Source organism: Streptomyces sp. NBC_00490 (assembly GCF_036013645.1).
GTDB lineage: Bacteria > Actinomycetota > Actinomycetes > Streptomycetales > Streptomycetaceae > Streptomyces > Streptomyces canus_F.
On sequence record NZ_CP107869.1, the window covers coordinates 1,253,056 to 1,308,107 of the forward strand.

At 70.7% G+C, this 55,052-nt stretch carries 59 protein-coding genes and 1 riboswitch (2 of these 60 only partly in view); of the genes, 35 read left to right on the forward strand and 24 right to left on the reverse strand.

Going from position 1 to position 55,052, the window contains the following annotated elements:
- Positions 1-96, forward strand: the 3' end of a protein-coding gene (locus OG381_RS05560; RefSeq protein WP_327714977.1) for an LUD domain-containing protein. The gene continues 1,005 nt to the left of window position 1, outside the view; 96 of the gene's 1,101 nt are visible here — the last part of the coding sequence; the start codon falls outside the window, past its left edge; its stop codon occupies positions 94-96.
- A gap of 156 nt (positions 97-252) precedes the next feature.
- Positions 253-1,170 (forward strand): NADP-dependent oxidoreductase, encoded by a 918-nt coding sequence (locus OG381_RS05565; RefSeq protein ID WP_327714978.1) that lies wholly within the window; start codon positions 253-255, stop codon positions 1,168-1,170.
- 90 nt (positions 1,171-1,260) lie between these two features.
- On the opposite strand, the gene OG381_RS05570 is transcribed toward OG381_RS05565, so the two are convergent.
- Positions 1,261-1,464 carry a cold-shock protein gene (locus OG381_RS05570; RefSeq protein WP_037751662.1) on the reverse strand — a complete coding sequence of 68 codons (204 nt, stop codon included), beginning with the start codon at positions 1,462-1,464 and terminating at the stop codon, positions 1,261-1,263.
- Positions 1,465-1,899: 435 nt separating this feature from the next.
- Between OG381_RS05570 and OG381_RS05575 the strand changes: the two genes are divergently transcribed.
- The 10 genes from OG381_RS05575 to OG381_RS05620 all read left to right on the forward strand — a co-directional run bounded on the left by OG381_RS05575 (position 1,900) and on the right by OG381_RS05620 (position 11,620).
- A complete protein-coding gene (locus tag OG381_RS05575) occupies positions 1,900-3,594 on the forward strand; it encodes an ABC-F family ATP-binding cassette domain-containing protein (protein ID WP_327714979.1) in 1,695 nt (564 codons plus the stop codon).
- A gap of 125 nt (positions 3,595-3,719) precedes the next feature.
- Entirely contained in the window at positions 3,720-4,304 is a 585-nt protein-coding gene (locus tag OG381_RS05580; protein ID WP_327714980.1) for a dihydrofolate reductase family protein, read from the forward strand.
- A 388-nt stretch (positions 4,305-4,692) separates the two neighbouring features.
- Complete coding sequence (locus tag OG381_RS05585) at positions 4,693-5,787, forward strand: ATP-binding protein (RefSeq protein WP_443061875.1); 1,095 nt, start codon at positions 4,693-4,695, stop codon at positions 5,785-5,787.
- A gap of 20 nt (positions 5,788-5,807) precedes the next feature.
- A complete protein-coding gene (locus OG381_RS05590; RefSeq protein WP_327722388.1) occupies positions 5,808-6,635 on the forward strand; it encodes a roadblock/LC7 domain-containing protein in 828 nt (275 codons plus the stop codon).
- Positions 6,628-7,014: a DUF742 domain-containing protein gene (locus OG381_RS05595; RefSeq protein ID WP_327714982.1), complete on the forward strand. Its 387-nt coding sequence runs from the start codon at positions 6,628-6,630 to the stop codon at positions 7,012-7,014. Before OG381_RS05590 ends, OG381_RS05595 begins: the two co-directional genes overlap by 8 nt.
- A 5-nt stretch (positions 7,015-7,019) precedes the next feature.
- Complete coding sequence (locus OG381_RS05600; RefSeq protein WP_171145029.1) at positions 7,020-7,580, forward strand: GTP-binding protein; 561 nt, start codon at positions 7,020-7,022, stop codon at positions 7,578-7,580.
- Positions 7,581-7,589: 9 nt separating this feature from the next.
- Complete coding sequence (locus tag OG381_RS05605; protein WP_327714983.1) at positions 7,590-8,966, forward strand: cytochrome P450; 1,377 nt, start codon at positions 7,590-7,592, stop codon at positions 8,964-8,966.
- An 89-nt stretch (positions 8,967-9,055) separates the two neighbouring features.
- Positions 9,056-10,303: a cytochrome P450 gene (locus OG381_RS05610; protein ID WP_327714985.1), complete on the forward strand. Its 1,248-nt coding sequence runs from the start codon at positions 9,056-9,058 to the stop codon at positions 10,301-10,303.
- 86 nt (positions 10,304-10,389) lie between these two features.
- Positions 10,390-11,118 (forward strand): enoyl-CoA hydratase/isomerase family protein, encoded by a 729-nt coding sequence (locus tag OG381_RS05615; RefSeq protein ID WP_327714986.1) that lies wholly within the window; start codon positions 10,390-10,392, stop codon positions 11,116-11,118.
- A 205-nt stretch (positions 11,119-11,323) separates the two neighbouring features.
- Positions 11,324-11,620: a hypothetical protein gene (locus OG381_RS05620; protein ID WP_327714987.1), complete on the forward strand. Its 297-nt coding sequence runs from the start codon at positions 11,324-11,326 to the stop codon at positions 11,618-11,620.
- Between the two features lie 61 nt (positions 11,621-11,681).
- Here the strand turns inward: OG381_RS05620 and OG381_RS05625 are convergent, their stop codons facing one another.
- The 3 genes from OG381_RS05625 to OG381_RS05635 all read right to left on the reverse strand — a co-directional run bounded on the left by OG381_RS05625 (position 11,682) and on the right by OG381_RS05635 (position 13,444).
- Complete coding sequence (locus OG381_RS05625; protein WP_327714988.1) at positions 11,682-12,203, reverse strand: hypothetical protein; 522 nt, start codon at positions 12,201-12,203, stop codon at positions 11,682-11,684.
- A 153-nt stretch (positions 12,204-12,356) separates the two neighbouring features.
- On the reverse strand, positions 12,357-12,791 hold the full coding sequence (locus OG381_RS05630) for a VOC family protein (RefSeq protein ID WP_327714989.1): 435 nt from the start codon (positions 12,789-12,791) through the stop codon (positions 12,357-12,359).
- A gap of 56 nt (positions 12,792-12,847) precedes the next feature.
- Positions 12,848-13,444: an NADPH-dependent FMN reductase gene (locus OG381_RS05635; protein ID WP_327714990.1), complete on the reverse strand. Its 597-nt coding sequence runs from the start codon at positions 13,442-13,444 to the stop codon at positions 12,848-12,850.
- 112 nt (positions 13,445-13,556) lie between these two features.
- Between OG381_RS05635 and OG381_RS05640 the strand changes: the two genes are divergently transcribed.
- The 8 genes from OG381_RS05640 (at position 13,557) to OG381_RS05675 (ending at position 22,048) form a co-directional block, all read left to right on the forward strand.
- Positions 13,557-14,399, forward strand: a complete 843-nt coding sequence (locus OG381_RS05640) for a helix-turn-helix domain-containing protein (RefSeq protein ID WP_327714991.1) — start codon at positions 13,557-13,559, stop codon at positions 14,397-14,399.
- A gap of 57 nt (positions 14,400-14,456) precedes the next feature.
- Entirely contained in the window at positions 14,457-14,813 is a 357-nt protein-coding gene (locus OG381_RS05645; RefSeq protein ID WP_327714992.1) for a hypothetical protein, read from the forward strand.
- A 36-nt stretch (positions 14,814-14,849) separates the two neighbouring features.
- Positions 14,850-15,575 (forward strand): hypothetical protein, encoded by a 726-nt coding sequence (locus OG381_RS05650; RefSeq protein WP_327714993.1) that lies wholly within the window; start codon positions 14,850-14,852, stop codon positions 15,573-15,575.
- Between the two features lie 97 nt (positions 15,576-15,672).
- Positions 15,673-15,786, forward strand: a riboswitch (SAM riboswitch).
- A gap of 363 nt (positions 15,787-16,149) precedes the next feature.
- Positions 16,150-17,769, forward strand: coding sequence for an ABC transporter substrate-binding protein (locus OG381_RS05655; protein ID WP_327714994.1), 1,620 nt, complete (start codon positions 16,150-16,152; stop codon positions 17,767-17,769).
- Between the two features lie 3 nt (positions 17,770-17,772).
- A complete protein-coding gene (locus tag OG381_RS05660) occupies positions 17,773-18,732 on the forward strand; it encodes an ABC transporter permease (RefSeq protein WP_327714995.1) in 960 nt (319 codons plus the stop codon).
- Positions 18,729-19,652, forward strand: a complete 924-nt coding sequence (locus tag OG381_RS05665; protein WP_327714996.1) for an ABC transporter permease — start codon at positions 18,729-18,731, stop codon at positions 19,650-19,652. Before OG381_RS05660 ends, OG381_RS05665 begins: the two co-directional genes overlap by 4 nt.
- Positions 19,649-21,325: an ABC transporter ATP-binding protein gene (locus tag OG381_RS05670; protein WP_327714997.1), complete on the forward strand. Its 1,677-nt coding sequence runs from the start codon at positions 19,649-19,651 to the stop codon at positions 21,323-21,325. The genes OG381_RS05665 and OG381_RS05670 overlap by 4 nt, the downstream gene beginning before the upstream one ends.
- A 255-nt stretch (positions 21,326-21,580) precedes the next feature.
- Positions 21,581-22,048, forward strand: coding sequence for a hypothetical protein (locus tag OG381_RS05675; RefSeq protein ID WP_327714998.1), 468 nt, complete (start codon positions 21,581-21,583; stop codon positions 22,046-22,048).
- Between the two features lie 14 nt (positions 22,049-22,062).
- Here the strand turns inward: OG381_RS05675 and OG381_RS05680 are convergent, their stop codons facing one another.
- Positions 22,063-23,268: an MFS transporter gene (locus OG381_RS05680; protein WP_327714999.1), complete on the reverse strand. Its 1,206-nt coding sequence runs from the start codon at positions 23,266-23,268 to the stop codon at positions 22,063-22,065.
- Between the two features lie 391 nt (positions 23,269-23,659).
- Here OG381_RS05680 and OG381_RS05685 point away from each other — a divergent pair, with 391 nt between their 5' ends.
- Positions 23,660-24,334 (forward strand): hypothetical protein, encoded by a 675-nt coding sequence (locus OG381_RS05685; protein WP_327715000.1) that lies wholly within the window; start codon positions 23,660-23,662, stop codon positions 24,332-24,334.
- Between the two features lie 109 nt (positions 24,335-24,443).
- Here the strand turns inward: OG381_RS05685 and gap are convergent, their stop codons facing one another.
- From gap to OG381_RS05700, 3 genes are all read right to left on the reverse strand, one after another.
- Complete coding sequence (gene gap, locus OG381_RS05690) at positions 24,444-25,442, reverse strand: type I glyceraldehyde-3-phosphate dehydrogenase (RefSeq protein ID WP_327715001.1); 999 nt, start codon at positions 25,440-25,442, stop codon at positions 24,444-24,446.
- A 110-nt stretch (positions 25,443-25,552) separates the two neighbouring features.
- On the reverse strand, positions 25,553-26,509 hold the full coding sequence (locus OG381_RS05695) for a GlxA family transcriptional regulator (RefSeq protein ID WP_327715002.1): 957 nt from the start codon (positions 26,507-26,509) through the stop codon (positions 25,553-25,555).
- Between the two features lie 95 nt (positions 26,510-26,604).
- Positions 26,605-27,858 carry a sulfite oxidase gene (locus OG381_RS05700; protein ID WP_327715003.1) on the reverse strand — a complete coding sequence of 418 codons (1,254 nt, stop codon included), beginning with the start codon at positions 27,856-27,858 and terminating at the stop codon, positions 26,605-26,607.
- Between the two features lie 309 nt (positions 27,859-28,167).
- Here OG381_RS05700 and OG381_RS05705 point away from each other — a divergent pair, with 309 nt between their 5' ends.
- Complete coding sequence (locus OG381_RS05705) at positions 28,168-28,563, forward strand: GNAT family N-acetyltransferase (RefSeq protein ID WP_327715004.1); 396 nt, start codon at positions 28,168-28,170, stop codon at positions 28,561-28,563.
- Positions 28,564-28,584: 21 nt separating this feature from the next.
- On the opposite strand, the gene OG381_RS05710 is transcribed toward OG381_RS05705, so the two are convergent.
- The gene (locus OG381_RS05710; protein ID WP_327715005.1) at positions 28,585-29,121 is read right to left on the reverse strand and encodes a hypothetical protein; all 537 of its coding nucleotides are present in this window, start codon (positions 29,119-29,121) and stop codon (positions 28,585-28,587) included.
- A gap of 184 nt (positions 29,122-29,305) precedes the next feature.
- Here OG381_RS05710 and OG381_RS05715 point away from each other — a divergent pair, with 184 nt between their 5' ends.
- Positions 29,306-29,884, forward strand: coding sequence for a hypothetical protein (locus OG381_RS05715; RefSeq protein ID WP_327715006.1), 579 nt, complete (start codon positions 29,306-29,308; stop codon positions 29,882-29,884).
- Between the two features lie 19 nt (positions 29,885-29,903).
- Here the strand turns inward: OG381_RS05715 and OG381_RS05720 are convergent, their stop codons facing one another.
- Positions 29,904-30,962 (reverse strand): P1 family peptidase, encoded by a 1,059-nt coding sequence (locus OG381_RS05720; RefSeq protein ID WP_327722389.1) that lies wholly within the window; start codon positions 30,960-30,962, stop codon positions 29,904-29,906.
- A 93-nt stretch (positions 30,963-31,055) separates the two neighbouring features.
- On the opposite strand from OG381_RS05720, the gene OG381_RS05725 reads away from it, so the two are divergent.
- The 3 genes from OG381_RS05725 (at position 31,056) to OG381_RS05735 (ending at position 34,356) form a co-directional block, all read left to right on the forward strand.
- Entirely contained in the window at positions 31,056-32,303 is a 1,248-nt protein-coding gene (locus OG381_RS05725; protein ID WP_327715007.1) for a MalY/PatB family protein, read from the forward strand.
- 214 nt (positions 32,304-32,517) lie between these two features.
- Positions 32,518-33,066, forward strand: coding sequence for a DUF1062 domain-containing protein (locus OG381_RS05730; RefSeq protein ID WP_327715008.1), 549 nt, complete (start codon positions 32,518-32,520; stop codon positions 33,064-33,066).
- Positions 33,067-33,351: 285 nt separating this feature from the next.
- Complete coding sequence (locus OG381_RS05735; RefSeq protein WP_327715009.1) at positions 33,352-34,356, forward strand: sugar ABC transporter substrate-binding protein; 1,005 nt, start codon at positions 33,352-33,354, stop codon at positions 34,354-34,356.
- A gap of 141 nt (positions 34,357-34,497) precedes the next feature.
- On the opposite strand, the gene OG381_RS05740 is transcribed toward OG381_RS05735, so the two are convergent.
- From OG381_RS05740 to OG381_RS05760, 5 genes are all read right to left on the reverse strand, one after another.
- Positions 34,498-35,658 (reverse strand): MFS transporter, encoded by a 1,161-nt coding sequence (locus OG381_RS05740; protein WP_327722390.1) that lies wholly within the window; start codon positions 35,656-35,658, stop codon positions 34,498-34,500.
- A 173-nt stretch (positions 35,659-35,831) separates the two neighbouring features.
- A complete protein-coding gene (locus OG381_RS05745; protein ID WP_327715010.1) occupies positions 35,832-36,716 on the reverse strand; it encodes a PfkB family carbohydrate kinase in 885 nt (294 codons plus the stop codon).
- Between the two features lie 87 nt (positions 36,717-36,803).
- On the reverse strand, positions 36,804-37,058 hold the full coding sequence (locus OG381_RS05750; RefSeq protein WP_327715011.1) for a DUF3040 domain-containing protein: 255 nt from the start codon (positions 37,056-37,058) through the stop codon (positions 36,804-36,806).
- A 105-nt stretch (positions 37,059-37,163) separates the two neighbouring features.
- Entirely contained in the window at positions 37,164-38,399 is a 1,236-nt protein-coding gene (locus tag OG381_RS05755) for a cation:proton antiporter (protein ID WP_327715012.1), read from the reverse strand.
- 238 nt (positions 38,400-38,637) lie between these two features.
- Complete coding sequence (locus OG381_RS05760) at positions 38,638-39,699, reverse strand: oxygenase MpaB family protein (RefSeq protein ID WP_327715013.1); 1,062 nt, start codon at positions 39,697-39,699, stop codon at positions 38,638-38,640.
- 152 nt (positions 39,700-39,851) lie between these two features.
- Between OG381_RS05760 and OG381_RS05765 the strand changes: the two genes are divergently transcribed.
- A complete protein-coding gene (locus OG381_RS05765) occupies positions 39,852-40,439 on the forward strand; it encodes a TetR/AcrR family transcriptional regulator (RefSeq protein ID WP_327715014.1) in 588 nt (195 codons plus the stop codon).
- A gap of 16 nt (positions 40,440-40,455) precedes the next feature.
- On the opposite strand, the gene OG381_RS05770 is transcribed toward OG381_RS05765, so the two are convergent.
- A complete protein-coding gene (locus OG381_RS05770; protein ID WP_327715015.1) occupies positions 40,456-41,406 on the reverse strand; it encodes an expansin EXLX1 family cellulose-binding protein in 951 nt (316 codons plus the stop codon).
- Positions 41,407-41,532: 126 nt separating this feature from the next.
- On the reverse strand, positions 41,533-42,105 hold the full coding sequence (locus tag OG381_RS05775; RefSeq protein ID WP_327715016.1) for a GNAT family N-acetyltransferase: 573 nt from the start codon (positions 42,103-42,105) through the stop codon (positions 41,533-41,535).
- 24 nt (positions 42,106-42,129) lie between these two features.
- On the opposite strand from OG381_RS05775, the gene OG381_RS05780 reads away from it, so the two are divergent.
- The 5 genes from OG381_RS05780 (at position 42,130) to OG381_RS05800 (ending at position 46,519) form a co-directional block, all read left to right on the forward strand.
- Positions 42,130-42,588 carry a GNAT family N-acetyltransferase gene (locus OG381_RS05780; protein ID WP_327722391.1) on the forward strand — a complete coding sequence of 153 codons (459 nt, stop codon included), beginning with the start codon at positions 42,130-42,132 and terminating at the stop codon, positions 42,586-42,588.
- A gap of 16 nt (positions 42,589-42,604) precedes the next feature.
- Complete coding sequence (locus tag OG381_RS05785) at positions 42,605-43,519, forward strand: fructosamine kinase family protein (protein ID WP_327715017.1); 915 nt, start codon at positions 42,605-42,607, stop codon at positions 43,517-43,519.
- A 29-nt stretch (positions 43,520-43,548) separates the two neighbouring features.
- Positions 43,549-44,400 carry an SDR family oxidoreductase gene (locus OG381_RS05790; protein WP_327715018.1) on the forward strand — a complete coding sequence of 284 codons (852 nt, stop codon included), beginning with the start codon at positions 43,549-43,551 and terminating at the stop codon, positions 44,398-44,400.
- Between the two features lie 10 nt (positions 44,401-44,410).
- Positions 44,411-44,947 carry an AAA family ATPase gene (locus OG381_RS05795; protein WP_327715019.1) on the forward strand — a complete coding sequence of 179 codons (537 nt, stop codon included), beginning with the start codon at positions 44,411-44,413 and terminating at the stop codon, positions 44,945-44,947.
- A gap of 246 nt (positions 44,948-45,193) precedes the next feature.
- Positions 45,194-46,519, forward strand: a complete 1,326-nt coding sequence (locus OG381_RS05800) for an alpha/beta fold hydrolase (RefSeq protein WP_327715020.1) — start codon at positions 45,194-45,196, stop codon at positions 46,517-46,519.
- A 14-nt stretch (positions 46,520-46,533) separates the two neighbouring features.
- Here OG381_RS05800 and OG381_RS05805 read toward each other — a convergent pair whose 3' ends face one another.
- Together OG381_RS05805 and OG381_RS05810 are read right to left on the reverse strand one after the other, a co-directional pair.
- The gene (locus OG381_RS05805; protein ID WP_327715021.1) at positions 46,534-47,547 is read right to left on the reverse strand and encodes a hemolysin family protein; all 1,014 of its coding nucleotides are present in this window, start codon (positions 47,545-47,547) and stop codon (positions 46,534-46,536) included.
- Positions 47,544-48,872, reverse strand: coding sequence for a hemolysin family protein (locus tag OG381_RS05810; RefSeq protein ID WP_327715022.1), 1,329 nt, complete (start codon positions 48,870-48,872; stop codon positions 47,544-47,546). Before OG381_RS05810 ends, OG381_RS05805 begins: the two co-directional genes overlap by 4 nt.
- 282 nt (positions 48,873-49,154) lie before the next feature.
- Between OG381_RS05810 and OG381_RS05815 the strand changes: the two genes are divergently transcribed.
- A complete protein-coding gene (locus OG381_RS05815) occupies positions 49,155-49,610 on the forward strand; it encodes a tellurite resistance TerB family protein (protein ID WP_327715023.1) in 456 nt (151 codons plus the stop codon).
- A 24-nt stretch (positions 49,611-49,634) separates the two neighbouring features.
- On the opposite strand, the gene OG381_RS05820 is transcribed toward OG381_RS05815, so the two are convergent.
- Positions 49,635-50,567 (reverse strand): M56 family metallopeptidase, encoded by a 933-nt coding sequence (locus OG381_RS05820; RefSeq protein WP_327715024.1) that lies wholly within the window; start codon positions 50,565-50,567, stop codon positions 49,635-49,637.
- Positions 50,568-50,573: 6 nt separating this feature from the next.
- Positions 50,574-50,990 carry a BlaI/MecI/CopY family transcriptional regulator gene (locus tag OG381_RS05825; RefSeq protein ID WP_327715025.1) on the reverse strand — a complete coding sequence of 139 codons (417 nt, stop codon included), beginning with the start codon at positions 50,988-50,990 and terminating at the stop codon, positions 50,574-50,576.
- A gap of 148 nt (positions 50,991-51,138) precedes the next feature.
- Here OG381_RS05825 and OG381_RS05830 point away from each other — a divergent pair, with 148 nt between their 5' ends.
- Positions 51,139-51,366, forward strand: coding sequence for a twin-arginine translocase TatA/TatE family subunit (locus OG381_RS05830; protein WP_327715026.1), 228 nt, complete (start codon positions 51,139-51,141; stop codon positions 51,364-51,366).
- Here OG381_RS05830 and OG381_RS05835 read toward each other — a convergent pair.
- A complete protein-coding gene (locus tag OG381_RS05835; protein ID WP_327715027.1) occupies positions 51,361-52,338 on the reverse strand; it encodes an ABC transporter substrate-binding protein in 978 nt (325 codons plus the stop codon). The genes OG381_RS05830 and OG381_RS05835 overlap by 6 nt on opposite strands.
- 184 nt (positions 52,339-52,522) lie before the next feature.
- Between OG381_RS05835 and ppk2 the strand changes: the two genes are divergently transcribed.
- Complete coding sequence (ppk2, locus tag OG381_RS05840; protein ID WP_327715028.1) at positions 52,523-53,326, forward strand: polyphosphate kinase 2; 804 nt, start codon at positions 52,523-52,525, stop codon at positions 53,324-53,326.
- 15 nt (positions 53,327-53,341) lie between these two features.
- Here ppk2 and OG381_RS05845 read toward each other — a convergent pair whose 3' ends face one another.
- Together OG381_RS05845 and OG381_RS05850 are read right to left on the reverse strand one after the other, a co-directional pair.
- Positions 53,342-54,862 carry a carboxylesterase/lipase family protein gene (locus tag OG381_RS05845; RefSeq protein WP_327715029.1) on the reverse strand — a complete coding sequence of 507 codons (1,521 nt, stop codon included), beginning with the start codon at positions 54,860-54,862 and terminating at the stop codon, positions 53,342-53,344.
- 99 nt (positions 54,863-54,961) lie between these two features.
- A protein-coding gene (locus OG381_RS05850; RefSeq protein WP_327715030.1) for a carboxymuconolactone decarboxylase family protein crosses the window boundary here: on the reverse strand, positions 54,962-55,052 show its end. It continues 491 nt past the right edge of the window; only the last 91 of its 582 coding nucleotides appear in the window; the start codon falls outside the window, past its right edge — the gene reads right to left on this strand; it ends in the stop codon at positions 54,962-54,964.

Consider the following 55,052-nt stretch of genomic DNA (forward strand, 5'->3'; position numbering starts at 1 on the left):
GTGCCCAGCGCCGTCAACCGCCTGCTCGTCCTCAACGCGGAACCTCACCCGGGGCGTGGCACGGTGCTGCTTCTGCGCGAGGCCATCGGGTACTGACCCGGCCCAGGGTCCGTTCGGCCCGGGCCGAGAGCGACCCTGCCGGGAAGACAACGCCGTCGCTGAACCGTTGAGTGCGACGGCGCGGTCGCTGCGTGGCATTCGGCGGGTGGCCGTCCCGGGCTTGTCCGAGCGAGTGAGAGCGGTGATCACGCGATGAGAGCGGTGCGGTTCCACGAGTACGGCGGGATCGATGTGCTGCGGGTGGAGGAGGTGGAGCGGCCGGTGCCGGGCCCCGGACAGGTACTGGTCGAGGTCCGCGCGGCCGGGATCCAGCCGGGCGAGGTGATGATCCGCGAGGGCGCGCGGCACGGACGCTGGCCGGCCGTATTCCCCTCCGGGCAGGGCAGCGATCTGGCCGGTGTCGTGGCGGAGGTCGGGGCGCAGGTACGCGGCTTCGCGGTGGGCGACGAGGTGCTGGGCTTCACCCATGGCAGGGCCAGCCATGCGGAGTTCGTCGTGGTCGACGACGTGGACGTGGTCTCGCGGCCACAGGGACTGTCCTGGGACGTGGCCGGGTCGTTGTACGTGGCCGGCACGACCGCGTACGCCTGCGTGTTCGCGGTGGATCCCGGGCCGACGGACACGGTCGTGGTGTCGGGTGCGGCGGGCGGCGTCGGGTCTCTTGCCGTGCAGCTCGCGCGGCACCGCGGCGCCACCGTGATCGGGCTGGCGAGCGAGCGGAACCATGCCTGGCTGAAGGAGCGCGGTGTCGTCCCGGTCGCGTACGGGGAGGGCGTGGCCGAACGGATCCGGGAGGCCTGCGGCGCAGACGTCGACGCGTTCATCGACACGTTCGGCGACGGGTATGTGGAGCTGGCGGTGGAGCTGGGGGTGCGGCCCGAGCGGATCAACACCATCCGCGACTGGCAGGCCGCGGCCAGGATCGGGGCGCGGACCTACGGCGAAGGAGCGGCGGCGTGCGCCGTCGTGGTGGGCGAGCTGGCCAGGCTTGCCGCGCGGGGGGAACTGGAGGTGCCGATCGCCCGCGGCTACCCGCTGGAAGAGGTGCGGGACGCGTTCCGTGAGCTGGAACAAGGGCACACCCACGGCAAGATCGTGCTCCGCCCGTAGCGGGAGGGGCGCCTGTGTCGCCGCGGCGTACATGACACCGCGGCGACACGGAAGCAGGCCGGTCCTCAGACCGAGGACCGGCCTTCAGAACTAGGCGGGGGTGATGTTCTCCGCCTGCGGGCCCTTCTGGCCCTGGGTGATGTCGAACGTCACCGCCTGGCCTTCCTGGAGCTCACGGAAGCCGGAGGCGTTGATGTTGGAGTAGTGAGCGAAGACGTCCGGTCCGCCGCCGTCCTGGGCGATGAAGCCGAAGCCCTTCTCCGCGTTGAACCACTTGACGGTTCCGCTGGCCATGCTGGTACCTCTCAGTAGACGTCAGAACCGCACTTCGCGGTCCTGGAGGTGATCGCCCTGGTCCGGCACTGCACAGCAAAGCGCCCGCGCCTCGGCGCGGGCAGGTACTGCGAACCACGACAGCTTGCAGTGACGCTACACCGCGGAAAGGACGATCACCAGAGAGCAACAACGGTGAACCGCACGACACCGTCGAGAAGGCCTACCCAAATCCCGACCGACCCGCCCCAACCGCCTGAACAGCCCGAAGAGCGTCGATCGTCATCGACGGCCGGGCGCCGGAACGCCGAACATCGGACACGCACGGGTTGAGGCGAGACGGTTCGTCTTGTTATGGTGGGGCCATGGCTTTCCTTTTCTTCGTCTGAGTCCGGGCACGGCCGATGCCGCCGTTTCTGCTGCCCGTAGACCCTTCGTCCCACCAGGGAAAGCCACATGCGCAAGCGCGCCCCCCGCACCGCCGTACCCACCCCCACCGTCGTGGCACAACTGTCCGTCAAGGACGTCCGCAAGTCCTACGGCACCCGCACCGTTCTCGACCAGGTCTCCTTCACCGTCCGACCGGGCGAGAAGGCCGCCGTCATCGGCGAGAACGGATCCGGGAAGTCCACCCTGCTGCGGCTGCTGGCCGCGGCCGAGGTGCCGGACTCCGGCGAGATCACCGTCGGCTTCCCCGGCGGCATCGGACACCTCGCCCAGACCCTCGACCTCGACCCGGACCGCACGGTCCAGGACGCCGTGGACCTCGCGCTGGCCGAACTGCGCGCCATGGAGCGCCGGTTGCGTTCGGCGGAAAAGCGCCTCGGTGAGGCGTCCAAGGACGAACTCGCCGTATACGGCGAGCTGTTGTTCGCGTACGAGCGACGCGGCGGATACGAGGCCGACGCCCGCGTGGACGCCGCGCTGCACGGGCTCGGGCTCGCCGGGATCACCCGCGACCGCGTGCTCGGCACGCTCTCCGGCGGCGAGCAGTCGCGGCTCGCGCTGGCCTGTGTGCTGGCGGCGGCCCCCGAGTTGCTGCTCCTCGACGAGCCGACGAACCATCTTGACGCGGCGGCCGTGCGCTGGCTCGAGGAGCACCTGCGCGCGCACCGCGGCACCGTCGTCGCGGTCACCCACGACCGCGGCTTCCTGGAACGCGTCGCCACCACGATCCTCGAGGTCGACCGGGACACGCGCACGGTGCGCCGCTACGGCGACGGCTGGGTCGGCCACCGCGCCGCGAAGGCCGCCGCCCGGCGCCGCGCGGAGCAGGAACACGCGGACTGGGTCGAGGAAGTGGCCCGTGGCGAGGAACTGCTCGAGGCCGCAGGGAAGCGGCTGGCCAACACCGGCAAGGACCCGCGGCAGGGTTTCGGGAAGCACCGCCGCTCGCACGAGGCGAAGCTCGGCGGGCAGGTGCGGTCCGTCCGGGAGCGGCTCGGCCACCTGCGGCGCAACCCGGTGGCAGCGCCGCCGGAGCCGCTGCGGTTCACCGCGACGCTGTCGGCGGCAGGCGATGCGTGTGCGGTGGCGGGATCGTCGTCGAGCGCTCCGCCGCCCTCGCCCGCGAGCCGTCCCCTCGCCGAACTCGACGGCGTACGCGTGGGGGCGCGGCTGAGTCTGGACGGACGGGTCGCGATCGAGCCCGGGCAGCGGCTGTTGGTGACGGGCGAGAACGGAGCGGGCAAGACGACGCTGCTGCGTGTCCTGGCGGGCGACCTGGAGCCGGACGCGGGCGTGGCACGCCGTCCGGCTCGGATCGGATACCTGGCACAGGAGTTGCCCGCGCACTCCACCCCGCTCCCGCTGCTCGCCGCCTTCGCGGCCGGGAGGCCCGGGCTGCCGCAGGAGTACGCCGATGAGCTGCTGACGCTGGGGCTGTTCCGCGAGGAGGATCTGGAGGTGCCGGTCGCGGCGTTGTCCGCGGGACAGCAACGCCGGTTGCAGATCGCCCGGTTGGTGATCCGGCCCGCGGATCTTCTCGTGCTCGACGAGCCGACCAACCACGTCGCGCTCGATCTGGTGGAGGATCTGGAGGCGGCGCTCGCGTCGTACCCGGGAGCCGTGGTCGCGGTCTCGCACGACCGCGGCTTCCGCGAGCGCTTCCCGGGCGACCGGCTGGAGCTGCGCGGCGGCCGCAGGTGCTGATCCGCCCGGATCGGCGCCTGCGCACGTTCCCCGTATGCCACGGGACAGTCCGAGGAGCGATGAGTCTCGCCCCGGTCGGCGGTCTCCCCTCCGACACCCGGCCAAGCGCACTCAGGGAGAGCATCATGACCGCCACCTACACCGTCGACGTCTTCTCCACCCTCGACGGCTACGGCTCCTACAACAGCGACGGCGACTGGGGCGGCTACTGGGGCAAGCAGGGCGCCGAGTTCCTCGACCGCCGGCTCGCCCTGTACAGCGAGGAGCAGCGGCTCGTTCTCGGGGCGAACACCTTTCGGCTGTTCGCGCGGATTCTGGGTCCGATCAGTGAGGAGTCCGAGGTGAGTGACCCCGTGAACACGCGGATGAGGAACCTGCCCACCACCGTGGTCTCGACGACGCTCGAAGGGCCCCTTCGCTGGCCGGACGCGACCCTCGTCAGCGGTGACGCCGTCGACGTCGTCGCCCGGCTCAAGGAGGAGTCCGAGGTGCCGTTGCGCTCGCACGGCAGCCTGTCGATGAACCGGGCACTGATGGCCGCCGGTCTCGTCGACCGGGTCCAGGTGACGCTCTTTCCCGTGATCAGCGGTCGGACCGGGGCATACCCGATCTTCCAGGGTGCGGCCGACTTCGACCTCGAACTCATCGAGAGCCGGATCCTGGACGGGCACATCCAGGAGCTCGTCTACCGGCCCACCCTGCACGCCTGAGTCCACCCGGTCGGCCCTCCCCCACCCGAACCGGGCAGGATCGGGCGGGCCGGCTTCCCCCTATCTGGCGCCTCGTCAACGTCCCATACACGACAGGCTTGTTGACCGCAATTCAACCCGGAGGGGTGGCCTCCGGCAGTGCGATTGACGGTGATAGCATTCCGCCGTCTGCGACCTTGATCCACTTTTGGTCAGGCCTTGAACCTGAACGCGGCGAGTTCGCCCACATCAGCCGTGCAGTCCCCCTGGACGGGTCGCGGACCCTTGCGAGCTGTATTTGTCGACGCCTGCATGCCACGCACCGGGAAAGGTTTCCATGACTCAAGACGTGCTTCTTTGGTGCCTGGTTGCGATAGCGGTGATAGCCATAGCCGCCGTCGTGGCACTCGTGCTCCGAAGCAGAGGCCTGACGAGGAGGAAGAGGGAGTCCGAGGCCGCTCTGGAGGCGCGGCTGCAGTTCAGCCAGGAGGAACTGGGCCGCGCGCAAAGCGAGTTGGCCAGGATGCGGAACGAGCAGGACGGTGTCATCCGGGAGGCGGAGCAGGCCGCCGAGGAGAACACCAAGGCGGTCCTCAAGGGCGCCGCGCGCTTCCTGCAGAGCCTGGCGGCCGAGCAGACAACGCTGCTGGACGGGGTCCAGCGCGAGTACGGCGGCCACGCGGTCCTGGCCGATCTGATGGACATCACCCACGCCAACGCCCAGATGGCCCGCAAGGCGCAGGGTATCGCGGTCATGTGCGGTGCCCCTCTGGGGCGTCGCAACCAGCCTGCCAGCGTCTACGACGTCGTCCGCAGCGCCCAGAGCCAGATCCGCAACTTCCAGCGGGTCGAGATCATGCAGCCGAGCGGCATCGCGCTGAAGGCCTCCGCCGTCGCGCCGGTCGCCCTGGCCGTCGCGGAACTGCTCGACAACGCCGCCAGCTTCTCCCAGGCGGACGCCCCCATCGAGGTCACGTTCCGGCAGGCCCAGAAGAACCTGTGCATCGTCATCGACGACGCCGGTGTCGGCATGGGCGACGAGGAGCGTCAGCGGGCGAGCGCGCTGCTGTCCGGTGACGACATCCCCCGGCTGTCCCAGCTGGGCACCCAGCCGAAGTTCGGCTTCCCCGTGGTCGGTCTGATCGCCCGCCAGCACGGCTTCAAGGTGGACGTCACCGGCGTCTCCCGATACGGCGGCGTGCGCGCCGTCGTCCTGCTGCCAGAGGAGCTGTGGACCATGGAGGAGGCCCTGCCGCCGGCCACCGAGGCGCCTGTGAGCAGCATCCGGCCGGTGTCGGTGGAGACCGCTCGTACGGCGGGCGGCCTGCCGAAGCGCGGCGCCCGCACGTCGCCCAACGGCAACTCCGGTGCGGCGGAGCAGCCCGCCAGGCGAGCCGTCCGGCGCGGCGCCGGCAGCCTGGCCGCTCTGCAGCGCGGCACGCAGACCGCGCGCGACGTGGCCGCTCTGGACACCCCGACGCCCGGAGGGTCTGACAACGCATGAGTACGACAGACCTGTCGTGGATGGTCCAGGACATCGTGGACAACGTGCCCAGGGCACGGCACGCCGTGGTGCTGTCCGCGGACGGCATTCCGCGCGGGGCCACGGACGGCCTGACCGGCCAGGACGTGCGCACCATCTCCGCGGCCATGGCCGGGATGCAGTCGCTCAGCCGGGCCACCGCCCACTTCGCCGGGACCTCGCAGGACCGGGCGTGGATCCAGACCGTGATCGAGTTCCAGCACGGCTGGGTGTTCCTGATCGGGGCCGGCCAGGGTGCCTATCTGGCTGCCGCCGCGGAGCCCGACGTGGACATGGAGCAGCTCAGCTTCCGTATGAACCGGCTGGTCGCCCGGCTGGGCAACAACCTCACCGCCCCGCCGCGGGTGAACGCCCGGGACGCCGAGCAGTACGGGGAGGACGCCGAGGCCCGGCGCGACCAGGCGGACAGGTCGGTCACCGTGCTCGGCGAGCTGGACAAGGCCGTGGCCTCGGTACCGGGCGCCCTGCACGCCCTGCTGCTCGGTGCGAACGGTCTGCCGCGCGGGGCCAGTACGGGGATCGGCAGGGACCTCGCGGACACCATCTCGGCGGCCATGACGGGCATCCACGCCTACAGCCGGGCCACCGCGCCGTTCGCGGGCGGGGCGCACGACGACGAGTGGAGCCAGACGGTCATCGAGTTCCAGCACGGCTGGATCTTCCTGATCGCGGCCGGCGACGGCGACTTCCTGGCGGCGGCGGCCGAGCACGACTGCGACATCGAGGACTTCACCGCACATCTGAGTGACGCGATGCCCGCGCTCATCTCGCGGACGGTCGCGCAGGGAGAGAGGGCCAGCGATGCATGACGACCCGTCCGGTGAGCTCGAGCTGACGGCCCCCTTAGTCCCCCTCTTCATCGTCGCGGGGGGACGTGCCCTGCCCCGGGACAGCGAGTACGAGCACACCACGATGATCACGGCCCAGGAGGGCGCCTCGGCCACGGCCCGCACCCTGGCTCCGGAATCCCGAACGGTCATGGACCTGATCGCGGACGGCTACCTCTCGGTCGCCGAGGTCGCCGCCCACACACGACTGCCCCTGGGCATCGTGCGCATCCTGCTGGCTCAGATGGCCGAGGACGGCCTGATTCATGTGCGTAACCCGGTGCCGCACGCCGAGCGCCATGACCCCGTCCTGCTCACCGCCGTGCTCGACGGCCTGATGCGAATTCGAACCGGAGCGTAACCACCTTGTATCTGGATCCCGACGTCTCCCGCTCCGTGAAAGTCCTGGTCGTGGGCCACTTCGCGGTCGGGAAGACCACATACATCGGAAGCGTCTCCGAGATCGAGCCGCTGCAGACCGAAGAGGAGATAACCGAGGCCAGCGAGGGCCTCGACGACCTCTCCGAGACCCCGGACAAGACGACCACGACCGTGGCGATGGACTTCGGGCGGCTGACCCTCAGCGAGGACCTGGTCCTCTACATCTTCGGAACCCCCGGGCAGGAACGGTTCAAGCAGATGTGGGAGGGCCTGTCGCGGGGAGCGCTGGGCGCGCTGGTCCTGGTGGACCCCGAGCGGCTGGAGGAGACCTTCCCGATCCTCGACCTGGTCGAAGCCTTCGGACTGCCCTACGTCATCGGGGTCAACACCTTCGACGGCAAGAACCACTTCCCCCTGTCCGAAGTGTGCGAGGCACTCAACATCTCCGAGGAGACACCGGTCATCGACTGCGACGTCCGTGACCAGGACTCCTCGATGCAGGCCCTCATCACGCTCGTGAAGCACCTCTTGTCCTCACTCGGCTAGGAGCCCACCATGCAACAGCCCTTCGAGCCGACCGGGATACCGGCCGGTTGCCCCGCACACGGCAACGTCGCGATGTACGGGCCCGACTTCGGCTCCGACCCTGAGCGCACCTACGACCAGCTGCGCTCGACGGGCCCCAGCGCCCCCGTCGACATCGCGCCGGACGTCGAGGTCGAGCTGGTGACCAGTTACGACGCGAGCCTGTACATCCTGCAGAACCCGACCCTGTTCGTGCGGGACTCGCGCCGCTGGAACGCCCTCAACGAGGGGCGGGTACCGCAGGACAGCCCGGCCCTGCCCATGATGGGCTACCGTCCCAACGCCCTGTTCAGCGACGGCGCCGCGCACGCCCGGCTGCGGCAGGCGGTCACGGACAGCCTCGCCACCGTCGACCAGGGACGGCTCGTGAGGCTGACCCAGCAGTCGGCCGACTATCTGATCAGCCGTTTCAGCTCCGAGGCCCTCGGCCAGGCCGAGCTGATGGCGGCTTACGCCCAGCCGCTGCCCCTGCTGGTCTTCGGCGACCTGTTCGGCTGCCCCCCGGAACTCGGCGACCGCGTCATCGCCGGGATCACCGGCATCTTCCAGGGCACCCCGGGTGCCGACGAGATCCTGGGCGGCGCCCTCGCCGAACTGATCGCCCTCAAGCGCCGGGAGCCCGGTGAGGACCTCACGACCCGGCTGATGGTGCATTCCGCCCGGCTGACCGACGAGGAGGTGCTGCACCAGCTCGTGACCCTGCTCTCCGGCGGCACCGCTCCCCTGTCGGCCTCGATCGGCACCAGCGCCGCGCTGTACCTCAGCGACGACTGGCCGAGCGGCCTGCCCGCCGAGGACGCGGTCGTGAAGACGTTGTGGAACTACGCCCCGATCGCCAACTACGCGGCCCACTACCCCACCCAGGACGTCGAGTTGGCAGGCCGGACCTTGCGGGCGGGCGACCCGGTCCTGATCTCCTTCGCGGCGGCGAACACCGATCCCAAGCTGACCGAGCACCGTGAACAGCTCAGTTCCAAGGCCCATCTCGCCTTCGGTGCCGGCCCTCACGCATGCCCGGCCAAGGACCCGGCGTTCATGATCGCGGCCACCGCCGTGGAGTCCCTCCTCAACCGGCTGCCCGATGTCGAGATGCGCGTTCCCTTCAAGGAGCTCGCCTGGGTGGCGACGCCGTGGAGCCGCTCGCTGGTCACCGTGCCCATCCGGTACACCCCCCGCACCGTGGCACCCGCGGCCCGGACCAGGCCCGCGGCACCGTCCTCGGTTCAGCCGGCGCACTCCACCGGACCCGTCCCGCAGCCCGTCTCGGCAGGCCGGGCGTCCCACGCCGCACCGCGCCCCAAGGGCGGTCTGTTCAGCCGTTTCCGGGCCTGGGTGAATGGCGAGTGACGTAAGTAACCCTACGAGAACACTGTGTTATTGGATGCTTCAAGCATCTCACGGGTACGGATGGCGGCTGGCAGAAAGGAGCCGTCATCGTGGGAAGTCTCGCGACTCCGTCCTCGGACCGTCGGGCAACCATTTCCCTGTTCTCCCGTCTTCGGACGGCCGAAGGACAGGCCGACCCGTTCCCCATCTACGCGGAGCTCAGGGCGCGCGGCGAGGTCAGCCCCGCGCCCTGGGGCGGTTTACTCGTCAGCAGTTACGCGACCTGTGAGCAGGTGCTGCGCAGCGGTACCTGGCTCGAACCGGACACCGCATGGCGAGAGCGGCAGGGCGCACGCACCCGCTGGAGCGCCCCCTCCTCCCGGGAGATCAGCCGCACCCTGCCCGCTCTCAACCCCCCGGAGCACACCCGAGTACGCCGGTCGGCGGGCACCTTCGACCGCGGCAGCATCGACCAGATCGGTCGCCGGGTGAGTCATGTGGTCGACCGGCTCCTCGACACGCTCGACGAACGCCTGCGGGCGGGGGAGGCCGACTTCGCGGCGCTGGTGAGCGAGGAACTTCCCGTCGCCACCATCGGCGACTGGCTCGGCCTGCCGAGCGCCGACTGGCCCCGCCTGCGTGACCTGACCCACGACCAGGTCTTCACCCAGGAGCTCCTCCCCAACGCCAGCCAACTGGCCCGTTCCGACGCCGCCATGGCCGAACTGCGCACCTACTTCCTCGGCCTGGTGCGCGAACGGCGAAAACGTCCGGGCGACGACCCCGTCTCCCAGTGGATACGCACCTGGGACGGACTCGAACCGGACCAGGACAAGGCCGACGAGGCGGTCTACTTCCTCGCCCTGTTCGTCCTGCTGGCGGCCCTGGAAACCACCGCGACCCTGCTGTCGACGATGACCCTCCTGCTCGTCGAGGACCCCGACCGCTGGAGTCTGCTCGCCCAACAGCCGGACCTCGTCCCCTCGTTCGTGGAGGAGTCCTTGCGCTACGACCCTCCCACCCACGTGATCAGCCGCGTCGCCGCCCAGGACACCGTCCTGGACGACATCGAGGTCGGCGCCGGCGAGATGGTCCACCTCCTCGTGGGCGCCGCCCACCGTGACCCCGCGCGGTTCGCCGACCCCGACGCGTTCGACCCCCACCGCAACCCGAGCCACCTGGCCTTCAGCTGGGGCATCCACTACTGCCTCGGAGCACCGCTGGCCCGGCTGGAAGCGCAGACCCTGCTCCGCCGAATGATCACCCGTCTGCCGAGACTCACCCTGGCCCGCCGCCCCGCGTCGGCTCCCCGGGTGGCGTTCAGGCGCCTGCTGAACCTGGATGTAACACTGGCATGAACCCGCCAACCGCCCCCGCTCCCGTGTCCGCCGCCTCCGACCGGGAACCCGCGCACACCCCCGATCCCTCCCCCCTACCCGCTCCCTTGGCCCTCAGTCGAACCGGACCCGTCCTCCATGTCCGGCTCAACCCCTCCGCACAGGACGACATCCTGAGCGCCGCGGTCCTGGACGCACTCATCGCCGTCCTCGACAACCTCCACGACCAGCCCGACATCCGCATCCTGGTGCTCTCCTCCCTGGGCGACGACTTCTGCCTGGGGGCCGACCGCCGGGAGTACCAGGACGCCCTGGCCACCGACCCCACCGGGGCCACCCTGCGGCGTATCGCGGACAAGGCCCACCGCGTGTGCCAGGCACTGGAGGACACCCACGTCGTCACCATCGCCCGGCTCCACGGCAAGGTGATCGGCGCCGGCCTCGCGCTCGCCGCCTACTGCGACCTCCGCGCGGGCGCGGACACCAGCCACTTCCGCATGCCGGAGGTCGGCCTCGGACTCGCACCCGCCTGGGGCGGCGCCATGGGCCGTCTGATCACCGAGGCCGGTGCCGCCCGGATCCGTGAACTCATGCTCACCTGCGACGACTTCGACGCCCCCACCGCCCATCGCCTCGGCCTCCTGCACAAGGTCGCCCCGCTCGACGAGCTGGACGACACCATCACCGCCTGGACCAAACCCCTCGCCCGTCGCTCCCCCCAGGCCCTCGTGCTGACCAAACGGATGCTCACCGGCTACGCCAGAGCCGCCCGTACCGCCGACACCACTCTGCTGGACTCCCATCTCCTCGCCGCCCAACTGGCCCAGCCCCGCTGACCGACCCTCAAGAACCCCCGTTCACCGGGAGTTCGGCGTCCAGCACGGCGAACTCCCGGTGAACGGGGCGCAGTCCAGCCCTCACACCCCGCCAGTGATCTGGTGCGACTACCACATGGCCCCGAACGACGGACCCGGCCTCACCCGATCGGGCCACACCGGGACCAGCCCGTACCACCCGCGTACGCGGGCACGTTGCACCGACATGAATCGCACCGCCACCACCGGATGCCTCGACCTCAACGACCAAGGCCGGCACGCCCCGAACCCCGACCTCGCCCCGCCGCCTCATGCGGACCCGCCCATCTATGCCGCGCTCGTCAGGGAGTGGCGGGCCGACGGCCGGACGCTTCCGGGTACGCGAGATCCGCAGTGGATGCTGCTGACGGCCCTGAGCCCCGCTGTCACGGGACAGCCCACCACTGCGCCCGACCCGGGCCGCTGGGAGCGGGTAGGCGTCCTGCCCGGCGCGTCCGGTGCGAAGCCGGCGCCCGCACATTGACGACGGCGCACGATGGACGAGCGGACCGCCGCGCCGGGTCCCCGGCGGCAACGAGCCGGGGTCACACGGTGCGACCGCCGCCCCGCCCGGGTGGTCCGGGGACCGGTGCCCCGCAGGTGGGACAGCGCCGCTTGGTCCGTTCCCGGGCGGCCAGCCCGCCAAGTGCCAGTTGCAGAGCCAGTTCCACGGCGGCGGGCACGAACAGCGCCCCGCTGCCGTCGGGCGGCACCAGCCAGCGCAGCCGTCCCGCCGCCCGGTTGGGGGCGGGCACCGCGACCCATGCGCCCTTGCCCGCATAGCGGATGCCCGAGCCGATCCAGCGGCCCTCCGGGTCCGGCGGCAGGAAGAAGGCCACCCGGCGGGCGCCTGTGTCCACCAGCGCCGGCCCGGGCGGCTGCGGGATGCCCAGCAGAGCGTCCAGGGCCGGCACGGCCAACTCCTCCGGCACGCTCAGCACATCCCAGAACCGGCCACAGCCCAGCACCGCGGTCCCGCCCTCACTGTGCCACTGCCTTTTGCACTCCCGCGGGTCGGTCGCTGCTGCCGACAGCCATTCAATGGCCTGCCGAGAGACGGTTCGCATGATGTCCTCCGGGATCCATTTGCCCGCGCAAGCGGGACGTGCTCCCCCGCATCCGGGACGGCCGGACCCGGCACCTTCATGCTGGTAGATATTTCTACTGAGCGGAAGGGGTGGCGAACCATGGCGATTACCTTCGCCCGTCTGCGGAAACGCTCAGTCGAGGCAGAACTCGTTGCCCTCGACGTCCTGCATCACGATGCAGGACTCGTTGAAGCCGTCGGCTCGCAGCAGTTGCACACGCGTCGCACCGAGCGCGACGAGTCGGGTGCACTCGGCTTCGAGCGTGGCGAGCCGCTCCTCACCCACGAGCCCCGTGCCGACTCGTACATCGAGATGCACCCGGTTCTTGACGACCTTGCCTTCGGGCACGCGCTGGAAGTACAGCCGCGGCCCCACACCCGAGGGATCACCGCAGGCGAACGACGCGCCCTGCCGCTCCGGCGGCAGAGACCGATCGAAGTCGCCCCACGTGGCAAACCCCTCCGGGGGCGGCGGTACGACGTACCCCAACACCTCGCACCAGAAGCGAGCGACACGCTCGGGTTCCGCACAGTCGAACGTGACTTGGAACTTCTTGATCGCTGACATCGGCGCACGATAGCAAAGGGTCCGGGCCTCTCGGTTCCCGGTGTGGATCCGCCTGCTCAGGCCGGGTAGGGGGTCACCTCGCGTGCCGACTTGAGGGCGCCCGCCCACCAGGCCAGCTGGTCGAGCAGTGTCTTGGCGTAGCCGGGGGTCTCGGGGTCGAGCGGGCGGTCGTCGTGCCATGCCGTGAAGTAGTTGGGAAAGGCGAGTCCGTCGCGGATCGTCACCGCGTGCAGTTCGGTCAGCACGTTCTCCAGGTGCAGGACCGCGTGGCGGCCGCCCGCCGCGCCGCCGTAGCTGACGAAGGCGACAGGCTTGGCCGTCCACTGGGTGAAGTGCCAGTCGATGGCCGCCTTCAGGGAGGCGGGGTAGCTGTGGTTGTACTCGGGGGTGACGAGGACGAACGCGTCCGCGCTCTCCAGCGCCGAGGTCAGTGGCCGCATCCCGGCCGGGCGGGGGTAGTCGTCACCGGCGTACTTCGGCGATGCCGCGGGCAGGGACAGCGGGATCTCGACGTCGGCCAGATCGATGACATCGACGTCGAAACCGCCGTGCAGGCCCGCCTGTTCGGCGAACCAGGAGGCCACCACCGGGCCGAACCGCCCCTCGCGGACGCTCGCGACGACGACCACCAGCTTGTGCGTGTTGTTGTCCATGCCCACCACCATCGGGGCGGCCCTCAGCGACAGCCAGGCCGAGCTCAGGCTGGCCCCCGCAGGGCCACCCTCAGCTCTCCGCGTCCCGTCCGCCCCGCCCTATCCTCAAGGCATGGGTACGCCGTTGGGGGACTTCATCCGGAGCAAGCGCGACAGTGTCCAGCCGGAGACACTCGGGCTGCCGGATCGGGGCCGCCGCCGTTCACCGGGGCTGCGCCGCACGGATCTCGCGGCGCGAGCCGGCATCAGCGTCGAATATCTGACCCGCATCGAGCAGGGCCGAGACCGCAACCCCTCGGTGGCGGTGGTCAACGCGCTCGCCGACGCCCTCAGCCTGTCCCCCTCCGAGCGCGCCCACCTGCGCTATCTCACAAAGATCTCCGGCGGAGAATGCATCGCGCACGCGCCACCCGCACCCCCGCCCCGGCACGTGCGAGACGCCGTGCAGCAGACACTCCGCCTCCTCGAACCGGGCATCGCCGTAGTCACCAACCGGCTGGGTGACATCCTCGCCCACACCCCCGCGTACGAGTCGGTGACGAACGGCAGCGGACTGCTCGACGCCGAAACCCCGAACCTCACCCGCTACGTCTTCACCGACTCCCGCGCCCGCACGTTCTTCGCCGACTGGGACGACATCGCCGACGAGCAGGCCTTCGACCTGTGGCTCGCCCCCTCCGCGGCGAGCTCCGAGTGGTTCACCACACAACTCGCGCCCCTCGCCGGCCCCGAACTGACCCGCCGTCTGAACCGGCACGTCGTTCCGGAACGCGGAGTCCTCCGGGTCAACCACCCAGCCGGACACGAGCTTCGGCTGCTGCGGGAAACCCTCGAACTCCCCGAGGACGAACAACAGTTGACCATCCTTCTCCCCGCGGACGCCGAGACCGCCGCGGCCGTCGAACAACTCCGCCACCGACGCCGACCCCACAGCGTCCTCCGGGCCATCTCCTGACCCGCACCGAGCGGGACCCGTTGCCGGACCGGGCGTGAGGTGGTGGAGACTTCCCCCATGCCCTACGACCCCGGCGGAGTCCTGTTCATCACACTCGGCCTCGTTCTCGTCGTCGCCGGCTCCCTCTGGCGCGGGCGAGTCCTGCGCCCCCTCTCCGCGGAGCGGGCCCGGGCGGCCGTGACCCGGGACCGGTCCCGGAACCTGCTGCGCGCCGCGGACATGGCCATCGCCGAGGCACGCCGCCAGGCCACACAGGGCGAGCCGGCCATCGTCACCGTCGGGGACGTGCGCAGGACGGCGTGCCGGCACTACGGATACGACTCCGTGGGACGCGAAGAGGCAGCCGCGGCCCTCCGCCGACGCTTCGAGGACTCCGGCTGCCGGAGGGACTGCATGACCGACGCCTTCAACTGACCGCCTCCCCGCCCGACAGCCGTACCTTGCCGGGAAATGAAGTCCAGCATGCACCTCCTGGAAGACCCGTCCGAGCTCTCGCCGCGGGCACAGGATTTCCTCCACCGGACGGGCCGACGTGAGCGCCCCGCCCGGTTCGGGGTGCCGATGGAGTTCTGGCACGTGCACGATCATGCGGGGAAGCTCGTGCCCGCCCCGCTGGATCTCCTCATCCGATGCGAGGGTTTCGAGCAGAAGTTCGCGGGCCTTCGGTACGAGGTACGCCGTAGCCGGATGGTGGCCGGGGAGCGGTACGAGTCCGTCCGCAGGTGGGAGTACGACCACCTCGGCATGAAGACGCGAGCATGGCAGGACCCCGGAAGAGGCGGCTGGTACTTCGAATGGACCGGCGAGCGGGTGTCGAAGCCGTGCCGGGACCTGATCCACACCGACGGCAGTGTGGGCACCGACGTCGACGGCAGCGGTCCCTACCTCCCCGTCGCACCGTCCCTCCTGCATCTGATCGAATCCCATGCCCTCACCGACACCGTCGCGACATGGCAGCCATGGCCCGTGGGCACGCTCGCGGCAGCGGCCGTCGCGCTCCTCGACGGTCTGGTGGAAGTCCCCGAGGCCTCATGGAGTTCCTCGCGGTGGCGGCTGTCGGACGCCGTCGCTGTCATGGACCACGACACCTGGGACCGCGTGAACCCGCGCCGTCTGACGCACATCTGGTCTCGCGGAGAGGCCGGCCACCGCCAAGTGCGGGCGCTCATGGACTGATTGGGCAAGATGACCACGCTCAGGGTGACGCCTTCTCGAACAGGGCGCCCGATGGTGGCATTGACGTACGACAAGACCGCTCCGTACGATCACGATCGGCATTGAGTGTCAGCGTCCAGCCCTGGCTTGCTGACCGGCAACCCTCCCGCGCGGTGGGGTGCTCCAGGTGAAAGCCCGGCGGGATCACCGAGGATTCCCGCAAGCGCGTGGCCCCGTCTTTGGGGCCGGAGACGGGGAGGACCGGTATGCGGCACGGTGGTGAACTCAGCGCCTCGTTCGCTCTCGCCACGGTGTTCTCCCGCCTCGCGCGTCGACGCCATATCGATCTGAAGCGCTCGACCAGCTGCCTCTGTCAGGCCTGACGAGCCCGTCCGCGGTCGGCTGACCTCCGCCGCCGGCCCACCTTCCCCGCGCTCTTCCCGGCCACCGGCTCTCCCGGTGTCGCCCGCCTGTCCCCGTCTGCACAGCGCTCCCCCGCCACCGGCGTCACGCCGGCCGGGGCCGCACACCCATGCACGGCCGTGCCTGGTACGGCACCCCCTTGCCTGGTGACACGAGTAGGAGAGACCCCTCCGTGACAGCACTTCCGGATTTCAGAACCTCCCGATGGGCGCCCCTCGCCGCCCTCCTGACCACCAGTGTTCTGCTCACCGCCTGCGGCTCGGGCAGCACCGGCCCGGGCAGCGGAAGCAACCGACCCCAGTCCGGCGGCACCTTGACCTTCGCGGTGGGTTCCGACGCCGGCTGCGTGGACCCCCAGCAGGTCGGCAGCAACGAAAGCATCTACTCGGTACGTCAGACCGTGGACTCCCTCACCGACCAGGACCCTGAGACCGGCAAGATCGTGCCATGGCTCGCCAAGAGCTGGGACATCAACGCCGACGCGACGGAGTTCACGTTCCACCTGCGCTCGGGTGTCACCTTCAGCGACGGCTCCGAGCTGACCGCGCAGGTCGTCAAGGACAACTTCGACGCGGTCCCGAAGCTCGGTGCGTTGGGCGTCCTCGCCCAGGGCTATCTGAGCAGCGTCAAGAGCACCGCCGCGGTGGACCCGCTCACCGTCAGGGTGACCTTCAAGGAGCCCAACGCGCAGTTCCTCCAGGCGACTTCGACCCACTCGCTGGGCATCGAGTCGTCGGCGAGCGTGAAGAAGACGCCGCAGCGGAAGTGCAGCGACGGTGTCGTCGGATCGGGGCCGTTCGTGCTGAAGCAGTACGTGCAGAACCAGTCGATCACCCTGGCCAAGCGCACCGGGTACGCCTGGGGCTCCTCGCTGTGGTCCAAGAAGGGCGAGGCCTACCTGGACAAGCTGGTGTTCAAGGTGGTGCCCGAGGCGGGGGTGCGGGCCGGAAGCCTCCAGTCCGGCCAGGTGGACGCGATCAGCAGCGTCGGCAAGGCCAACGAGGCGGCCCTCAAGGGCGGCCAGGTCACCCTCCTGCGCAGGGCCAACCCCGGCGTGGTGTTCGGGCTGGGCATCAACAACTCGCGGCCCGTCCTCAAGGACGCCAAGGTGCGCCAGGCGATCCTCGCCGCCGTCGACCGCAAGCAGATCGCCGACACGGTCTTCCCGACCGGTACGAAGCCGGCGACCAGCGTCCTGGCGCACACCACGCCCGACTACACCGACCTCTCCTCGGACCTCGCCTTCGATGCGGCCAAGGCCAAGGCCCTGCTGGACCAGGCCGGTTGGAAGGCCGGCGGTGACGGCGTCCGCGTCAAGGACGGCAAGAAGCTGAGCCTGGCCATCAATTGGTTCCCCAACGCGGGCACCAACCAGCCCGCACTGGAGCTGGTCCAGCAGCAGCTGAAGGACGTCGGGATCGACGTGACGCTCAAGCAGGGCCAGGTCAGCCAGTTTGCCACCACGCTCCAGGGCGGCGACTTCGACCTGGTGTGGGGCAACGTGACCCGCTCGGACCCGGACATCCTGCGCAGCTCCTTCTCCACGCGGCTGGCCAACTTCTACCGGCTGCCCGCAAGTTCGCTGGACACGGCGCTGTCCGGACAGGCCGCGACGACGGACACTGCCAAGCGCAGGCAGCTGGTGGACGACGCGCAGAAGCTGATCGTGCGGAACGCGTACAACGTGCCGGTCGTGGAGCTCCAGACCCAGCTGGGCGTGTCGCAGAAGGTGCACGGCCTCGCCTTCGACTCGGGCAGCCGCATCCAGCTGCACGACACCTGGATCGGCTAGCGCGTGCGCCGCTATGTGATCAAGCGGGTCGCGCAGGCGGTCGGGGTGCTGTGGGCGGCCTACACGGTGGCGTTCCTGGTGCTGGACTTCCTGCCCGGTGACCCGGTCACCGCGATGGCCGGTGCCGGGATGGACTCGGGGGACGTCGACCCGGCCCGGCTGGCCGCGCTGCGGCACGAGTACGGCTTCGACAAGCCGGTGCTGGTGCAGTACGCCGACTATCTGGGCCGGGCGGTGCGCGGGGACTTCGGCGACGCGGTCTCCACGGGCCGCCCGGTGACCGCCACGCTGGCCGACGCGCTGCCGCAGACACTGCAACTGACCGCTGCCGCACTGCTGTTGGCGGTGCTGCTCGGTGGCGGTCTCGCGGTGGTGGCGACGTACACCTCGCGGCGGTGGCTGCGGCAGTTGTTGCTGTCGCTGCCCCCGCTCGGGGTGTCGGTCCCGACGTTCTGGGTGGGGCTGCTGCTCGTCGAGGCGTTCTCCTTCCGGCTGCGTTGGTTCCCGGCCTTCGGCAACGACGGGCCGGAAGGACTGGTGCTGCCGGCCTTGACGCTGGCGATCCCGACCGGCGCACAGGTCGCGCAGGTACTGGCCAAGAGCCTGCTCACCGCCCTTGACCAGGCCTATGTGGAGACCGCGCGCGCCAAGGGCGCCGGCCGCTGGCGGGTGCATCTGCGGCACGCGCTGCGCAACGCGTCGCTGCCCGCGCTGACTGTCGTAGGCCTGCTGGTCGGGCAGCTGATCGCCGGTTCGGTGGTCGTCGAGACGGTGTTCTCGCGCGACGGTCTGGGCCGGGTGACCGCGGCGGCGGTCACCTCTCAGGACATCCCGCTGGTCCAGGGAGTGGTGGTGTTCGGGGCGCTGATCTTCGTGGCGACGAATCTGCTCGTCGACCTCGTCTATCCGCTCCTCGACCCGCGGATCGTGGTGGCCTCGGACAGGAGGGCGAGCTTCGTATGAGTCAGAGCCTTGTCGACGACCAGGCCGAGGCCGCCCTCGGCCTCGTCCGCCCGGTCGAGCCGGGAACCCGGGGGAAGCCGGGACGGGGCCGTGCCGACGTACGGCAGGTGCTGCGGTTCCTGTCGCGGCGCCCCGGTCTGCTGGTGTCGGCGGTCGTCGTCGTGCTGGTGGTGCTGGCCTCGTTCTGGCCGGACCTGTTCACCTCGCAGGATCCCCTCAAGGGGGTGCCGTCCGAGAACTTCCGTGCCCCGAACGGCAGTCACTGGTTCGGCACGGACGAACTGGGCCGCGATGTGTTCTCGCGTGTGGTCCACGGCGCCCAGCTCTCCCTCAAGGCGACGATCATCGCGGTCCTGGTCGCGTTCGTGGTCGGTGGTCTGCTCGGTGTGGTCGCCGGGTTCGTGGGCCGTTGGGTCGACGACGTGCTGATGCGCTTCGTCGACGTCCTCCTCGCCATCCCCGCGCTGTTCCTGTCGCTGGCCCTCGTCACCGCGCTCGGGTACGGGACGGTGAAGGTGGCGATCGCGGTCGGCATCGCCAGCGTCGCCTCCTTCGCCCGGGTGGCGCGCGCCGAGGTCCTGCGGGTACGGCAGGCGGTGTTCGTGGAGGCATCCCGTGCGAGCGGGGCCCGCTGGTACTCGGTGCTGGGACGGCACGTCCTGCCCAACGCGGCCGGGCCGGTCGTCGTCCTGGCCACGCTGGACTTCGGCGCCTCGATCCTGGCCGTCTCGGCGCTCAGCTTCCTCGGCTACGGCGCACCGCCGCCGGCCCCGGAGTGGGGGACGTTGATCTCCGACGGCCGCAACTACCTCGCCAACGCCTGGTGGTTGACCGCACTGCCCGGGCTGGCGATCGCCGCGACCGTGCTGGCCGCCAACCGCATCGCCAGGGCGCTCGACGGCGAATGGTCCCGACGATGACGACACTTGGACGTGAGAACGGTGAGGACGTGACCACACCCCTGCTGGAAATACGCGGCCTGTCCGTGTCGTACCGCACGCGCGGCGGCACGATCCCGGCCGTCCGCGGCGTGGACCTCGACGTATGGCCGGGGCAAGTCACCGCCGTGGTCGGCGAGTCCGGCTCCGGCAAGAGCACCACCGCGCACGCCGTCACCCGTCTGCTGGCGGCCAACGGCACCATCGACGCGGGCACGATCCGCTTCGGCAGGCACGACCTCGCCACCCTGTCGGAGGCGGAGCTGCGCCTCGTACGGGGCGCGCGGATCGGGCTGGTCCCGCAGGATCCGACGGTCTCGCTCAACCCGGTCAAGCGCATCGGCGACCAGGTGGCCGAGGTGCTGCGCGTCCACTCCCTGGCGACCCGGCGTACGGCTGCCGCCGAGGCCGTCGCCGTGCTGGACCGGGCCGGGCTGCCCGACGCGTCCGTCCGTGCCCAGCAGTACCCGCACGAGCTGTCCGGCGGCATGCGGCAACGCGCCCTGATCGCCGTCGCCATCGCCGCGAAGCCCCGACTGATCATCGCCGACGAGCCGACCAGCGCACTCGACGTCACCGTGCAGCGCGTCATCCTCGACCACCTCCAGCTTCTCACCGAGGAGTCGGGCACCGGGGTGCTGCTCGTGACCCATGACCTCGGCGTCGCCGCCGACCGGGCCCAGCGTCTGGTGGTGATGTCACAGGGCCGGGTGGTGGAGGCGGGCCCGACGCGCGACATCCTGGCCGACCCGCAGCACGAGTACACCCGGCACCTGCTGGCCAGCGCCCCGAGCCTGACCACCGTCCGGCCCCGCACCCCCGTGTCCGTGCCCACGGCCGGCGCGGCGCCGCTGGTCGAAGTGCGCAACCTGGTCAAGGAGTTCCGACTGCCCCGCGCCGGGGACGGCCCCCGCACTCTGCGCGCGGTCGACGACGTCAGCTTCACCCTTCACCGCGGCCGGACCCTCGCCCTGGTCGGCGAGTCGGGCTCGGGCAAGTCCACGACCGCGCGCCTGGTGCTCCGCCTCGCCGACGCCACCGCCGGACACGTCCTGTTCGACGGCGCCGACGTCACCACCGCCCGAGGCGCCCGGGCCAGAGAGCTGCGCCGTCGCGCCCAGCTCGTCTACCAGAACCCGTACGCGTCCCTCGATCCGCGCTTCTCCATCGGCGAGGTGATCACGGAGCCGCTGCGCGCCTTCAAGGTCGGCGACCGCGCCTCCCGGCTCGCCCGGGCCCGTGAACTGCTCGACCGGGTGGCACTGCCCGCCGCCACGCTCGAACGCCGGCCGGCGGAACTGTCCGGTGGTCAGCGTCAACGCGTGGCCATCGCCCGTGCTCTCGCCCTCTCCCCCGACCTGGTGGTGTGCGACGAGCCGGTCTCCGCGCTCGACGTGTCCGTGCAGTCCCAAGTCCTCGACCTGCTCGCCGAGTTGCAGACCGACACGGGCGTGGCCTATCTCTTCATCTCGCACGACCTGGCCGTCGTACGCCAGATCGCGCACCAGGTCGCCGTCATGCGGGCCGGCCGCGTCGTGGAGACGGGCCCGCCGGAGGAGCTGTTCACCCGCCCCCGCCACGCGTACACCCGCGAACTGCTCGCGGCGATCCCCGGCGGCCGGGCCACCTCCCCCGCGGAGACGGTCACGGGCTGAGGACCAGGGTCGTATGAGCGAGTCGGGCGAGCGGTCGGACTTCGACGGCGCCTGGATCCGACAGCGCCGCCTCGAACACGGCGTCGGTTCGGTGCCCCCGACGCCGTCGTCCACTCGCCGGGCAGCGTCCGGCGACCGCCGGCGCGGCCACCCGGGCCCACCCCGCGCACTGCTCCGTTCGAGTGGTGCGTTCGGGCCCCCGGTCGTAGCGTCGGTACAGGGGTATCTGTCGGCGGGGGGCAGCGGGGAGCGGTTATGCGTATGCGTGCACTCACGACGGCGGTCACGCTCTGCGCGGTCGCCTCCTTGGCCACCGCGGCGGGCACGCCGCCCGCGGCCCGGTCCGTCCCGGCACCCGCCGCGCAGACCGCACGGCAGCCCACCGCGCTTCCGGTCCTCGTCGACTGCTTCTGGCACCCGCACATACGTCCGGCCGACTTCATGCTCGCCTGCGGTGACGGCAACAGTCGCCTGACCTCGCTCCGCTGGTCCCAGTGGGGCACGGATGCGGCGCGGGCCAAGGGCGTGAACTGGGTCAACGACTGCAAGCCGTACTGCGCGGCAGGCCGCTTCCACGCCTATCCGGTGACCGTACGGCTCGACCACCCGCAGCCCTGGAAGAAGCGGCCCCAGCTCTCGCACTACTCCCGGATCACGCTGGAGTACACGGACGGGCGGCCCGCGCGGTACGCGCAGACCGTGTCCTATCCGCTCTGGAACTGAGCCGCCCGCTCCGCCTACGGAGCGGCGGTGACCTGCTCGGACTGCGCGCTCGACGACGTGACCACCTCGGAGCGTCGGCCGCCCCGGTCCATGGCGCCGCCCATGAACGCCAGCCCCAGCCCGGCCACGCCCAGGGCCGCGCCGACCAGGGCGGGCGAGGTCCAGCCCCAGCCCGCGGAGATGGCGAGACCGCCGAGCCAGGCGCCGCCCGCGTTGGCCAGGTTGAACGCGGAGTGGTTGGAGGCCGCGGCCATGGTCGGAGCGTCCTTCGCCTTGGCCATCAGCAGCATCTGGACGGGCGTGGTGATGAGGGCGCCCATCGCGCCGATGAGGGTGATCGTCACCAGGGCGGGCACGGTGCTGTGGACGGCGAAGTAGAACACCACGAGTGCCGAGCTCAGCAGGGCGAGCCCCGCGTACAGCGTCGGCCGCAGCGCGCGGTCCGTGAGCGGGCCCGCGACCAGCGTGCCGAGCGTCATGCCGACGCCGTAGAGCGCGAGGACCAAGGTGGTGGACGAGTCGGACAGGCCCGTCACGTTGGTCAGCATCGGCACCAGGTAGCTGTAGACGGCGAAGAACCCGCCGAATCCCACGACCGCGGTGGCCAGGCCGATGACCACCTGCTTGTTGCCCATCGCGCGCAGCTCGCGCCCGACGCCGGAGTGCTCTCCGCGGGGCTGGTGGGGGACGAAGACGGCCAGCGCGGCCAGCGCGACGAGTCCGATGACGGCCACCGCTACGTAGGCGGAGCGCCAGCCGAGCTGCTGACCGAGCGCGGTACCGGCGGGGACGCCGACGATGTTGGCGACGGTCAGTCCGAGGAACATCTTCGACACCGCGCGTGCGGCCCGGTCGGGCGTGACCAGCCGGGACGCCACGACCGCGCCCACACCGAACAGCGCTCCGTGGGGCAGACCGGCCAGGAAACGTGCGGCGAACAGCAGGCCGAAGTCAGGCGCGAGCGCGGACGCGACGTTGCCGATGACGAACAGTCCGGACAGGAGCAGCAGCAGCCGCTTGTGGGGGATGCGCGCGCCGATGCCCGTCAGCACGGGGGCGCCGACGACGACACCGAGCGCGTAGGCGGAGACGATATTGCCCGCTTGCGGTACGGACACGCCGATCCCGTCAGCGATCTGGGGCAGCAGTCCCATCGTGGCGAACTCGGTCGTGCCGATGCCGAAAGCGACAACAGCCAGGGCCAGGAGAGCCAGTGGCATGGCGCAGGTGAACCTTTCAGATGTGGTGCAAGGAAAAAAGAGGGAGCGGAGCGGGACCACGACCGGTGCGGCTCCCGGGCCCGGCATCATTGCCCGGCGCCCCCCAGGGCATGAAGAGCCCACAACGAGTGCAGCAGTGGCGCGGAGCCGGGAATTCCAAGATCCCGCCCCCCTCTTCATGATCCATGTCACATCGGTACGGCGGCCCTCCCCCGTCGGTCGTACGAGGCACCACGCGGCGCACTGGGCCACCACCACCCGGGCCCTGCGCCACCCTGTGCATCCGTGCGCCCGGCCGCGTGGCCGGTTCCCGCCCGCTGATCGAGCATTCGTTCGGCTCGCGGGGTAGTCCTCCGGAATCGGCGTAAGCAGATGCAGGGGGGCTGACACTGTGGCACGCCCGTCGTGGACGTCCGAGCCGGCCGAGGAACAGCGCCACCGAAAACGGGACACGGTACGCCGACTGCGCGCCCAGGGCCGCTATGGACCCAGATTCCGCGATGTCCTGCCCGCCTTCGCCGTCCTGGCGGTGGCGGTGTGCGCGGTCGTCGCCGGCCTCGTCGTGGGTTCCCGCGCCGCCGGGGTCGTCGTCCCGGTCACCGGCGTACTCCTGCTGGCGGTCGTCCTCGTCATCGTGATCAGGCGCCGCCGCCCGGGCGCCCGACGCCGCCGCGGCCACTACACCCCGCAGGAACTGTTCGACCTCGACATCCAGGGCCTGGCCCTCGCGGTGGCACGGATGCTGCGCCGCGACCACTGGAAGGTTCGCCTGTTACCCGCACCGGACCGGCCACGCCTGTGCGCCCGGCATCCGGACGGCCGCCGGCTCGACGTGGCCTTCCGCCCGGTCGCGGAACCGTTACCCGACGAGGCCCTCCCCCACTCCCACGCCCACCGCGAGAATCCGCACTCACTTCTCCACCTGGTCGTGCACCGAGGCACTTTCCAGGCCCGGGACATCCGGTGGGCACAGCGCGAAGGCAACACGTTCCTGCTGGACAACCCCGCGTTGGAACGCTGGGCGCAGGGCGCACAACTCGACGAGCTGCTCCCCAGGGACCGCTGACGTCACAGAGGACGAGGGCACGGTCGTGGCAGGCGAACGCGAGGCCCGGCAACCGCGGAGGGAGCCGCGGCCGACCCGGGCCTCGCTGGAGAGTGTCGCCACGAACCGGTCAGCCGGCGGCGAGGAGCTCCAGTGTGTCGATCACGCGGTTGGAGAAGCCCCACTCGTTGTCGTACCAGGCGACCACCTTGACGTGGCGGCCGTCGACGCGGGTGAGGGCCGAGTCGAAGATCGACGAGGCGGGATTGCCCACGATGTCGGTCGACACCAGCGGGTCCTCCGAGTACTCGAGGACGCCGGCGAGCGGCCCCTGCGCCGCGGCGCGGTACGCCGCCAGCACGTCGTCGCGCGTCACGTCGCGGGCGACGGTCGTGTTGAGTTCGACGATCGAGCCCACCGGCACCGGTACGCGGATCGAGTCGCCCGACAGCTTGCCTTCGAGGTTCGGCAGCACCAGGCCGATCGCCTTGGCGGCGCCGGTCGTGGTGGGCACGATGTTCACACCGGCGGCCCGGGCGCGACGGGCGTCGCGGTGCGGCCCGTCCTGGAGGTTCTGCTCCTGCGTGTAGGCGTGCACCGTCGTCATGAACCCGTGCTCGATACCGGCGAGGTCGTCGAGCACCTTGGCCAGGGGCGCGAGGGCGTTGGTGGTGCAGGAGGCGTTGGAGACGATCGTGTGCACGGCCGGGTCGTAGGAGTCGGTGTTGACCCCGAACGCGAGCGTCACGTCGGCGCCGTCCGACGGCGCGCTGACGAGCACCTTCTTCGCACCGGCGTCGAGGTGCGCGCGGGCGGCCTTGGCCGAGGTGAAGCGGCCGGTGGCCTCCAGCACGATGTCGACGCCGAGTTCGGCCCACGGCAGCTGTGCCGGTTCACGCTCGGCCGTCACCGTGATGCGCCGGCCGTCCACGACGAGGGCGTCCCCGTCGACGGTGACCGGTCGGCCGAGCCGGCCGGCGGTGCTGTCGTAGGCGAGCAGCCGGGCCAGCGTGGCGGGCTCCGTGAGGTCGTTGACGGCGACGACCTCGAGGGAGCTGTCGCGTTCGAGCAGCGCGCGCAGCACATTGCGTCCGATGCGGCCGAATCCGTTGATGGCGATGCGAGTCATGAGTGGTGTCCCTTCCCTTCACTTCACCACCAGGCTCGCTCGCGGCGCCTGTCGCTGACAGTGGCGAGATCGCCATGGTTCAAAAGGATCCCGCCATAGCGCGGGCGGGACTACTCACCTCGGGTGAAGGTGCGCCGGTACTCGCTCGGTGTGGTGCCGAGGATGCGCTGGAAGTGCAGGCGCAGGTTGGCGCCGGTGCCGAGGCCGACGTCGGTGGCGATCTGTTCGACGCTGCGCTGCGACCGTTCGAGCAGTTCGCGGGCCAGGTCGATGCGGGCCCGCATCACCCACTGCATCGGCGTGTAGCCGGTCTCCTCGACGAAGCGCCGGGAGAACGTGCGCGCCGACACCCCGGCTTCCCGCGCCAGTATCTCGAGGGTCAGCGGCTCACCGAGCCGGTGCAGCGCCCACTCGCGGGTGGCGCCGAAGCGCTCGCCGAGCGGCTCGGGAACGCTGCGCGGCACGTACTGGGCCTGGCCGCCGCTGCGGTAGGGGGCCGCGACCAGTCGGCGGGCCGCGTGGTTCGACGCGGCCACCCCGAGGTCGCCGCGCAGGATGTGCAGACACAGGTCGATGCCGGAGGCGGCACCGGCCGAGGTGAGCACCCTGCCCTCGTCGACGAACAGGACGTTCTCGTCGACCTGCACGAGCGGATGCCTGGCCATGAGTGCCCGCGTGTAGTGCCAGTGCGTCGTGGCCCGCCTGCCGTCGAGCAGGCCCGTCGCGGCGAGCGCGAAGGCACCCGTCGAGATGGCGGCGAGCCGCGCGCCCCGGGCGTGGGCGGCGATCAGAGCGTCGACGACCCCCTGCGGCGGGTCGTCACGGTCCGGGAACCGGTAGCCGGGGACGAAGACGATGTCGGCCCACTCAAGTGCCTCGAGGCCGTGATCGACGTAGTACGACAGACCGTCGCCGCCGGTCACGAGGCCGGGCGTCGCCCCGCACACCCGCACGTCGTACGGCATGCTCGCGCGCGTCGTGAAGACCTGCGCGGGAATGCCGACGTCGAGCGGCTTCGCGCCTTCGAGCACAAGGACAGCGACGCGATGGAGGCGGGAGGTCGGCACGGTGAAGAGGTTACGTGGGGTGTGACACCCACCCGCGCACCGAGCGGACGAAGGCGGGCACGGGCAGCGTCACCTGCTTGTCCTTGGCCGATGCCTCACACGGCCCGCACCGGATGCCGCACCACGGCGTCGAAGAGATAGCCCTGGGTGTTCGACACGGTCGTGTCCGGCTGGGTTCGGCCGGCGCTGTCCGTGGCGCGGGCGAGCAGGCTGTACGGGCCGGGGGCCGGTGGACGCCAGTCGGTGGACCAGCGGACCCAGCCGTCGCGGCGCGCGGCATCGTGCAGCCGGGCCCGGTGCCAGCGCTGCCCGCCGTCCGTGCTGACGTCCACACGGACGATGCCGCCGGCCCCGGACCAGGAACGCCCTGTCAGCCGGTGCGCGCGGCCGGCGTCCAGGCTCGCGCCCCAGGCGAGCTCCCAGGCGCTCTTGACCGACTGACGGGTCAGCGGGGCGCTGCCGCCCGGCGGATAGGAGTCCCCGAAGAGCCGGTAGAAGTCGGTGTTCCAGGGCGAGTACAGAGGCTGGGCCGACACCTCGATGTCGCCGACCCACTTGATCGAGGCGATGCCGACCCAGGAGGGCACGAGAACACGCACGGGATGGCCGTGGTCGTACGGCAGTGGCTCGCCGTTCATCTCGTACGCCAGCAGCACGTCGTCCAGCGCCTTGGACAGCGGCAGGGGTCGGCGGACCCGGCCGAGGTTGGTTCCGTCGGCGGTCACATAGTCGGGGTCCAGGCCGCGCGGCAGCACGTCCACGGCGGCACGGCTGAGTCCGGCGCGCTTGAGGACGTCGGCAAGCCGCACGCCGCGCCACCGGGCCGTGCCGATCGCTCCCAGCGTCCAGGCGGTGCCGGTGACGGTCTGACCCTGCTGGGTGCTGAAGAAACTGCGCCCGTTGCCCGCGCACTCCACGAACGCCGAACGGCTGACCGCGGGCAGCTTCTTGAGGTCATCCAGGGTGAACTCCACGCTCCCGCCGTGAACCAGCCCGTCCCCGTGCACGGTGAGAGTCCAGTCGGCGGCGTCGATGACCGGGGTGGAGGTGTGGTTGCGGACGAAGAAGCGGTCCACGGGGGTGTGATAGCCGGTGGCCGCAAGGGCGTCGAACCGGGTCTCGGCGTTCGTGCCGCGCACCGTGAACCAGTCGTCGGGCAGCGGCTTCACGATCCCCGCCGAAGTAGCCGCCGCTGCCGTGGTGTTGAGGCCCGCGGGCACGGCGAGTGCGCCGCCCGCCGCGGCGAGCAGACGGAGCATGTCACGCCGTGACACCCCGTCCGCACGGGCCTCGCCGGCCAGCCACTGCCGGAGTCTGCGACGGTCGTAGGCGGATTCGTCGGTACGCATGAGTGTCTGACCTTTCATGGGAGCGGCCAAGAGCGAGGGGCGGCGGCCGGGTGCGACAAAGCACCGCACAGCGGCGAAGGGAGCAAGGCGCCCAGGGGTACGAGAGATGCCAACCGGCCTGTTCGGCCGGGGAGTCAGGCGAGGAAGGTCAACAACAGCCGCACGAGGCGAGCACGCAGGACCGCTGGACGGCGGGGCGGCGTCGGCTGAGGATCATGCGGGCCATCGTACGAGGAAAGGCGAGCCGTCCGACAGATGCGGAGGCCACGAAATGGCGGGACCGGTCCTGACGGCCTCTAAGTTCGGACCATGACGATCACCTATGAGTGGCGAGGCGACATCGACAACTCGGCCCTCAACGCACTGCATGCCGAAGGGTTCGGCGGTCCGGTCGGGCAGACGGGCTGGCGCGCCAGACTTCACCGTCACAGCCTCGGTTGGGTCTGCGCCCGGGAAGGCGATCGACTGGTCGGCTTCGTCAACGTCGCCTGGGACGGCGGGGTCCATGCCTTCGTTCTGGATACGGTCGTGGCTCAGCGCGACCGCTCGCGCGGGGTGGGAGCCGCGCTGGTCAAGGCGGCTGCCGAGGGAAGTCGTACTGCGGGGTGCGAGTGGCTGCACGTCGACTTCGAGGAGCATCTGCGGTCGTTCTACTTCGAGGCGTGTGGCTTCAAGGAGACTGCGGCAGGGCTGATCGCCCTGTGACGCTGCGCCCCCGACCGTGCGTCAGTCTTCGGTCGCGCGGGACATGGCTTCGGCGATCATGCGGGCGGCGAAGTCACGGTTGTCCGTGAGCCGGTTGATGTGCTCCGCGAGCAACAGGGCTGTCGCTTCCAGGGAGTTCATCTCGTCCTTCGTCCAGTCCCCGTACTGCTTGCGCCACAGGCTGGGGCTGAGTCCGGTGCCTGCGGCGACGACCAGACCGGCCATGGTGGGGATGACCTCGGGACGGATGCTCTTGGGCATCATGCGCAGCGAGGCCACGAGGCCGGGCAGCACGTACTCGATGACGTCCCTGTCATGGTCCTCGTAGGCCATCCGCAGCCAGCGCATGAACATGTAGATGAGCGTGCAGGCGCCGTCCACCAGGTCATCGGCGTCCTCGGGGGCCAGCGACGCGGTGAACTGCTCGGTCAGCTGCCGCTGTAGGGGATCGGTCTCGGCCCCGTCGCCGTACATGGCCTTCAGCCGGGAGTCGATCATCATGAGCGCTGCGCCCACATCGCCGGCGGGAGCGTACTGGGGGTCGCAGGGCGATGTCATAGGATTCCTCCTCGGCCCCACCGGGGGCAACGCAGCGTGCCAGTACGGTAACCCAGCGAAGAAGGGGCGGTCGATGCGGTGAGGGCTGACAGCGGCCACTGCTCGAACAGCCGTGTCAGTCAGCCGGATATCCTGCCGCGAACCAGCACACGCTCACCAGTAGCGCGTCTGACGGGGAGGAAACATGCCGACAGTTCAGGTCGTGCCCGGCCTGGTCGTGGACGAAGAGCTCTTCGACGCCACCGTCCATGGGCTCGAACAGTACGCGCCGTCCGAGTCGCTCACCTGGGAGGACTTCACCTCGGAGGATCGGTGGCTGCTCGTGCCCGACCCCGACGGCTTCGGCTACAAGGCCGAGTTGGTGCTGCGCCGGGAGGAGGACCGCACGGTCAAGGTGAACCTGTGGATGGCGCCCGACCTGCGCGACGGCGCGAAGCCGCAGCCCCACAACCATCCGTGGGAGTTCACCGCGCACATCCTCGCCGGCGGGTACACCGAGCAGCGCTACGAGCTGGTCGACGGCCAGGTCGTCACCGAGACCCGGGTGCATGAGGCGGGCGGGACGAATCACATGCCCCTGAGCTCTTTTCACGAGGTGACGCACATTCAGGTGCCGGGCCGGACAATGACGTTGATGGTGTGCGGAGCGGGACGGCAGGGCACGTGGGGGTACCTCGACCCGGACACCGGCGAGGTGGAGCCCAACCGGCCCGACCCCGGCTTCCGGGAAGGCCTGGCCGCCCTCAATCCGCGGATGCGCTGACCCGTACGCCCCGGGCTCGTCACCCGAGCACAGCGAGCAGCGGTGCCGCGGGCAGAGGATGGCGTGTGTCGCCGTAGGGGCCTGTGGTCGTGGTGGCGGTGAGGAGGGAGTTCAGGACGGCTTCCTCCACCGCGTCCAAGAGGGCGCTGAAGACGGGGTCGAGAGCGTCGTCGGGGACCACGGCGGGGCCGGCGGGTGTGCCCAGGGGGCGGGTGCCGAAGGCCAGGCCGTAGTCACCGCTGCCGTGGCTGTAGGCCGCGCCGACCCTGGCCAGGGCGTACACCGCGCGTCGGGCGAGCCGGGTCAGCTGGCGGGCGTCCAGGGGTGCGTCGGTCGCGGTCACGATCATGCAGGAACCGGTGTCGGGGACGGGGGCCGCGGTGGGCAGGCCGACGTCGGCGGGGGTGATCGTGCGGCCGAGGACGCGCAGCGTGCCGCCGAAGTTGGCCTGGACGAGGACGCCGAGGGTCACCTCTCGGCCCGCCAGTGGGAGACGGCGCGAGGAGGTGCCGATGCCGGACTTGAAGCCGAGCGCGGTGAGCCCGGTGCCGCCACCGACACAGCCCTCGGGCACCGGGCCGCTGTGGGCGGTCCCGAGTGCGGAGCGGACGTGCTCCTCATGGACCGGGCGCGAGCGGATGTCGGACAGGAGACCGTCGTTGCACTCCCCCACCACCGGATTCAGGCTCCGTGCACCGGCTGTCCCGGGCTGTTCCAGCATCCAGCCGACCAGGGCGTCCGCGACCCGGAACGCGGACAGCGTCGAGGTGAGCAGGACGGGGGTCTCCAGCGCGCCGAGTTCGGCGAGTTGGGTGCTGCCCAGCAGCTTGCCGTAGCCGTTGCCCGCGAACACGCCGGCCGGCAGCGGGCTCGCGGGGCCCACGCCGTCAGGGACGATCGCGGTGACACCGCTGTGCACACGCGGCGCATCGACCAGTGTGGTGTGCCCTACGCGAATGCCGGGCACGTCCGTGAAAGTGTTGTGCGGTCCCGTAGGCACCTCACCGACGCCCAGACCGAGTTCGCGGGCCCGGCGAGGGGCTTCGGGTGAGGGCGAGGACAGAGGTGGATCGGGCATGCGCATGATCGGCACACTAGCCAAAGCACCGTATGACGTGGGTGGCCGTTCATCCGGCTGCGGCCCCGGCGTCCCCGGACCTCGGAGCGCGTCATGACCGAGCCCGAGCCCACGCGACACGACCCCTCCGCCGCCGAGCGCCACCGGACGGATCCCCTGGCCCGGCTCACCCTGGAGCAGCTGCGGCGGCGCACCAGCATGAAGTGGCGTACCCACCCCGAGGACGTACTTCCGTTGTGGGTGGCGGAGATGGATGTGCCGCTCGCCGCGCCCGTCGTCGAGGCGCTGCACTCGGCGCTCGACCTCGGCGACACCGGATACCCCTTCGGGACCGCCTACGCCGAGGCCCTTGCCGCTTTCGCCCAGGAACGGTGGGGATGGGACGGGCTGCGCGTCGAGCACACCGCGATCGTGCCCGACGTGATGCTGGGCATCGTCGAGGTGCTGCGGCTGATCACCGATCCCGGCGACGCGGTCGTGGTGTGCTCACCGGTCTATCCGCCCTTCTACGCGTTCGTCGGCCATGACGCCCGTGAGGTGGTCGAGGCCCGCCTCGGTCCGGATCTGCGGGTCGATCCGCGGGCGCTGGAGGATGCCTTCGTACGGGCTCGGCGCGGGGGCCGGGGGGCCGCGTTCCTGATGAGCAACCCGCACAATCCGACCGGTGTGGTCCATACCCGCGAGGAGCTGGAGGCCGTCGCGGCTCTGGCCCGCAGGCACGGTGTGCGGGTGGTGTCCGACGAGATCCACGCTCCTCTGGTGCTGCCGGGCGCCACCTTCACCCCGTTCCTGAGCGTGCCCGGTGCCGAGAACGCGTTCATGCTGGCCTCGGCCACCAAGGCGTGGAACCTCGCCGGGCTCAAGGCCGCCGTGGCCGTCGCCGGTCCCGAGGCCGCCGACGAGCTCCGGCTCCTGCCGGAAGAGGTCGGCCACGGCCCCAGTCATCTTGGGGTCATCGCCCACACCGCGGCTTTCCGCGAGGGCGGGGACTGGCTCGACGAACTGCTGCTCGGGCTCGACGCCAACCGCCGCCTGCTGGGCGAACTGATCGCAGAACACCTCCCCGAGGTGGGCTGTACCCGCCCCGAGGGCACCTATCTGGCCTGGCTGGACTGCCGCCGACTGGGACTGCACGATGATCACGGCACCGACGGGCCCGGTGTGGTGAGCGACGTCGCCGGACCCGCGAGGATGTTCCTCGACAAAGCCAGGGTCGCCCTCAGCTCGGGCCACGTCTTCGGCTCAGGCGGCGAGGGACACGTACGCCTCAACTTCGCGACGTCGCCGGCCATCCTGCGCGAAGCCCTGGCCCGCATGGGGCAGGCGGTACGCGACTTCTAGGTGCACGACCGCCCGGACCCGACGGTGGGGCGCTCGAAAACCAGTGGCACAGCGCCGAGTTGCGTCACTACGGTGCTGGCGAACCGAGTCGTCTGGGCAAGGACGTGCCGTTGTACACCGTGTGAGACCTCCCGAGAGCTGATCTGTCGCGCGTCGCGCATGTGCGCCGCGCCTCTTTTTGCTGCGGACTTCTCACTGAAACCGGTGTACTTCTGTGCTCAACAACTGGGTGGTCATGCCCACCTGCCTGCCGCTCGTTCTCCGCCGTTGCCACACCTGCGCGTCCGAGAGCTTCCGGGCGAACGGCAGGTTTCGCGTCAACGCCCACCACAAGAACATCGACGCCTGGCTCCTGGTGCTCTGCACCTCCTGCGGGGACACCGCGAAACTCACGGTCCTGGAGCGGGTCAACGTGCGCTCCGTACGACCTGAACTCCTGGACCGGCTCCATGACAACGACCTCGGCCTGACGGCCGAACTGCTCCAGGACCCGGTCGTCCAGCGCCGCAATCACATAGCCCTGGACTGGGACGGTGCCTGGCGCCTCGACACCGGCGGATCGGATCACCTGGACACCGAGGTGCTCGACGTCTCGGTGCGCTTCGCGGCGCGGATCCCTGTGCGACCGGTGCGACTCATCGCCGAGGGATGCGGTCTTCCGCGGGCCGAGGTCGAGCGACTGATCGCGGAGGGGAGAGTCGTGTCGGCGGTCCGGCTGAGCCGCAGGCTCTCCGGTGACTTCACCTTCACGCTGAAGCGCTGACACGCTGAAGGAAATGAGGCGCTGAGACACGCTGACCCGAGGCTTCCTCGGGATGTGGGGCCCGTCCGGCACGATCCGCCGGGCGGGCCCTCGCGTGGCCGGTTCCCGTCAGGGCTCCTTGTCGATACGTCCTGACAAACCTGTTGACATCGCCAGTGGGGAGTTTCATAGTACGACGCAACTAGAGCGCGCTAGTAACGCGCTCTAGCACTCCCAGCGGCATCACCCTCACATCAGGATCACCTCCCACTCCCACCCTGATCAGCACAGCGAGGTGCAAGGGACATGCACAGACATCACCGAGCCGCCACTGTGACCGCCATGGTTCTCGTCGGCGCCCTCTTCGCGACCGGCTGCTCCAGCGGTTCCGGTGGCAAGAAGTCCGAGGAAGGCGACACGGCGGCCGCCGCGGGCAGGGCCGACACGCCACGCATGACCGTGGCCATGGTCACCCACGCCTCCCCCGGCGACACCTTCTGGGACCTCGTCCGCAAGGGCGCCCAGGCCGCGGCCGCCAAGGACAACATCAAGCTCGTCTACTCCAGCGACCCCAGCGCCGGAACCCAGGCCAACCTCGTCCAGAACGCCATAGACCAGAAGGTCGACGGCATCGCCCTCACCGCGGCCAAGCCCGACGCCCTCAAGGACGTCATCGCCAAGGCCAAGACGGCCGGCATCCCCGTCGTCGGCTTCAACTCCGGCGTCGACGACTGGAAAGACCTCGGCATGCTCGAGTACTTCGGGCAGGACGAGAACATCGCCGGTCGGGCCTTCGGTGAACGCCTCGGCCGACTCGGCGCCAAGCACGCCCTGTGCGTCATCCAGGAACAGGGCCAAGTCGCCCTGGAAGCCCGCTGTGCCGGCCTGAAGAAGGGCTTCAGCGGCAAGACCGACACGCTCTACGTCAACGGCACCGACATGCCGTCCGTGAAGTCCACCATCACCGCCAAGCTCATGGCCGACTCCTCCATCGACCAGGTCGTCACCCTCGGCGCGCCCATCGCGCTGACCGCGGTGCAGTCCCTGTCCGACGCCGGCAGCAAGGCCAGGATCGCCACCTTCGACCTCAACAAGGACGTCGTCAAGGCCGTCCAGGAAGGCACCCTCGAGTTCGCCGTCGACCAACAGCCCTACCTCCAGGGCTACCTCGCCGTCGACTCACTGTGGCTCTACAAGAACAACGGCAACTTCAGCGGGGGCGACACCGCGCCCGTCCTCACCGGACCGGCCTTCATCACCAAGGACAACGCCGACGCCGTCGCCGAGTTCGCCGCGAAGGGCACCCGGTGATGAACGTGACCCGGCACGCCGAGCCGGAGGCTCCGAACTCCCCTCCCTGAAACACGAGTAGTTCCGGGCCCACGGCGGCGAGCGGCATGGGCCGGATCATGTACGCCTCGTGGTCCGGTGCGACTGAGCCGGCGGGGGCGCTCAGTGTCGACGTGCCTGGTGTGCGGCGACGGCCATGACCAGTACGGCGATCAGGGTGACCCCGGCGCCGACGTAGAGCGGTGCGGTGTAGCCGAGGCCCGCGCTGATGGCCAGGCCGCCGAGCCAGGCGCCGAGGGCGTTGCCGACGTTGGACGCGGAGACGTTGGCGCTGGCGGCCAGTGCCGCGCCGTGGGCGACGTCGGTGACGCGGGTGATCATGCCGGGGACGGCGGCGAACCCGAACAGTCCCATCAGGAACACCAGGAACACCGACGCGGTGGGGCTGGCCGCGAGGAGGCCGAACACGGCCAGGGTGACGGTGAGTCCGAGGAGGGCGAGGACCAGGGCGCGGTCCCGGTCCTGGTCGGCCGCTCGGCCGCCGATCAGGTTCCCGGCGACCAGGCCGACTCCGTACACCATCAGCAGCCAGGCGACATCGGCCGAGGCGAAGCCGCCGACCTCGGTGAAGGTGTAGGCGATGTAGCTGAACGCGCCGAACATGCCGCCGTAGCCGAGGCCGGTGGCCGTCAGGGTCAGCCAGACCTGCCAGGAGCGGAAGACGCGGAACTGGGCGCGCAGGTCCGCTGCCGGTGTCGGAGCGGAGCCCGCCTCCGTCGGCCGGGCGGGGACGAGGGCCGCGATCCCCGCCAGAGCCAGTACGCCGATCGCGGTGACCGCCCAGAAGGCCGCCCGCCAGCCCCAGCGTTCACCGACGAGCGCGCCGAACGGCACGCCCAGCACGTTCGCCAGGGTCAGTCCGGCGAACATCACCGCCACCGCGCGGGACTTGCGTTCCGGCGCCACCAGACCGCGAGCGACCAGGGAGCCGATGCCGAAGAACGAACCGTGGCACAACGCCGCCACGACCCTGCCGAGCAGCATCACCTGATAGTTCGGTGCGAGCGCGGACAGCAGGTTGCCGATGACGAACAAGGCCACCAGGCCGACCAGGACCTGTTTGCGGGGCAGCCGTGTCGTGGCCGCGGTCAGCGCGATGGCGCCGATCGCGACGCTCAGCGCGTATCCGGAGATCAGCCAGCCCGCCGCCGCTTCCGATACGGCGAGACTCGACGCGACCTGGGGCAGCAGTCCGGCGATCAGGAACTCGGTCAGTCCGATGCCGAAGCCGCCGAGTGCCAGCGCGATGAGCCCACTTGGCATGCGTCGGCGTTCGAGGGGGCGGCTGTCCAGCACGGGGTGGGGGTCGGTGGCTCTCATGTGTCGGTCGTCGCCTTGTCGGATTCGCGCATGCGTCGACCCTTGCGCGTGGCGGCTGATCCGTCCATGGACAAAGATCTACGGCACTTGGATGAATGCGGCGCGGGCGCGGTGCCCTACTCTCCGTGCAGCCAGGCGCGGGTTCCGAACGACGTGCAGGCCCGCGATGCCACCGCGGCCGCGGCGCGCAGGGCCTCGGTGAAGTGCTGTGAGGTCAAGTGGCCCCGCAGTGCGAGGTGGTGGGTGAGGGCTCCGTGAAGGAAGTCCCCCGCGCCGAGCGTGTCCGTCACGGGGACCGTCGGAACGTCCACCGTGCCGCCGCCGTCGGGGCCGCGCCAGACGATGGGCTCCGCCCCTTGGGTGACTGCCGACCAGCGGACCCCGTACTCCTGGAGGAAGCACAGTGTTTCGGTGGGTGTGCTCGTGCCCGGTGGGTGGAAGTCCGCCGAGCAGACGGCCACGTCGATCGACGGCAGCAGGTTCTCCATGCCGTCCTTCCAGCTGCCTGCGTCGAGGACGGTCGGGCGCCCGACGGCTCGTGCGAGGCGGGCGGCGGAGACGGCGAGTTCCCTGTGGTGGCCGTCGAATTGCACGATGTCGCAGGCAGCCAGCAGCGCGTCGAGGTCGTCGGGTGGGGTGACGCGGTGGCCCGTCGCGTTGGTGGAGGCGACCGCGCGTTCTCCGGTGGACGCGGTGACCATGATGGAGGAGACGGCCGGGGGCTCCGTCGAGTCGGGCGTCAGGTCCGACACGGTGACGCCGAGTCGGTGCAGGTCGGCTGTGGCGCCGAGGCCCAGCGGATGCGAGCCGATCGCGGTGAGCAGGCGGGCCGCGCCGCCCAGGTGACTGAAGGCCACGGCCGCGTTCGCCGCGGGGCCGCCCGCCGCGATGGTCTGGCGGCGGGACGTCAGCTTCTCGTTGGAAGCGGGCGCGTGGTCGACGAGTTGGATGACGTCGAGGGTGCACAGACCGATGAACAGCCCCTCGGGGCGTCGAGGCATTGCCGGTTCCCTCACGCGCGACTCCTGCCGACGGTGCGTGGGGTCAGTGTACGAAGCGAGAGGAGCCGTCGAGCGTTGCGTCGAGTGTCAGTTCGGCGGGTCGAGCAGCTGGGCGGCCAGGCCGGCTCCTACCAGGCCTGTGGCGATGAGGAGCCCGTTCGCCACGATCACCCCGCCGATCAGGACGGCCGTTGTGACGGCCAGGGCCCACCAGGCCCCCGTGCGTCGGAACTCACGGGGGCGGCGCGGGCGTCCGATGCTCATCGCCCTGGCGAACAGGGGATCGTCACACGCGCAGTGTGCTTCGAGCGCGACCAGACGCTCGTCCTCGGATCGGGGCATGCCTTCTCCTTCGCGCCGTGCGCGGTGCGGGGCTGGGGAGAGCGGTTGGCCGGACTCACGATGAGCGTGGTCGGAGATGCGTCCCGGCTCGCGCTGCCCGGCTCTCTATGCATTCTCCCTAACAGGTGGCCCCTGCAAACAAGTGTCGGCCACAGGTTGGCGGCCCGGCCCCCGGGAAGCCGTGAACGCCAGTGCGCGGGCCAGTAGTTCGGCGCGTCCGGCGACGACCGGACCCAGGACCGCGAGCACCAGGACGTATCCGGCGATGAACGGGGCGAGGCGGTCGTCGAGGCCCGCGCTGGTCGCCATCGCGGCCAGGATCAGGGCGAACTCCCCGCGGGCGACAAGGGTGGTGGCGATCTCCGCGGCGCGCTCGGGGCCGTAGCCGTACAGGCGTGCCACGAGAAGCCCTGCGACGACGTTCATCACCACGGTCACCGCTGCCGCCGCGGCTACCGGTCCGGCCACGCTCGCGACGACAGCCGGGTCGATGGCCAGTCCGAAGGCGAAGAAGAAGATGGCCGCGAAGGCGTCTCGCAGGGGGTGTACGAGTCGGCGGATCCGCGCGGCGGAAGGGGTGCCGGCGAGGATGAGGCCGACCATGAAGGCGCCGATGGCGTCGGCGACGCCCAGGACCTCGGAGATCCCCGCCACCAGGACCGCCGCACCGAGGAAGCTGATCACGAGCAGTTCGTTGTCGCGTACCGCGATCAGCCGTGCGACCAGCCGGGTTCCGTAGCGGGCCGCGGCGGCCAGGGCCAGCAGGAAGCCGAACGCCTTGCCCGCCTGCCACAACACGTCCCCGAGGCCCTGGGCGCCGCCGATGACCGGTTGGAGTGCCGCGAGATACAGGGCGAGGAAGATGTCCTCCACCACGATGACGCCCAGGATGAGGCGCGTCTCGGGGCGGCCGAGGCGCCCCAGGTCGATGAGGATCTTGGTGACGATCGCGGACGAGGAGATGCCCAGCACGCCGGCCAGCACGAGCGCCTCCCGGGCGCCCCAACCCAGGGCGAACCCGAAGCCCAGCCCCGCGCCGACGTTCAGCACCAGGTAGATGCCGCCGGCCGCCAGGAGCCGCTTGCCGCCGCTGCGGAGGTCGTCGAGGTGGAACTCCAGGCCCAGGTAGAACAGCAGAAGGACCAGGCCCAGCGCGGAGAGCATCTCGAAGTCGTGGGCGTCCTGGACCAGGACGATGCCGGGTGTGTGCGGGCCGAGCAGGATGCCGGCCAGCATGAACAGGGGGATGGTCGGAAGTCCGATCCTGCCGCCGAGGCGGGCGAGGAGGGCGGCCGCGAGGAAGGCGCCGCCCATGGCCAGGAGGGTGTCAGCGTGTCCCACGGGTCACCCCCTTCGGCTGCGCGAGAGGACGGGGTCGCTTCATCTGACGGGGATGGATACAAGTACTCCTTGTGGTGCGTGGCTGACGACGTCTTCAGGGCCGCGCCGCGGCCGGGTGTCACCACCGGCTCGATCGGCGTCGTCTCCACGCTGACACGGTCCCCGCACCCGCGACCATCGGTGTCAGCACTCATTTCGGCAGATGCCGACGCCCGTCACGTCAGCTCCTGACGGCTGATCAGGCCAGCGGGCCCAGGACGTCCTGGGACTCGATGAGCCCCTGGTCGCTGGGGGCCTTGCCGTCGCCGAAGACGCGGGCGGACTGGCGGGCCCGGAACTCGAGGTGGGCTTCGGCGGGCTTGGCGTAGCCGTAGCGGGCGCGGGCTTCCGCCGGGGTCAGCACTTCCTCCTTGCGGGCAGGGATGCCCAGCTTGATCGGGGCGACCACCGGGACCGTGGAGGGCGACAGCAGGCCCAACAGGCGCAGTTCGACCCGGGGGTTGAGGTGGGCGAGGGCGAAGGACACCTTCATGACGGGCACGATGAGGAGGTCGAGCAGGCGGGACTGCCTGATCCCCGCCATCTCACGCATCCAGCGCGGCATGGTGGCGATCGTGGCGATCCGCTGCGCCTTCGCGACGGCCATGCGCACCGGCTTCGCCCACAGCGGCACCGGCGGCAGTACCAGCTCTGTCCGCAGCAAGTGGTTCATGGCCTGACGCGCGATCGGGCTGGCGGACAGCCGGGGGCGCATCTGCGCGAAGTACGCCCGGATCCCGTCACGGGTGCGGGGGACGTCGTCCGGGGAGCACGTCTGGAGCTCCGCGGCGAGCGCACACGCCTCCCAGTACTCCTGCTCCTCCCGCGCGGTGAGCTTGCCGGGGCCGTACTTCTCGTACGCGTAGAGGATCGAGTGCCAGCCGGTGAGCTGGATCCACAGCTGGGAGGCCGGGTCGTTGGCGTCGTACGTCCCACCGCCGTACGGCAGTTGGCCGATCGCCTTGGAATGGACCTTGACCAGGATGTCCGCGGCCTTGGACACCTCACGCGAACCGGCGAAGGCGACCATGGCGAAGTACCGCAGGGTCCGGTCGTAGCGCGTGCGGGCGCGCTGGTAGATGCCCTGGGTACCGTGCACGGCGGCCACCAGCGGCGGGTCGAGCTCCTCCACCACCACGGCCCGCTGGAATCCCACGGTCGGCGCGGTCGGATAGCTCCAGACCTTCCACACCACCGAGCCGGGCCCGAAGAAGCCGTAGTCCTCGTGCGGTCGGACCTCGCTGCGCTTGAACCTCGCCATGGAGCCGCTCCCTCTGCGTCCGCGGCGTGGACCGCGCCTTGATTACGACACTGCTGTCGTAAATTAAGACACGGGTGTCGTAAACTGCCAAGGTGTCAGCGTCCACGAATTCACCGGACAGGCCGCGCAGGCGGCGGCCCTACGCCCCGCGCGTGCCGATCGAGGAACGTCGTGAGCAACTGCTCGACGCGGCCCTGGCCGTCATCGTCAGCGACGGCTACGACCGGGTCTCCATCGACGCCATCGCCAAGCGCGCCGGGGTCGCCCGGTCGGTGGTCTACGGCGCCTTCGAGAACCTCGACGCCCTGCTCACCGCGCTGCTCGACCGGCAGCAGGCCCGCGCCTTCGAACGGCTGCTGAGGACCGTTCCCGACGCGGGCGGGCTGCGCGACCCGGGGGCGTTCGCCTCCGAGGCGGTGCGCCGGATGGCCGACATGCTCCACGAGGACCCGGACACCTGGCGGTTGATCCTGCTGCCGCCGGGCAACATGCCGGTCGTCGTCCGCGACCGTATCGAGGCCGACCGGGAGCGGTTCCGGCTGCTGGTCGAGAAGTGGCTCTCCCTCGCCCTGGCCGGCCGGAGTGATCCGGGGCTCGACGCGCAGGTCCTCGCCCACGCCCTCGTCGCCTGTGCGGAACACTTCGGCCGCGTCGCGCTCACCGAACCCGAGAAGTTCGACCTGCCACGGCTGACGGGCCAAGTGCGGTTGATCCTCGGCGCGTTGTGGCCGACGCCCTGACAGCCGTGGCCCGTCCTCAGTGCGCGGCGAACTGGACTCCGGTCGGCTGCACGGCCTCCGCACGCAGTGCGATCCCGTCGATCGTCAGCTGCTCGCCGTAGATGTCGGTGATCCTGATCGATCCGCCGCACCCGCTGCCCTGCTCGGAGAGGAAGTAGTTGTACCCGGTACGGGCCAGACGGGTCCAGCCACTGCCCGTGCGCACCTCCAGGCGGGCCAGCGGATTGCGGTGGCCGATGGCCTGGATTCCGCACCAGTAGCGGCTGGAGCCGGTCTTGTAGCGGATCGAGATCTTCTCGGACGTGGCGGGGCTGAGCAGGGTCCAGGTGACCGGGATCTGGCCGCGCGAGGGGGCGGCGAGCTTGGCGAAGGCCTGGGGGCTGAGGTCGAGTTGACCGGGTGCGCAGGGCAGCGGGCACTCGTTGGTGATCCGGACCGTCACGGAGGCACCACCGGCGCGCACGAGCACATACGCTCCGCAGGCCTGGGAGGTCTCGTAGTCGGTGTGGTTCATCGCCGCGGTCATGGTGTCGCTGGTGGGACCGTAGGAGCAGGCGCCGTCACCGTTGCCGGTGTCGTAGAACGTGGCCACCCCTTTGTAGGTGGTCCCGGGGCGGATCCGTCCGGCCTGTGATCCCACCGTGGCGGACGTCTTTCGCGGGGCGGCGGTCGAGGGCCGGGCCTTCGGCGTGCCGGCGGTCGGCGACGGCGTACCGGAGGGCTTGGCCTTCGTGGGCGTCGCCGAGGCCTTCGGGGATGCCGAGGACGGTGTCGGCTCCGGTGTGGTGGGCGCCGCGCTCGCCTTGGCGTCCACGGCGGAGGCGGATGCGGTGGCCTCGTGCCCGTCGTCGGGGACGAAGGCCACGATCAGGGCGGCGACGAGCGCGACGGTCGCCACGACGATCGCGGAGAGCACCCAGGTGCCCCGCCGAGGGGGACGACGGCGGTGTGAGGAGGACGACGCCACGGATGAGGTCCTTTACGTGGTTCGGGAGCACGCGTGCTGTGTGCGAGGCCCGGTGAAGAGAGCCTCCGATCCCTCAGTGGTCGCCGGAACCGAAAAGGTTGCCGCCCGTTTCGAAGAAATGTGCCGTCAGCGCAGATCGAGGCGCATCAGGATCCGCGGATGGCCGGCGAGCACGGACGTCGTGTCGGCGACGTGCGCGAATCCGGCACGCTCGAAGTTCCTGCGGATACCGGCGTACGCCATCGTCAGATCGACCCGGGCGTCGCCGTTGTCCAGGGGGTAGGCCTCGATCACCGGTGCGCCGTGCGCGCGGGCGAAGTCGACGGCTCCGGTGATGAGGGCGTGCGAGATCCCCTGCTTGCGATGGCCGGGGCGCACGCGGACGCACCACAGCGACCACACCGGCAGGTCGTCGAGGTGGGGGATCTTCCGGTTGCGCGCGAAGGTCGTCTCCGAGCGCGGTGCCACAGCGGCCCAGCCGACGGGTTCGTCACCGTCGTAGGCGAGCACTCCCGGAGGAAGCCCCGCGCGGCACAGCCCGGCGACATACTCTCCGCGGGCCGGGCCTCGCAGCTCGTTGTTGAGCTTGGAGGGAATCCGGTAGCTCAGGCACCAGCAGACGTTCGCGGTGGGCGACTTCGGTCCGAGCACCGCTCGGACGTCCTCGAAGACCGAAGCCGGGCGTACCTCGATGGGCATGCGATTTACCCTAGCGTGGTGATCATTGCGCACTGGGAACTGCGGCCGGCGTCGACGGCCGACGTCGAGGCGATCGCCGAGCTGCGTGCCGTGGTGATGCGGCCGGACCTGGAGCGGCTCGGGCGGTTCGACGAGCAGCGGGTACGGCAGCGGCTGCGGGACAGCTTCGTCCCCGAGTACGCCTGGGCCATCGAGGTGGGCGGTGCGTTCGCCGGTTGCGTGGCACTGCGGCCCGCCGAGGACGCCCACTGGCTGGAACACTTCTTCGTGGCACCGCACCTCCAGGGGAGCGGGGTCGGCTCGGGCGTGCTGCGGGAGTTGCTGGAGCGGTGTGACCGCGACGGTCTGCTGGTCCGGTTGAACGTGCTCCGGGGCAGCGCGGCCCGACGGCTGTACGAGCGGCACGGGTTCACGACCGAGTCGGAGGATCCGATCGACGTGTTCATGGTGCGCAAGCCGGCATACGGCCTGGGCGACGGTTGATGCCGCCAGGGTCGGCATGGCGGACGGAGGCCAGGACGACCGGACCGGCGGAGGCATGATGCGCGAGGACGGTGAAGGGCCCGGGGCTGTGGCCGCACGGCTGACCGGGCGGGCGGTGGTGGCACAGCGGCGGTTGACCGGTGAGGTCACCGAAGTCGCGCTGGACGGTGGGCCGGTGATCGTCAAGGAGGCCGGGAGCGCGAGTGCCGCGCGAGCCGAGGCCGCCGGGCTGGGGTGGCTGGCCGAGGCGAGGGCGGTGCGAGTGCCGGTCGTGCACGGCCTCGACCGGCGGTGGCTGGTGACCGGTTGTGTTCCGGAGGGGCCGCCGAGCGCCGCGGCCGCGGTCCGGTTCGGTCGTGAACTCGCCGGGCTGCATGCCGCTGGTGCGCCGGCGTTCGGGGCGCCACCGCCCGACGGCGCTGCCGAGGCGTACATCGGGCTCGCCCCGATGCGGAATGTGCCGGGGAGCGACTGGCCCCGCTGGTACGCCGAACACCGGGTGCTGCCCTATCTGCGTCGGGCTGTCGACCGTGGCACCGTGCTGCGCGACGAGACGGTCGTGGTGGAGCGGGTCTGCGAGCGCCTGGCCGACCTCGCCGGGCCGAGTGAGGCACCGGCGCGGCTGCACGGGGATCTGTGGAGCGGCAATGTGCTGTGGGGCGCCGACGGCCATGTGTGGCTGATCGATCCGGCGGCACACGGCGGGCATCGCGAGACCGACCTCGCCATGCTCCAGCTCTTCGGCTGTCCCCGTCTCACGGAGGTGCTGGAGGGCTACCAGGACACCGCGCCCCTCGCCGCCGGCTGGCGGCAGCGCGTCGGCCTGCACCAGCTCTTCCCGCTCCTGGTCCACGCCGTACTCTTCGGCCGCCCCTACGCCGAACAGGCCCTCGGCACGGCACGGCGGCTCCTGTCCGAAGCCGGCCACTGAGCTGCCGGTGTGCCCTACGGTGGGGCGCCATGAGAGTGCTGATCATCGGCGGGAGCGGGTTTCTGGGAACGGAGCTCGTGCGCCGGGCGACGGCCTCGGGCTGGGAGACGGCGGCGACGTACCATTCCCGCCCCGCAACCGCCCCCGGAGTCACGTGGCACCACGTCGACCTTCGTGACCCCCGCCGGATCGACGAGGTTCTTGCCTCGGTCGCCCCCGACGCCGTCATCAACGCGACGAGTGGACAGGGCGACTGGGCGGTCACGGCCGACGGCTCGATTCGCCTGGTGATGGCCGCCGCGCGTCGCCGCTGCCGTCTGGTGCACGTCTCCAGCGACGCGGTGTTCTCCGGGTCCCGGATTCACTACGGCGAGAGCTGCCTGCCCGATCCGGTCACCCCGTACGGCGCGGCCAAAGCCGCCGCCGAGAGCGCGGTGCGGCTCCTGGCTCCGGGCGCCGCGGTCGCTCGCACTTCGTTGATCATCGGGGACGGCGGATCGGCGCACGAGCGCATGGTGCACGACCTGGCGACGGGCACCGACGACGGCGTCCTGTTCACCGACACCGTCCGCTGCCCGGTGCACGTCGAGGATCTCGCCCGCGCCCTCCTCGAACTCGCGGCGTCCGACCGGCCCGGAGTCTTCCACCTCGCGGGACCGGACGCCCTCAGCCGCCACCACCTCGGTGTCCTCATCGCCCGCCGCGACGGCCTCGACCCGGCCCGGCTGCCCGCCGGACGCCGGACCGACAGCCGCACACCCGGCGCCCTCGACGTCCGCCTCGACAGCGCTGCCACCCAGGGGCGCATCGTCACGCGCCTGCGCGGCGCCCGCGAGTTCCTTCGCGCGGGGCACGGCCCGCATTCCGGCGACCGGGGGTAGGGTCCCGCGGGTGACGACGGTCCCCTCCCCCACCAGGCTGATCGTGCTGCGCGGAAACAGTGCGAGCGGCAAGAGTTCGGTGGCCGCCGGGCTGCGCGAGCGCTACGGCAGGGGCATCGCCCTGGTCAGTCAGGACACCCTGCGCCGCGATGTGCTGCGCGAGCGTGACGTCCCCGGCGCCGCGAACATCGGCCTGATCGACCTGACCGTGCGGCACGCCCTGGAGCACGGCTTTCACACGGTGCTGGAAGGCATCCTGTACGTCGCCCACTACGGCGGCATGCTCGCCGGGCTGCTCGCCGACTACGGTGACCGCGCCCACTGCTACTACCTGGACGTCCCCTTCGAGGAGACTCTGTCCCGGCATGCCACCAAGCCCATCGCCGACACCGTCGGCACGGACGAACTCCGGTCGTGGTACCGGCCGTTGGACCTGCTGCCCGGCGGTGTCGAGACGGTGATCCCGGCGAGCAGCACGCTGGACGCGACGGTCGGGCAGGTGATGAGCGCCCTCGGTGTCAGGCATGCGCCTCCGGCGCCGCGGTGAGGCCGTCCCGCATCCTCGGCGGATCCTCCGGACCGTGACACCGCGTAGTCGCCGCAGCGCGCAATTAGACATCCTGTCAAATTACCGAACCGTAACCTGCACAGTGCTACCACGAGTAACTTACTCGTAGGTAAGGTCCTGGCGAACCACCTCAGTGCGGCATGGGCCGGCCCGTGGGACGGCCGCGTTCCCGTGCCGGTTTCACCTGTGCACCTCTCTGCCAGCCGCTTCCACAGGAGGTTCGCCATGCCCGCACGCAGACGGCTCATGGCCGCAGCAGTCACCGCTGCCGCCTGCCTCGGCGCCCAGTCGCTCTCGGTCACCGCCGCCATGGCAGCGGACGAGGTCGTCTCCCGGGGCGTCACCATCCCGGCGTTCTACAACCCGCCCGCCACGCTGCCCGCCGCCAACGGCACCCTCATCCGCACCGAGCCGCTGCCCCTGGCCCTCAGCCTGCCCGGCCTGGACGGACCGCTCCCCGGCACCGCGACCCGCCTGATGTACAAGTCCACCGACTCGAACGGCCGCCCGGTAGCCGTCACCGGCGCCTACATCGAACCCGCCGCGGCATGGCGGGGCGACGGACCACGCCCCCTGGTCGCGGTGGCACCCGGCACCATGGGACAGGGCGACCAGTGCGCCGCGTCCATGGGCCTGGAGCACCCACTGAACCTCAACGGCCAGACGGTGTCCGTCGGTTACGAGGATCTGTCGATCTACCGCCTCCTCGCGAAGGGCATCGCCGTGGTCGTCACCGACTACGCCGGCCTCGGCGCGACCGACCGCCTGCACACCTACGTCAACCGGGTCGACGAGGGACACGCGGTGCTGGACGCCGTCCGCGCCGCCCGCTCGGTCGGCGGAGCCTCCATCACCTCCGCCTCCCGAGTGGGGCTCTTCGGATACAGCCAGGGCGGCGGAGCGACCGCCTCGGCGGCCGAACTCCAGTCCTCCTACGCCCCCGACGTCACGCTCGCCGGGACCTACGCGGGCGCACCGCCCGCCGATCTGGCCTCGGTCACCAAGGCCATCGACGGCAGCGAACTCGCCGGCGCGCTGGGCTGGTCGCTCAACGGCTTCCTCCAGTCCGACCCGTCCCTGAAGCCCATCGCCGAGGCGCATCTCAACGCGGCGGGCAAGGCGGCCCTCACCGACCTGTCGACCATGTGCGTCGGGGACGCCCTCTTCGGCTACGGCTACGCGAAGAGCACCAAGTGGACGACCGACGGCCGGTCCATCAGCGACATCATCGCCGCGACACCCGCGCTGCAGGCGTTCCTGGACAGCCAGCGCATCGGGACGTTCGAACCGTCCGGCCCCGTGCGTCTGGCGACGGGCGTCAGCGACAACCTCGTACCGCACCGGCAGGCGCGCCAACTCGCCGTCGACTGGTGCAAGAAGGGCGCCGACGTCACGTACAAGGGCGTCGTCCTGCCCGATGTCGGCAGCGCGCTGCTCAACCACTTCGCACCGCTGCTCACCGACCAGGGCGACGCCATCGCCTGGCTGACGGACCGGCTGTCGGGCAAGAAGGCCGCCTCCAACTGCTGGAGCATGCCCGCACAGCTCTGACCGGCCGGCGGAACTCAGGCCGGCTGCAGATAGCGGGCCAGCAGGTCGTCCAGCGTCACCATGCCCGTGAGGCTGCCCGTCGCGTCCCGGACGACGGCGAGGGAGGCACGGTTGCGGCGCAGGAGCTCGATCGCGTCCGCGACCGTGGTCTCCTGCGTCACCTCCGGTACCGGCCGGGCCAGAGCGCGGGCGGTGGCGGTCCTGGACCGGGCCCGGGCCACCAGGGCGTCGCGGGCATGGACGGAGCCGAGGACGCTGCCCGCGTCCCGCACCAGCAGGCGCGTGCGGTCATGGGCGGTGGCCAGGCGCAGGATGTCGTCGATGCCCGCGTCACCGTCGACCGAGGTGATCTCCCCGGCCGGGATCTGGAGTTCCCTGACGGGCGTCTCGGGCTCGACGAGCGAGCGGGTGAGCAGCTCCGAGTCGCTCTCGCTGATCAGGCCGAGGCGTTCGGACTCCTCGACCAGGTGGGTGAGTTGTTCGCGGTTGTGGACCGAGGCGAGTTCGTCGCGCGGGGTGACCCGGCACAGCCGTACGAGCGCGTTGCTCATCCGGTTGAGCACCGCGATCAGCGGGCGGACCGCCTTCACCACGGCGCGGAAGGGCGGGGCGAGGAGCATCGCGGAGCGTTCGGGATGGGCGATGGCCCAGGACTTGGGAGCCATCTCGCCGAGCACCATGTGCAGGAACACCACGACGACCATGGCGAAGACGAACGCGATGCCGTAGCTGAGGGCAGTGGGCAGGCCCAGGTCGTGCAGGAGCGGGTCGAGTTCGTGGGAGATGGCCGGCTTGGAGACCGAGCCGAGGCCCAGGGTGCAGACGGTGATGCCGAGTTGGGCGCCGGCCAGCATCAGCGACAGTTCGCGCATGCCGGCCAGGGCCGCCTTGGCGCCGCGCTGTCCCTGCGCGACGGCCTTCTCCATGCGGTGCCGTTTGGCGGCGACCAGGGCGAACTCGGCGGCGACGAAGAATCCGCTGCCGATGAGCAGCAGCACGGTGACGAAGAGCGCCATCGGGAAGCTCATACCTGCTCCTCCTCGACCTTCTGGATCCGGGCCCGGTCCGGCACGTGCCGGTCGAGCGTGCGTACGTCGATCAACGCGCGTCCTCCGTCGAGGAGTTCGACGGTGAGGCGGTCGCCGATGGCCGGGAAGCGGCCCAGGCGGTCCACGATCAGGCCTGCCACGGTGTCGTAGTCGTCCTCCTCGGGCAGTTCGATGCCGGTGGCGTCGGCGATCTCGTCGAGGCGGCGGCCGGCGTCCACCAGCCAGCCCTCGCCGTCGGGGACGGCGACCTCGATGACGGTGTCGGTCTCGTCGGCGATGTCTCCGACCAGTTCCTCCGCGATGTCCTCGTAGGTGACGATGCCGGCGAGACCGCCGTGCTCGTCCAGGACGACCGCGAACTCGTCGTCCCGCTCACGCATCTGCTCGACGGCGTGCGGCAGCGGGAGGGTGTCGGGCAGCAGCAGCGGGCGGCGGGCCACCGCGCCCGCGGTGGTGGTGGCGAGGGCCGCGGCGGGCAGGCGCATCAGCTCGCGTACGCCGACGACGCCGGGGACGTCGTCGGGGTGGTCGCCGAGGACGGGGTAGGTGGAGTGGCCGTGCTTGGCGATCAGGTCGACGGCCTCGGCCGCGGTGGCGTCCTTGCGGACGAAGACGGCGTCCACACGCGGGACCATCACCTCGTCGAGGGTGCGCTCGGAGAACTCCAGGGCGTGGTCGATGAGTTCGGCGGTCTCCTTGGGCAGTTGCCCCTGTTGGTGGGACTCGCCGATGAGGTGGCCGAGTTCCTCCAGGGTGGCACCGTGGTGGAGTTCCTCGACGGGCTCGATGCCGGCCTTGCGCAGCAGCCGGTTGGCGGCGCCGTCGAAGATCCGCACGAGCGGGCCGACGACCTTGAGGTACGCCAGGGTCGAGGAGGCCAGGGACTTGGCCAGGCGCTCCGGGACGGCGATGGCGAGGTTCTTGGGGGCGAGTTCGCCCAGCACCATCTGGACGACGGTGGCCAGGACGAAGGCGAGGACGACGGAGATGCCGCCCACGGCGCCCTCGGGGATGCCGATGCCGGTCAGCGCGGGCTCGAGCAGTGCGGAGACGGACGGCTCGGCGATGAAGCCGACGACCAGGCCGGTGACGGTGATGCCGAGCTGGGCGCCGGACAGCATGAACGACAGGCGCTCCAGGACCGTCAGGGCGCGGGCGGCCTTCCGGTCGCCCGCCTCCGCCTCACGGGCGAGGGCGAGCCGGTCCGCGGAGACGTAGGCGAACTCCTGGGCCACGAAGTAGCCGGTGCCGGCGGTGAGGACGAAGACGGCCAGCAGACCGAGCAGGGCGCTCACGACACTCATCGGCGCGTCGATCGACAGTGGGCGCCCCGTCGCGTGCCGTGCTCAGGAAGGACCTGGCGGGGTGGTCGGGGGCGGTGCCCCGGGGAGTCCGTCATGGTGGCGGACACGTCGTGCTCCTTACATCGGTGTGCGGTGCGTGAACGAACGCGGTGGGAGGGGAGTTCCTTCCGGACCGGTGGAACTTATCGGTCCGGCCGCGAGTTTCTACGTTGCTGTAGATATTAAGGGGTGCCGGATCGCCGTCCGAGCGGGCCGGGCCCCGACCGACCGTTTGGAGCAGTCATGGCCCTGTGGGACCGGTTCAAGGAGTCCGCGTCGACGATGCAGACGCAGCTCGTGGCGAAGAAGAACGACCTCAAGAGCGGCGCCTTCCGCGACGCGAGCATGGCCATGTGCGCGCTGGTCGCCGCCGCGGACGGGAGTGTCGATCCCTCCGAGCGCCAGCGGGTGGCCCAGCTGATCGCCACCAACGAGGTGCTGCAGAACTTCGACGCCATGGACCTCCAGCGCCGCTTCGACGACAACATCAACAAGCTGACCACCGACTTCGCCTTCGGCAAGGTGAGCGTGCTCCAGGAGATCGGCAAGGCGAAGAAGAAGCCGGCCGAGGCGCGTGCCGTGGTGCAGATCGGCATCGTGATCGGCGGGGCCGACGGCGACTTCGACAAGAGCGAGCAGGCCGTCGTACGCGAGGCGTGTTTCGCACTCGACCTGCCGCCGCACGAGTTCGACCTCTGAGGAGGACGGCGCGCGGCGGCGCCGTCACAGCGGCGTCGCGGCGCGCAGGATGACGATCATCGTCACCGCGGAGTTGGCGGACGACAGCGCGGAGAGCGCCGTACCGGCGGCGGCCGCCCAGGCCGCCATCCCGACCGCGGTGAACACCGAGGGCCAGCCGCGACCGCCGGGAGCGGGCGCCAGCAGGGCCGCCACCCGCCGGGGCACCGGTCCGGGCAGGGCGAAGCCCGCGAGTGCCGGCACGGGAGTGCGGCGGGAGACCAGCGCCGCCCTGCCGATCGCGCGCGCCACGGTGTGGCGGTCGCCGACGACCCGGGCCGCCTCCTCGTCCGCCCAGCGCTCCGTCGTGTAGACGACCGCCGTACGCAGCGGACGCAGAAACGGGTTGGCGCGCGCCGCCAGCTGGGCGACGAGCAGGAACCGGTGGTGCCGGGCGGCCAGATGCACGCGCTCGTGGGCGAATAGGGCGCGCCGCTCGGCGGGCCCGAGAGCGGACAGCAGGGCCGTGGTCACCACGATGCGGCCACGGGTCCCGCCGGGCAGGGCGTACGCGTACGGCTCGCCGTCGGGCAGGATCGCGACCTGCGTGCCGGGCAGTCCGGCCAGCGCCCGGTGGGCGCGCCGTCGTACCCGCGCGTGCCGCCACAGCGCCCGCCCGCACAGCACGGCGACGGCCAGCAGGGCCGGGATGGCGGCCTTGCCGGCCACCTCGTCGTAGGGGACGGTCTCGCGGACCTCGGGGTCGGACCAGCCGTCGGGCAGGGGGTTGCCCGGCAGCTGCGCCGTGCCGACCACCATCAGCAGCCCCAGACAGACCGTGCTGCACAGCGCCATCACTCCGGCCACGCCCGTCAGCAGGCGGGTGGCGACACGGGGATGCAGACGCTGTTCGGCGAGTCTCGCGATCGGCCAGGCCGTCAAGGGCAGCACCAGCGGAAGGAAGACGAACACCCCCATGAGAAGTCAGTGGTCCCTTTCGCCCTCGGCCGCTTCGCCCACGTCGCCTTCGCCCTCCGCCTGCCCCAGCAGGTCGCGCAGCAGCTTCTCGTCGTCCGGATCGAGCGAGGTGACGAAGCTGGCGAGGACCGCCTCGCGGTCGCTCTCGCCGTCCAGGAGTTTGCGCATCTTGTGGGCCGCCAGCCCGGCCTGGTCCGACACCGGGGTCCAGACGAAGGACCGGCCCGAGCGCTCCCGGGTCACCGCGGCCTTGGCCAGCAGCCGGGTCAGGATCGTGATCACCGTCGTATAGGCGAGGCCCGCGCCGAGCCGCTCCTGCACCCAGCCCGCCGTCGCCGGACCGTCGGCCTCGCGCAGGGCCGACAGAACCTGCGCCTCCAGCTCACCCTGCCCCCGTCGCCGGGGCCTTCGGTGATCCGTCACGTCCTGTCTCCCTTCCGCTGCCACGCACGTCACAGGCGGTCCATGGTAAGGACACCGGCGGCTCCGCACGGTCGGGCAGGGGTACGCTGCCCGCCTGGCCGAGATCGCCTCCGACTTCGGCGTCCCCGTCTGATCCGGAGGGATCCCCATGTTCGGACTGAGCGAGCTCGCCATCCTGCTCATCGTCGTCATCGCCGTCCTGGCGGCGAAGAAGCTCCCCGAACTGACCCGCTCTGCGGGCAAGTCGGCGCGCATTCTCAAGGCGGAGAAGGACGCCATGGACGACGGCCCGGCCGAGGGACGGGCGAACCCCGAGGTGATTCAGGGCGAGGTCGTCACGCCTCGCCCCCAGGACGACGGTCCGGCCCGGTCATGAGAACAGGGTGTTCAGGTCCGGCTTCTTGTCGCCGAACAGGCCGTCCTTCTCGCTGAGTGCGGCCAGCTTCTCCAGGGAGGCCATGTCGACGTCGGTCGGCCAACTGGGGAGGATGAGGTTCTTCAGGACATCGCCGCTGATCTTGGTGTAGGTCGTGAGGGTCTGACGGGCCTCGTCCGGGTGGGCGGAGGCGTACTCGAGCGACTCCGTCATGGCTTCGGTGAACTTCTTCACCAGGTCCGGGTTCTGCTGCGCGAACTGTGCCGAGGTGAAGTACGTCGCCACGGTGAGCTCGGGGTCCGTCTCGGCGAACGGTGAGGCCACGACGCGGGCGCCCTGCGCCTTGGCGACCGTCTGCGCGGGCTCGCCCATCCAGGCGGCGTCCACCCGGCCGTCGTCCACGGCGGCGGGCATCTGGTCGAAGGGGATCTCGACGAACTTGACCTCGGAGGGGTCGCCGCCGGCCTTGCGCACCGACTCGCGCACGGTGGTGTCGCCGATGTTCTGCAAGGTGTTCACGGCCACCGTCCGTCCGGCGAGGTCCTTGGCCGTCCTGACGGGGCTGTCCTTCTTCACCATCACGGCGGTGACGTCACCGCCGACCTTGCCGTTGGAGGCCGCCCCGTTGACCACGGACTTGACCGGAACTCCCTTGACCTGGGCGACCATCAGCGAGGTCGTGTTGCTGAACCCGAACTTGAACTGCCCGCTCACCACACCGGGGACGATCGCGGCGCCGCCCTGGGCGGGGACCATCTCCAGCTTGATGCCACGGCTGCTGAAGAAGCCCTTCTCCTGCCCCAGATAGAGCGGGGCGACGTCGACGATCGGAATGATGCCGACCTTGACCGTCGTGGTCTTGCCGCCTCCCGAGGATGACGAGTCACCGGCGTCCGAGTCCGAGGATCCGCATCCGGCCACGGCGACGAAGGTGATCAGCGCTGCGCCGAACCCGAGTATGCGCCTTCGCATGGGCTCCTCCTGGGGGAAGGGGTGGGGGAAGAGACCACGGCTGTCCTGGTGCGGCTCGACAGCCCGGCTTGTTTGTGCATTTTCGCGACGGCCGCAATCTACACGCCACACTTCACACTGTCAGTACTCCGGACAAGGCTCCGTCCACGATGCGCGGTCACCGCCCGGACAGTACGGTGCAGGCATGGTCGCCAAGAAGGCGGAGAAACTGCCGCGCAAGGTGTACGAGAAGGAACTGCTGCGCCTGCAGACGGAGTTGGTGAAGCTCCAGGAGTGGGTGCGGGCCACCGGGACCCGGCTGGTCGTCGTCTTCGAGGGGCGGGACGCGGCGGGCAAGGGCGGCACCATCAAGCGGGTCTCCGAGCATCTCAACCCGCGTGTGGCACGGATCGCCGCGCTGCCCAAGCCGACCGAGCGCGAGCGCAGTCAGTGGTACTTCCAGCGCTACGTCGAGCATCTGCCGGCCGCCGGCGAGATCGTGCTGTTCGACCGGTCCTGGTACAACCGGGCCGGGGTCGAGCACGTGATGGGCTTCTGCACCAAGCAGGAGCACCAGCTCTTCCTGCGCCAGTGCCCCGTCTTCGAGCGGATGCTCGTCGAGGACGGCATCCTGCTGCGCAAGTACTGGTTCTCGGTGAGCGACACCGAGCAGCAGGAACGCTTCCGGCGCCGGCTGGAGGATCCGCTGCGGCGCTGGAAGCTCTCGCCCATGGACCTGGAGTCGATCACCCACTGGGAGGCGTACTCGCGGGCCAAGGACGAGATGATGGTGCACACCGACATCACCGATTCCCCGTGGTACGTGGTGGAGAGCGACGACAAGCGCCGCGCCCGGCTCAACACCATCGCCCATCTGCTGAGCTCGGTGCCGTACCACGACGTGCCACCACCGGTCCTGGAACTGCCCGACCGCCCGGAGTCGACCGGCTATCAGCGCACGCCGCGCGATCTGCAGACCTACGTCCCCGATCACGCGGCACGCCTGTGACACACCCCGCGCGGGCTACGCCGTCGTCAGCGGCAGCGCGGTGAAGGTGTGCCGCTCCCACAGCCGGCGTGAGAGCTCCTCCGGGTAGGCGGCGACCGTGGGTTCGGTGTCGAGGAGCCGGACGAGGCGGCGCTCGGGATCGTAGGCGGGCCAGCCCGGGTCGCCCGTCGTGGCGAACGCGGTCCAGGAGGAGCGGATGTGGGCGGAGAGGGCCTCGGTCTCGGGCGAGGGGGTGGGTCCGATCAGCATGGCGCCCAGACCGGTGCCGTCGAACACACCGAAGGTCAGGGGTACGTCCAGCCCGTGACAGGCGCCGAGTGCGCCGCCGTTCGCGGGGGCGGACCAGGTGAGGTCGTAGACGTGCGCCCGGCCGCCGCCGGCCACATGCGCCTGGGCCAGCCGCAGTGAGGGCATGCGGAACAGCCAGTCGGACTGCACGAGTTCGAACAGGTACTCCGTGGAGGCGTCGGGGAAGGCCGCCCGGTAGGCCCGCTCGGCGTCCGGCGTCGGGCCGAACAGGCTCAGGGTCAGTGCGGCCAGTCCGTCGTCCACCCGGCCGAGCAGCCCGCCGAGCAGGAGGAAGAGGCGGTACTCGTCCCTGTTGTGCCCGGCGATCAGCTCCACGTCACGGGCGGCGCCGTCCGCGAGGGCCTCCCAGGGTGCGGTGGGCAGGACCTCGCCGTCGACGACGGGCGAGAAGGGGGTGGGAGTGAGGGCGACGGCGCCCCAGCGAGGCACGTGTTCACGCATACGGCCGCTCAGCGCGGCCCCCGCCTCGGGAAGCTTGCGCGGGTCCACCCCGGCGAGGTCGGCCACGGTGGGCCGCAGCCCGATCCCGGCGGCCAGGGTCTGCGCGATGTCGGCGGCGAGCGCGTCCGAGAAGTACGTGCCCGGCACGCTCTGCGCGATGGCCCGCCGGAACAGCCCCCGCGCCCCCGGCATCGCCATCAGCGCGGCGATGGACCCCGCGCCCGCCGACTCACCGAAGACGGTGACCTGCTCCGGATCGCCTCCGAAGGCGGCGATGTTCTCGCGCACCCACTCCAGCGCCGCCACCTGGTCGAGCAGACCGCGGTTCGCGGGAGCGCCCTCGATCCGCAGGAAGCCCTCGATGCCGACCCGGTAGTTCAGGGTGACCACGACGACCCCGCCCTCGCGCGCGAGCCGGCCACCGTCGTAGGCGGGGTCGTCGGAGGAGCCGAACTTGTAGGCGCCGCCGTAGATCCACACCATCACCGGGCGGCGTGCCACCGGGTCCGCGTCCGGCGTCCAGACGTTCACGGTGAGCCAGTCGTCACCGGCCGGAAGGGTCCCGGGAGCCTCGGGGCCGAACGGTTCCTGCGGTGGAGGCGGGCCGAACGCGAAGGCCTCCCGTACGCCGTCCCAGCGCTCCACCCGCCGCGGAGCCGCGAAGCGGGCCTCGCCCACGGGAGGCTGCGCGTACGGGATTCCGCGGAACACCGCCAGGGCACCCTCCCGCCGACCGCGTACCGCGCCCGCCGCCGTAGCGGCCTCCGGATACTCGCTTGTGCTCATCGACGACTCCTCACCGGATCCATGTACTGGTGAAAACTAGTGCACCTGGCGAACATGGAACACCCCTCACCCGGAAAAGGCCTCCACCCGGCGGATCACCTAGTCGACGGGCCCACTGGACGGCGCGGCCGGGAACGGGGTGCCCCAGGCTTCCTCCTCCAGTTGGAGTCCGTTGGCCAGGTGACTGATC

What these genes read in the sequence shown, in the direction of transcription:
- OG381_RS05705 (WP_327715004.1), top strand. Translation starts at nt 28,168, where the DNA reads ATGACGATCACCTATGAGTGGCGAGGCGACATCGACAACTCGGCCCTC.
- OG381_RS05725 (WP_327715007.1), top strand. Translation starts at nt 31,056, where the DNA reads ATGACCGAGCCCGAGCCCACGCGACACGACCCCTCCGCCGCCGAGCGC.
- OG381_RS05665 (WP_327714996.1), top strand. Translation starts at nt 18,729, where the DNA reads ATGAGTCAGAGCCTTGTCGACGACCAGGCCGAGGCCGCCCTCGGCCTC.
- OG381_RS05760 (WP_327715013.1), bottom strand. Translation starts at nt 39,699, where the DNA reads ATGGCGAGGTTCAAGCGCAGCGAGGTCCGACCGCACGAGGACTACGGC.
- OG381_RS05580 (WP_327714980.1), top strand. Translation starts at nt 3,720, where the DNA reads ATGACCGCCACCTACACCGTCGACGTCTTCTCCACCCTCGACGGCTAC.
- OG381_RS05740 (WP_327722390.1), bottom strand. Translation starts at nt 35,658, where the DNA reads ATGCCAAGTGGGCTCATCGCGCTGGCACTCGGCGGCTTCGGCATCGGA.
- OG381_RS05790 (WP_327715018.1), top strand. Translation starts at nt 43,549, where the DNA reads ATGAGAGTGCTGATCATCGGCGGGAGCGGGTTTCTGGGAACGGAGCTC.
- OG381_RS05815 (WP_327715023.1), top strand. Translation starts at nt 49,155, where the DNA reads ATGGCCCTGTGGGACCGGTTCAAGGAGTCCGCGTCGACGATGCAGACG.
- OG381_RS05575 (WP_327714979.1), top strand. Translation starts at nt 1,900, where the DNA reads ATGCGCAAGCGCGCCCCCCGCACCGCCGTACCCACCCCCACCGTCGTG.
- OG381_RS05670 (WP_327714997.1), top strand. Translation starts at nt 19,649, where the DNA reads ATGACGACACTTGGACGTGAGAACGGTGAGGACGTGACCACACCCCTG.
- OG381_RS05830 (WP_327715026.1), top strand. Translation starts at nt 51,139, where the DNA reads ATGTTCGGACTGAGCGAGCTCGCCATCCTGCTCATCGTCGTCATCGCC.
- OG381_RS05645 (WP_327714992.1), top strand. Translation starts at nt 14,457, where the DNA reads ATGCCCTACGACCCCGGCGGAGTCCTGTTCATCACACTCGGCCTCGTT.
- OG381_RS05625 (WP_327714988.1), bottom strand. Translation starts at nt 12,203, where the DNA reads ATGCGAACCGTCTCTCGGCAGGCCATTGAATGGCTGTCGGCAGCAGCG.
- OG381_RS05835 (WP_327715027.1), bottom strand. Translation starts at nt 52,338, where the DNA reads ATGCGAAGGCGCATACTCGGGTTCGGCGCAGCGCTGATCACCTTCGTC.
- OG381_RS05735 (WP_327715009.1), top strand. Translation starts at nt 33,352, where the DNA reads ATGCACAGACATCACCGAGCCGCCACTGTGACCGCCATGGTTCTCGTC.
- OG381_RS05810 (WP_327715022.1), bottom strand. Translation starts at nt 48,872, where the DNA reads ATGAGTGTCGTGAGCGCCCTGCTCGGTCTGCTGGCCGTCTTCGTCCTC.
- OG381_RS05710 (WP_327715005.1), bottom strand. Translation starts at nt 29,121, where the DNA reads ATGACATCGCCCTGCGACCCCCAGTACGCTCCCGCCGGCGATGTGGGC.
- OG381_RS05635 (WP_327714990.1), bottom strand. Translation starts at nt 13,444, where the DNA reads ATGGACAACAACACGCACAAGCTGGTGGTCGTCGTCGCGAGCGTCCGC.
- OG381_RS05675 (WP_327714998.1), top strand. Translation starts at nt 21,581, where the DNA reads ATGCGTATGCGTGCACTCACGACGGCGGTCACGCTCTGCGCGGTCGCC.
- OG381_RS05720 (WP_327722389.1), bottom strand. Translation starts at nt 30,962, where the DNA reads ATGCCCGATCCACCTCTGTCCTCGCCCTCACCCGAAGCCCCTCGCCGG.
- OG381_RS05800 (WP_327715020.1), top strand. Translation starts at nt 45,194, where the DNA reads ATGCCCGCACGCAGACGGCTCATGGCCGCAGCAGTCACCGCTGCCGCC.
- OG381_RS05640 (WP_327714991.1), top strand. Translation starts at nt 13,557, where the DNA reads ATGGGTACGCCGTTGGGGGACTTCATCCGGAGCAAGCGCGACAGTGTC.
- OG381_RS05775 (WP_327715016.1), bottom strand. Translation starts at nt 42,105, where the DNA reads ATGCCCATCGAGGTACGCCCGGCTTCGGTCTTCGAGGACGTCCGAGCG.
- OG381_RS05650 (WP_327714993.1), top strand. Translation starts at nt 14,850, where the DNA reads ATGAAGTCCAGCATGCACCTCCTGGAAGACCCGTCCGAGCTCTCGCCG.
- OG381_RS05750 (WP_327715011.1), bottom strand. Translation starts at nt 37,058, where the DNA reads ATGCCCCGATCCGAGGACGAGCGTCTGGTCGCGCTCGAAGCACACTGC.
- OG381_RS05570 (WP_037751662.1), bottom strand. Translation starts at nt 1,464, where the DNA reads ATGGCCAGCGGAACCGTCAAGTGGTTCAACGCGGAGAAGGGCTTCGGC.
- ppk2 (WP_327715028.1), top strand. Translation starts at nt 52,523, where the DNA reads ATGGTCGCCAAGAAGGCGGAGAAACTGCCGCGCAAGGTGTACGAGAAG.
- OG381_RS05680 (WP_327714999.1), bottom strand. Translation starts at nt 23,268, where the DNA reads ATGCCACTGGCTCTCCTGGCCCTGGCTGTTGTCGCTTTCGGCATCGGC.
- OG381_RS05595 (WP_327714982.1), top strand. Translation starts at nt 6,628, where the DNA reads ATGCATGACGACCCGTCCGGTGAGCTCGAGCTGACGGCCCCCTTAGTC.
- OG381_RS05590 (WP_327722388.1), top strand. Translation starts at nt 5,808, where the DNA reads ATGGTCCAGGACATCGTGGACAACGTGCCCAGGGCACGGCACGCCGTG.
- OG381_RS05605 (WP_327714983.1), top strand. Translation starts at nt 7,590, where the DNA reads ATGCAACAGCCCTTCGAGCCGACCGGGATACCGGCCGGTTGCCCCGCA.
- OG381_RS05630 (WP_327714989.1), bottom strand. Translation starts at nt 12,791, where the DNA reads ATGTCAGCGATCAAGAAGTTCCAAGTCACGTTCGACTGTGCGGAACCC.
- OG381_RS05715 (WP_327715006.1), top strand. Translation starts at nt 29,306, where the DNA reads ATGCCGACAGTTCAGGTCGTGCCCGGCCTGGTCGTGGACGAAGAGCTC.
- OG381_RS05700 (WP_327715003.1), bottom strand. Translation starts at nt 27,858, where the DNA reads ATGCGTACCGACGAATCCGCCTACGACCGTCGCAGACTCCGGCAGTGG.
- OG381_RS05785 (WP_327715017.1), top strand. Translation starts at nt 42,605, where the DNA reads ATGGCGGACGGAGGCCAGGACGACCGGACCGGCGGAGGCATGATGCGC.
- OG381_RS05620 (WP_327714987.1), top strand. Translation starts at nt 11,324, where the DNA reads ATGAATCGCACCGCCACCACCGGATGCCTCGACCTCAACGACCAAGGC.
- OG381_RS05845 (WP_327715029.1), bottom strand. Translation starts at nt 54,862, where the DNA reads ATGAGCACAAGCGAGTATCCGGAGGCCGCTACGGCGGCGGGCGCGGTA.
- OG381_RS05805 (WP_327715021.1), bottom strand. Translation starts at nt 47,547, where the DNA reads ATGAGCTTCCCGATGGCGCTCTTCGTCACCGTGCTGCTGCTCATCGGC.
- gap (WP_327715001.1), bottom strand. Translation starts at nt 25,442, where the DNA reads ATGACTCGCATCGCCATCAACGGATTCGGCCGCATCGGACGCAATGTG.
- OG381_RS05820 (WP_327715024.1), bottom strand. Translation starts at nt 50,567, where the DNA reads ATGGGGGTGTTCGTCTTCCTTCCGCTGGTGCTGCCCTTGACGGCCTGG.
- OG381_RS05565 (WP_327714978.1), top strand. Translation starts at nt 253, where the DNA reads ATGAGAGCGGTGCGGTTCCACGAGTACGGCGGGATCGATGTGCTGCGG.
- OG381_RS05745 (WP_327715010.1), bottom strand. Translation starts at nt 36,716, where the DNA reads ATGCCTCGACGCCCCGAGGGGCTGTTCATCGGTCTGTGCACCCTCGAC.